Genomic DNA, 56,094 nt, shown 5'->3' with positions numbered 1-56,094 from the left:
GCCGACGCCCTGGAGCGGGCGTCGTGAGGCGGTACGCGCTCCGGGTGCTGTCGCCGGTCGCCGCCCTCGCTCTGTGGCAGGTGCTGACCAGCAAGGACGTCGACCTGTGGCTGCGCTTCTCGCAGTTCCCCACGGTCGCCGACGTGGCCCGGGCCTTCGGCGCCCGGATGTCCGGGCCGGACTACTGGACGGACCTCACCGACAGCCTCACCCGCATCCTCACCGGTTTCCTGCTGGCCGCCGTCCTCGGTGTGGCCACAGGCGTGCTCGTCGCGCGCTCGCGGCTGGCCGAGGACCTGCTCGGCCCCCTCCTGGAGGTGGTCCGGCCGGTCCCCGCCATCGCCCTGGTCCCGGTCGCGATCCTGCTGTTCCCCTCCAACGAGCAGGGCATCGTCTTCATCACCTGCGCCGCCGCCTTCTTCCCGGTCCTGGTCTCCACCCGGCACGCCGTGCGGGCCCTGACCCCCGTATGGGAGGAGGCCGTACGCACCATGGGCGGCGGCCGGTGGCGGGTCCTCGGCTCCGTCGTCCTGCCGGGTGCGCTGCCCGGGGTGTTCGGCGGCCTGTCCGTCGGCATCGGCGTGTCGTGGATCTGCGTGATCTCCGCCGAGATGATCTCCGGCCAGTACGGCGTCGGCTACCGCACCTGGCAGGACTACACGGTCGTCGACTACCCCGGCGTGTTCGTCGGCATGGTCACCATCGGCGTCCTGGGCTGGCTCACCTCCACCGCGGTGGAACTCCTGGGCCGCCGCCTCACCCGCTGGCTCCCGCGCACCGCGCACGGCACGGCGGCCCGGGCCCACCGGCCGGACCGGCCGCGGAAGCCCGCACCCGCTCCCGCGGGCGACACCCCGTCCGAGGCGCCCGGCGGCGCCCGAACCGAGGAGGCCCGCGATGAGCACCTCGTCTGAGACCGTCCCCGCCACCGCATCCCCGGAGAAGCAGGCCGGCGGCCCGGACGGCGGCCCGCCCGGCACCCCGGTGCGCGGCACCCGCCTCACGCTGTCCGGAGCCGGTCTGGGCCGTCCCGGAGCGCCCGCCCTGGACGGCGTCGACCTGGACGTCCCACCCGGCCAGATCCTCACCGTGGTCGGCCCGTCCGGCTGCGGCAAGTCGACCCTGCTGCGCACCCTGGCCGGGCTGCTGCCGCCCCTCACGGGCACCCTCACCGAGGACGGGCGGCCGCTGACCGGTCCCTCGGCCGAACGCGCCCTGGTCTTCCAGGAGGACGCGCTGCTCCCTTGGCGCACCCTGCGCGCCAACGTCGAACTGCCGCTCGCCATCCGCGGTGTGCCCCGTGCCGAGCGGCGGGAGCAGGCCCGGTCCTGGCTGGAACGGGTCGGACTCGGGGCCCAGGAGCGGCAGTTGCCGCACCGCGTCTCCGGCGGGCAGCGCCAGCGCGTGCAGCTGGCGCGTGCCCTGGCCGGGCGGCCCCGCGCCGTGCTGATGGACGAGCCGTTCGGCGCGCTGGACGCACAGACCCGGGCCGGCATGCAGGACCTGCTGGTGGAGGTGCTGCGGGGCACCGGCGCCACCGTCGTCTTCGTCACCCACGACGTGGACGAGGCGCTGTTCCTCGGCGACCGGGTGGCCCTGCTCGGCGCGGGCGGCCTGCTCTCCGTGCGGAACATCCCCCGCCCGCGCGACCGCTCCGCCCACGACGACCCGGCCCGCAAGGCCCTGCGGCGCGACGTCCTCACCTCGCTCGGTACGTGACTCGGTACGTGACTCGGTACGTGAAAGGCACCCCGGTGACCACCTCCGTGAACCCCCCTGCGGACACCCCCCTGGCCGTCCCGTCCCTCGCCGACGCCGAGGAGCTGAGCTGCGACGTCCTCGTCATCGGCGGCGGCACCGCCGGCACCATGGCGGCCCTGACCGCCGCCGAGCACGGCGCGGACGTGCTGCTGCTGGAGAAGGCCCACGTCCGCCACTCCGGCGCGCTCGCCATGGGCATGGACGGCGTCAACAACGCCGTCATCCCCGGCCGCGCCGAACCCGACGACTACGTCGCCGAGATCACCCGCGCCAACGACGGCATCGTCGACCAGTCCACCGTCCGCCAGACCGCCACCCGCGGCTTCGCCATGGTGCAGCGGCTGGAGTCCTACGGCGTGAAGTTCGAGAAGGACGAGCACGGCGACTACGCCGTCCGGCAGGTGCACCGCTCCGGCTCGTACGTGCTGCCGATGCCGGAGGGCAAGGACGTCAAGAAGGTGCTCTACCGGCAGCTGCGGCGGCGCGAGATGCGCGAGCGGATCCGCATCGAGAACCGGGTGATGCCGGTGCGGGTCCTCACGGCGGAGGGGCGGGCCGTCGGGGCGGCCGGCTTCAACACCCGTACGGGGCGGTTCGTCCAGGTCCGCGCGGGTGCGGTGATCCTCGCGACCGGCGCCTGCGGCCGCCTCGGCCTGCCCGCCTCCGGCTACCTCTACGGCACCTACGAGAACCCCACCAACGCGGGCGACGGCTACGCCATGGCCTACCACGCGGGCGCCGAGCTCACCGGCATCGAGTGCTTCCAGATCAATCCGCTGATCAAGGACTACAACGGCCCGGCCTGCGCCTACGTCGCCAACCCCTTCGGCGGCTACCAGGTCAACCGGCACGGTGAGCGCTTCGTCGACTCCGACTACTGGTCGGGCCAGATGATGGCCGAGTTCGCCGCCGAGGTGGCCTCCGACCGGGGGCCCGTCTACCTGAAGCTGAGCCACCTGCCCGAGGAGTCGGTCTCCGCCCTGGAGACCATCCTCCACTCCACCGAACGCCCCACCCGCGGCACCTTCCACTCCGGCCGCGGTCACGACTACCGCACCCACGACGTCGAGATGCACATCTCCGAGATCGGCCTGTGCGGCGGCCACTCCGCCTCCGGCGTCCGCGTCGACGACCACGCCCGCACGACCGTGCCCCGCCTCTACGCGGCCGGCGACCTGGCCTGCGTCCCGCACAACTACATGATCGGCGCGTTCGTCTTCGGCGACCTGGCCGGCGCGGACGCGTCCCGGTACTCGGCGTACGAAGGGCCGTTGCCTGCCGACCAGTTGCGCGAGGCGCACGAGCTGGTCTACCGGCCGCTGCGCAACCCCGACGGCCCGCCGCAGCCCCAGGTCGAGTACAAGCTGCGCCGCTTCGTGAACGACTACGTGGCCCCGCCCAAGTCCGGCGCCCGGCTGTCGCTGGCCCTGGAGGCGTTCGAGCGGATGCGCGCCGACATCGCGGAGATGGGCGCCCGCACCCCGCACGAGCTGATGCGCTGCGCCGAGGTCACCTTCATCCGCGACTGCGCGGAGATGGCCGCCCGCTCCTCCCTGGCCCGCACGGAGTCCCGCTGGGGTCTCTACCACGACCGTCTCGACCACCCCGGCCGCGACGACACGTCCTGGTTCCACCACCTCGATCTGCGCAAGTCCCCTGCCGGCGTCATGGAGTTCACGGCCCGTCCCGTGGCCCCCTATCTCGTCCCGGTCGACGGCTTCGACCCGGTCGGCGGCGCTCCCCGGCACATCGGCGAGGTCCACGCCGAGGACGTGGCGACGGCCGGTTCACGCGAGGTGGCGCCCGTGGCCGCCGGCGCGGAAGCGGCCGCACCGGGCCTGCCCGCCGCGGGGCCGCAGGCACCGCCCTCCCCCGGCCCGGCCGGTGAACGGTCCGCCGCCCGGCTCCTCGAACTCGTCGCCCTCGCCGACGAGCAGCCCGAACTCGACGCCCTGCGGCCCTATCTCGCCGACCCGGTACCCGCCGTGCGCCGGGAGGCCGTCGCCGTCCTCACCGAGACGCTGCCCCCGGGGACCGGCCCCGCCCTCGCCTCGGCCCTGCGCGACCCGGCCGCCGAGGTCCGGGCCGCCGCGGCCGCCTCCCTGCGGGAACTCGTCGAGACGCTCCCGCCGGAGCCGGGCCTGCGGGACGGTCTCGTCGCCGCCCTGGACGAGCCGGACCCGGTGGTGCGCGCCGCCGCCCTGGACGTCCTGCGGGCCCTGCGTCTCGGGGACGCGGCCCTGTTCGCCGCCTCCTTGACCGACGCCGACATCGCCGTGCGGACCGAGGCCGTACGGGCGCTCGTCTCGGTGGACGCGGTCGAGGAACTGGCCGCCGCGGCCGGTGCCGACCCGTCCCGCGAGGTGCGGGTCGCCGTCGCCAAGGGCCTGGCCGCGGTGGGCGCCGAACGCCTGGCGAACACCGGCCCCGCCGACCACACGGAAGGCACCCCGGCCGACACCCCCTCGCGTGCCGACACCCCCTCGGGGACCAGCGCCCCCTCGCGGGCGGGCGTCGGAGCGGGGGCCGGCGTCGGAGCGGAGGCCGATGGTGGCCCATGGGTCGGTGTCGGACCGGAAGCCGGGCATGGAGCGCCGGTCGGTGCCGGGGCGGAGACCGGGCCCGTGACCGCGGCCCTCACCGAGCTGCTCGGCGACCCCGACGCCCTGGTGCGCGCCGCCGCCTACGCCGCCCTCGGCACCACCGGCTGCCCCGGCCCACTGTCCACCCGGGCGGTGGCCGCGCTGTCCGAACCGGCCTGGCAGGTGCGGGCCGGAGCGGCGACCGCCCTCTCGGTCGCCGAGGCCGATGTGGCCGTCCCGGCCCTCGCCAAGGCCCTGGCGGACCCCAACGCCGACGTCCGCAAGGCAGCCGTCCTCGCGCTGACCCGGCACGGCACGACCGAGGAGGCCTGGGCGGCACTGGCCACGGCGACGGCGGACTCCGACGCGGACGTCAGGGCGTACGCGTCACGGGCGCTGTGACCACCACGGCGTCCCATCTGGCGCAGGGCGTCAGGGTCAAACTCAGACGCTGCGTTCATCGCGAATTCCGTCAGAGATGTGGACTGGGATTGCCGAACACGGCGGGAAACTCGGGGCCGCACCGCTGAAGCGGGGCCCTGACCGAAGGCTGTGCCGCCCGGCCACTCCCAAGAGAACACGGGCCGTGGCACCGCGTCTATTTGCGTCTAGAGCAAGACCGGCAACCTTGTCGGCGACCCTCTGCGGCTGGCACGAGAAGTATTGCGAGCGATTACGAGAGGTAAGGCCGGCGAGCTGCTGAGTCCAACGTGACGCCTAGCCAGGTGACGGAATTTCAGGTATACTTGAACTTGCGAGCGCTCATTGAGCTGTCGCTGCGGCCGGTTCAATCCCGGCTACCACGCTTGCGGTTGGTTTGGCTTTTTGGCACACCTACGAGTTTTCCAGGGTCATTCGCAGTTGCCGCAAGAGCAGCGTCATCATCAACATAATTTCAAATCGCATGGCGGAGGTTGGCATGAAGGTTATTGAGTTTGTTATGTCAGCCGTGAGCGTCGTGGTTGGGTGGTCCCACGTGGCCGCAGCTGAGTGAACGGTCTCTCACCGGAGGGGCACCCCGTGATGGGGTGCCCCTCCGGCATGTATGCGGTCCGGCCAGCGGACCGGGCGCATGTCGTCCCGGCCTCTCGTGGGGTCTCCGGCGGCCTCTCGTACCCGCCCGGGGCGTCCGGGCCGTACCCGCCAGCGCGGGGGTGCGGGAGATACCGTCCAGTCCAACTAGTCTAGGAACGCACTGACTTGCCTCGGCGTCAGCGCGCTTGCGCTAACATCGGAGCCGGAGGGTGAAGTTGCCCCTTCAGGCCAGTCATCGGGTTCAGGTTGAGCCGTAGGCCACTGGAGTCTCATTGGGAGCTTTCGAGTCCTGACCGCCAACATGGGCTGACGCACAAAGCAGGCAAACGAGACTCACTGAGGACGAGCGCGCCGCAGAGGAACGGCGAGATACGTACACGCAAGGACCCCGGGCTGATCATCAGCCCACCCGAGAACATTCGCGTGCAGTGCGTCCGCGCTCGTGTCTCGGTCCGAACCGAAGGGTTCGGATCGAGGCTGCCTACGCCCGATCCGGCCCATGACAGGGAAGGTAAGGATCGGTGGACGGCAACGCCATCACCATCATCATTCTCGCCGTCGCTGGCGTGGCCTCTGTGCTGCTCTTCGCGATCAAGGGCATCTCTGACCAGCTCCCCGACCTCTTCGAGTCGTTCCGTCGTGCTCGCGAGGCGTGGAAGCGCCTCACGGAGGAGCCGGACAAGGCGGCCAAGCCCGACGACACCGAGAAGCCGCCGCCCCCGGTGACCGTCCCGGCAGACGACGAGGAGCCGCCCGCCGCCACCTAGCTCCCCCCGTCCACCCCGCCTTCAGAACCGAGGCGGGGTGGACGTGTTTCACCAGCTCAGCACGCAATTCCCCTGTATTCACGCTCAGTTCCGTGCTAGTGCGCTATTCTCGTGACGTGCCCACGGTGGAGCTGCGAACTCCTGTGGACACAGGACGGGTTGCCTGCGGTCAGCTTCGTGCTGCCGTGTGCAATCAGTCGGCAGAACCTCATGTCTTGTCACCTCTGTGATCCGCATGTGTACGCGGGGCGTTCCAGGGGACGTGTGATCTGTCTGGCTGCTGCGCTTGTACGGGAAAGTCACGTACACCCCAGAGGCCATCCGACGTCGAATCGCACTCGACTTAGGCTTGTTTTCTGCTTGCGCCACGAACAGTTTACTAACAGCCAGGTTCACGCCTGGTTTTTGAGATCCCCGGCGAGACGTCGGATGCAGGGCTTCTCAGTTCGACCACATTCATTGTGGCCGAGCTGACGAATGCCCTGCGCATGAGCCGCTGCTCGGTCGCCCAACCGAAAGGTACCGAGGCAGTTGGACGGGGCTATGACGCTCGCCATCCTCGCCGTCGCAGGGGTGGCCTCGATCTTCCTGTTCGCGCTGAAGGGCGTGTTGGATCAGGTTCCGGACGTAATCGATTCGGCCAGCCGCGCGCGTGACGCTTGGCACCGCTTCAAGCACAAGGCCGACGAGCAACCCACCTCCGCAACGGTGGTGGAGATGCCGCCGAGGGCGGAGGAAGAGCAGCCGCCCGCCGCCGCGTAGGCCCGTCCCGGGCTCCCGTGGGGTCTCCTACGTCACGAGAGCCCGCCCCGGGGCGCGCCGGGGTGCCGGCCAACGCGCGAGAGCCCACGGGAGGTACCCTCCCGAGCCCTGTGCCGTTTGATGAAACCGGCGCCGTTAGCAAAAGTTGTCGACGCACAGGGGGCAGTTCCCCCACCACGTGGCTTTTGCGAGCCCGGGTCCAGCGTCCTGGGTGAGTGGTCCGCAGTGCGATCCCGAATCGCGCTATGCACCAAGCCGAAAAGGGAGGGTGGCCACGGGACGGCCTTGGCCCGGCCAACCCCAATGAGCCCCAGACGGCGGTGGGCCTCAGCAAGACCAAACGTTAGACGTGGTGGTCGGGCTGAGGTCTGTCCCCGGTCCGGTCACCGGGAAGGTACTCGGACCGTTGAACCTCTCTCTCGGCGTCAAGATGCTGATCATCGTCATCTGCGCCTTGATCTCCGTCATCGTGGCCATGGTGGCTGGATTCCTCAGCCACTCCTCCGGCTCCTCTGTCGGTCAGGCCATCCTGTACGGCGGCGGCGCGTTCGCAGGTTGTCTCCTGCTGTGCCTGGCGGTGCTTTCGGCCCTGGGCGTTCTCTGCGCACGAAGCCCCGAAGGGTCTCCCCCTCCGGGGCTTCGGCGTTTCAGTACTTCGAGTCGCTGACGAACGTACCGAGGCCCAGCTCTGTGCGCACCTCGCCGGTCCCCCGCAGGTGCGCCAGAGCACCCCGCCCCCGGCCGCCGAGCCTCGGCCACCCGGCCGGGCACCGGCCCGGGCCCTCAGCCGGCTGTTCCGGTCACTCCCAGTCCTCGGGCTCCGGCTCCTCGTCCATCTCCGGCCAGAGGTCCGCCTCATCCGCTCCCCGGCCGGAGGCGGCTGCCGGACCACCGGCGGCACCAGACGCGCGGGCCGGCGCCGGACCGGTCGCGTCAGCCCGCGGCGCGGACGGAGCGGACGACGGGGCCGAGGGCGTCTCGCCACCGGGGGCCGTGCCACCGGCCGGTGCGTCCAGCGAGGCGAGCACCTCCAGCACACCCTCCCCGTACGTCACCCGCTTCTTCTCACCGACTCCGCTGATCCCGCCCAGCTCCGCCACCGACCCGGGCCACGCCAGGACGATCTCCCGGAGCGTCGCGTCGTGGAAGATGACGTACGCCGGGACGCCCTGATCGCGTGCCTGCTCGGCGCGCCAGGCCCGCAGCGCCTCGAAGGCCGGCTGGAGCTCCACGGGCAGCTCGACCGCGGCGGCCTTGCTCTTGCGCTCCCCCCGTCCGGAACCCGCGGAGGAGCCGGACCGGCCGGTCACCGGCCGCTCCGGTTCCTTGCGCAGCGGCACCTCCCGCTCCCGCCGCAGCACCGCCCCGCTGGCCTCGGTGAGCACCAGCGTGCCGTAGTCGCCCTCCACCGCGAGCAGGCCCTGGGCCAGCAGCTGGCGGATGACGCCCCGCCACTCCGGCTCGCTCAGGTCCTCGCCGATGCCGAACACGGACAACTGGTCGTGGTCGAACTGGATGACCTTGGCGGTGCGCTTGCCGAGCAGGATGTCGACGATCTGCACCGCGCCGAACTTCTGCCCGCGCTCCCGCTGCAACCGCACCACCGTCGAGAGCACCTTCTGGGCCGCGACCGTGCCGTCCCAGGTCTCCGGCGGGGTCAGGCACGTGTCGCAGTTGCCGCAGCCGGACGGATCCGGGTCCTGGCCGAAGTAGGCGAGGAGCTGGCCCCTGCGGCACCGGGCCGTCTCGCACAGCGCCAGCATCGAGTCCAGGTGGGCCTGCGCCCGCCGCCGGAACGCCTCGTCGCCCTCACCGGACTGGATGAGCTTGCGCTGCTGGATGACGTCGTTCAGCCCGTAGGCCATCCAGGCCGTCGAGGGCAGGCCGTCCCGGCCGGCCCGGCCCGTCTCCTGGTAGTACCCCTCGACCGACTTGGGCAGGTCGAGGTGGGCGACGAAGCGGACGTCCGGCTTGTCGATGCCCATGCCGAAGGCGATGGTCGCCACCACGACCAGGCCGTCCTCGCGCAGGAAGCGGGACTGGTGGGCGGCGCGGGTCCCCGCGTCCAGGCCCGCGTGGTAGGGCACCGCCTCGATGCCGTTGCGGCTGAGGAACTCCGCGGTCTTGTCGACGGAGTTGCGCGACAGGCAGTAGACGATGCCCGCGTCGCCCGGGTGCTCCTCGCGCAGGAAGCTCAGCAGCTGCTTCTTCGGGTCGGCCTTGGGCACGATGCGGTACTGGATGTTGGGCCGGTCGAAGCTCGCCACGAAGTGCCGCGCCGACGGCATGTCCAGCCGCTCGGTGATCTCCTGGTGCGTGGCCCGGGTGGCCGTCGCCGTCAGGGCGATCCGCGGCACGTCCGGCCAGCGCTCGCCGAGCAGGGACAGCGCCAGGTAGTCGGGCCGGAAGTCGTGCCCCCACTGGGCGACGCAGTGCGCCTCGTCGATCGCGAAGACCGAGATCTTGCCCCGGGAGAGCAGGTCGAGCGTGCTCTCCAGCCGCAGTCGCTCCGGCGCCAGGTACAGCAGGTCCAGCTCCCCGGCCAGGAACTCGGCCTCGACCATCCGCCGCTCGTCGAAGTCCTGCGTGGAGTTCATGAACCCGGCGCGCACACCCGCGGCACGCAGCGCGTCCACCTGGTCCTGCATGAGCGCGATCAGCGGGGAGACGACCACCCCGGTGCCCGGTCTGACCAGGGCGGGGATCTGGTAGCACAGGGACTTCCCGGCGCCGGTCGGCATGAGCACCACGGCGTCCCCGCCGGACACCACGTGCTCGACGACCGCCTCCTGCTCGCCCCGGAAGGCCTCGTACCCGAAGACCCGGTGCAGCGTGGCCAGGGCCTCGTTCTCGGTCACTGCCATCTCGGCGATACCGCCCGTCCCGCCCATCGTCGTGTCCCCCGTACGTCGTCCCTCGACCACTGCGTCCACGATAGGCGCACCCACCGACAGCACCCGAGTTGTCCACAGGCGGCGCCCGTGTCCCTCCGTGACCGATCGGCGACCGGCCGCTTCGCCACCGCTTCTGTCCGACCTCGCCCGAGCCGCACCGGCTTTCTCCCTCCCCCCGGCCGACCGCCGGCCACATCGCGCAGAACAGCGGCCGCATCGCGCAGAACAGCGGCCGCATCGCGCAGAACGGCGACCGCATCGCACAGGACGGCGGCCCGGCTCCCCCCGAGAGGAGCCGGGCCGCCGTCCCGCCGTGGGCCAGGCGTCAGCGGACGAAGACGCCCGCCTGTCCCGCCAGGTCCAGGAAGTACTGCGGTGCCACGCCGAGCACCAGCGTAACCGCCACACCCACGCCGATCGCCGCCATGGTCAGCGGTGACGGCACCGCCACCGTCGGGCCCTCGGGCCGCGGCTCGCTGAAGAACATCAGCACGATCACACGGATGTAGAAGAACGCCGCGATCGCCGACGAGATCACACCGATGACGACCAGCGGAGCGGCCCCGCCCTCGGCGGCCGCCTTGAACACGGCGAACTTCCCCGCGAAGCCGGAGGTCAGCGGGATGCCCGCGAAGGCCAGCAGGAACACCGCGAACACGGCCGCCACCAGCGGCGAACGCCGGCCCAGCCCCGCCCACTTGGACAGGTGCGTCGCCTCGCCGCCCGCGTCGCGCACCAGCGTGACCACCGCGAAGGCGCCGATCGTCACGAACGAGTACGCGGCCAGGTAGAAGAGGACGGACGAGACTCCGTCGGGTGTGGTCGCGATGACACCGGCGAGGATGAACCCGGCGTGCGCGATCGACGAGTACGCCAGCAGCCGCTTGATGTCGGTCTGCGTGATCGCGACGATCGCACCGCCCAGCATGGTGACGATGGCCACGGCCCACATCACCGGCCGCCAGTCCCAGCGCAGCCCCGGCAGGACGACGTACAGCACGCGCAGCAGCGCGCCGAAGGCCGCCACCTTGGTCGCCGCCGCCATGAAGCCGGTCACCGGGGTCGGGGCGCCCTGGTACACGTCCGGGGTCCACATGTGGAACGGCACCGCGCCCACCTTGAACAGCAGGCCCATCACCAGCAGCGCGGCGCCGATCAGGAGCAGTGCGTCGTTGCCCATGGTGCCGGCGAGCGCCGGGTCGACGTCCTGCACGGTGCCGTCGACGACCTGCGCGATCGTCGCGTACGACATCGAGCCCGCGTAGCCGTACAGCAGCGCGATGCCGAACAGGGTGAACGCGGAGGCGAACGCGCCGAGCAGGAAGTACTTGACCGCCGCCTCCTGGGACATGAGCCGCTTGCGGCGGGCCAGGGCGCACAGCAGGTACAGCGGGAGGGAGAAGACCTCCAGGGCGACGAACAGCGTCAGCAGGTCGTTGGCCGCCGGGAAGATCAGCATGCCGGCCACCGCGAACATCAGCAGCGGGAACACCTCGGTGGTGGTGAACCCGGCCTTGACCGCGGCCTTCTCGCTCTCGCTGCCCGGCACGGAGGCGGCCTGCGCGGCGAAGGAGTCCACGCGCTTGCCGTGCGCCGCGGGATCCAGGCGCCGCTCGGCGAAGGTGAACAGGCCGACCAGGGCCGTCAGCAGGATCGTGCCCTGAAGGAACAGGGCCGGTCCGTCGACGGCGATCGCGCCCATCGCGGCGATGCGCGCCTTGGTCGTGCCGTACCCGTCGGCCGCGAGGGCGACCACCGCGGCGAACGCGGCCGCGAGGGCCACGGCCGACACGAACATCTGCACGTAGTAGCGGGATGTGCGCGGTACGAACGCCTCGACCAGGATCCCGACGATCGCCGCTCCCACGACGATCAGGGTGGGTGCCAGTTGTCCGTACTCGAACGTCGGCGCGTCGATCTTGGTGATCGGGTCGGCCGCGGTTGTCCACAGGCTGTGGACGACTGATGCGCTCACTTGGCCGCCTCCACCTCGGGCTGGGGGTCCTTCTTCTGTACGTCGGACATGGTCTGCTCGACCGCCGGGTTGACGATGTCCGTGACGGGCTTCGGGTAGACGCCCAGGAAGATCAGCAGTACGACCAGCGGGGCGACGACCACGAGTTCACGGACCCTGAGGTCCGGCATCGCGGACACCTCCGGCTTCACCGGCCCCGTCATCGTCCGCTGGTAGAGGACGAGGGTGTAGAGCGCGGCGAGGACGATGCCGGAGGTGGCGATGATGCCGATCACCGGGTAGCGCGTGAAGGTCCCGACCAGGACCAGGAACTCGCTCACGAACGGCGCCAGTCCCGGCAGGGACAGCGTGGCGAGGCTGCCGATCAGGAACGTGCCGGCGAGCACCGGGGCGACCTTCTGCACCCCGCCGTAGTCGGCGATGAGCCGCGAGCCGCGCCGGGAGATCAGGAAGCCCGCGACCAGCATCAGCGCGGCCGTCGAGATGCCGTGGTTGATCATGTAGAGCGTCGCCCCGGACTGGCCCTGGCTCGTCATCGCGAAGATGCCCATGATGATGAAGCCGAAGTGGGAGATCGACGCGTAGGCGATCAGCCGCTTGATGTCGCGCTGGCCGACCGCGAGCAGCGCCCCGTAGACGATGCTGATCAGTGCCAGGACGAGGATCGCGGGCGTGGCCCACTTGCTGGCCTCCGGGAAGAGCTGGAGGCAGAAGCGGAGCATCGCGAAGGTGCCGACCTTGTCGACGACCGCCGTGATGAGGACCGCGACCGGGGCGGTCGACTCCTGCATCGCGTTGGGCAGCCAGGTGTGCAGCGGCCACAGCGGCGCCTTCACCGCGAACGCGAAGAAGAAGCCGAGGAACAGCCAGCGTTCGGTGCCGGTCGCCATGTCCAGCGAGCCGTTGGCGCGGGCCTCGGCGATCTCCTGGAGCGAGAAGTTCCCGGCGACCACGTACAGGCCGATCACCGCGGCCAGCATGATCAGACCGCCGGCCAGGTTGTAGAGGAGGAACTTCACCGCCGCGTACGAGCGTTGCGTGGCCGCCGTCTTCTCGCCGTGCTCGTGGGCACGGTCGCCGAAGCCGCCGATGAGGAAGTACATCGGGATCAGCATGGCTTCGAAGAAGATGTAGAAGAGGAAGACGTCGGTGGCCTCGAAGGAGAGGATCACCATCGCCTCGACGGCCAGGATCAGGGCGAAGAAGCCCTGCGTCGGCCGCCACCGGCTGCTGCCGGTCTCCAGGGGGTCGGCGTCGTGCCAGCCCGCCAGGATGATGAAGGGCATCAGCAGTGCGGTGAGCGCGACGAGCGCCACGCCGATGCCGTCGACGCCCAGTTCGTAGCGGACGCCGAAGTCGGCGATCCAGGCGTGGGACTCGGTGAGCTGGTAGCGGTCGCCGTCCGGGTCGAAGCGGACCAGGACGGTGATCGCCAGGGCGAGGGTGGCGAGCGAGAAGAGCAGCGCCAGCCACTTGGCGGCGGTGCGCTTCGCGGCCGGTACGGCGGCCGTGGCGATCGCCCCGACGGCCGGGAGCGCCGCTGTCGCTGTCAGCAGAGGAAAGGACATCGGTATCAGACCGCCCTCATCAGCAGGGTCGCGGCGACGATGACCGCGGCGCCGCCGAACATCGAGACCGCGTAGGAGCGGGCGAAGCCGTTCTGCAGCCTGCGCATCCGCCCGGAGAGGCCGCCGACCGAGGCCGCCGTGCCGTTGACCACGCCGTCGACCAGGGTGTGGTCGACGTAGACCAGGGATCGCGTGAGGTGCTCGCCGCCGCGGACCAGGACGACGTGGTTGAAGTCGTCCTGGTACAGGTCGCGCCGGGCGGCCCGGGTGAGCAGCGAGCCGCGCGGGGCGACGGCCGGGACCGGGCGGCGGCCGTACTGCGCCCAGGCGAGGGCCACGCCGATGACCATGCACGCCACCGTCGCGCCGGTGACCACGCCCGCGCTGATCGGCGGATGGCCGTGGCTGTGCCCGGTGACGGGCTCCAGCCAGTGCAGGAAGCGGTCGCCGATGCTGAAGAACGCGCCGCCGGCCACCGATCCGATCGCCAGCACGATCATCGGGATGGTCATGATCTTGGGCGACTCGTGCGGGTGCGGCGGGGTGTACTCGCCGCGCGTCTCGGCGGCGGGCTCCACGTCGGGCTTGGCCGGCGACGGCGTCGGGGCGTCGCGCCAGCGCTCCTCGCCGAAGAACGTCATCAGCATCACGCGCGTCATGTAGAACGCGGTGATGGCCGCGCCGAGCAGGGCGCAGGCGCCGAGGATCCAGCCCTCGGTCCCGCCCTTGGCGAACGCCGCCTCGATGATCTTGTCCTTGGAGAAGAAGCCGGACAGCCCCGGGAAGCCGATGATCGCGAGGTAGCCGAGCCCGAAGGTGATGAAGGTGACCGGCATGTATTTGCGCAGTCCGCCGTAGCGGCGCATGTCGACCTCGTCGTTCATGCCGTGCATGACCGAACCGGCGCCGAGGAACAGGCCGGCCTTGAAGAAGCCGTGCGTCACCAGGTGCATGATCGCGAAGACGTAGCCGATGGGGCCGAGGCCGGCGGCGAGGATCATGTACCCGATCTGCGACATGGTCGAGCCGGCCAGGGCCTTCTTGATGTCGTCCTTCGCACAACCGACGATCGCACCGAACAGCAGCGTGACCGCGCCGACGATGGTGACGACCAGTTGCGCGTCCGGGGCGCCGTTGAAGACGGCCGCGGAGCGGACGATCAGGTAGACGCCCGCGGTGACCATCGTCGCGGCGTGAATGAGGGCCGAGACCGGGGTCGGGCCCTCCATCGCGTCCCCGAGCCAGGACTGCAGCGGCACCTGGGCGGACTTGCCGCAGGCGGCGAGCAGCAGCATCAGGGCGATGGCGGTGAGCTTGTCCTCACCGGCCGCGCCGGCCAGCCCCGCCTCCTCGTGGCCGCCGAGCACCGGCCCGAAGGCGAAGGTGCCGAACCACAGGAACATCAGCATGATCGCGATGGACAGGCCCATGTCGCCGACGCGGTTGACCAGGAAGGCCTTCTTGGCGGCCGTCGCGGCGCTGGGCTTGTGCTGCCAGAAGCCGATCAGCAGGTAGGAGGCGAGACCGACGCCCTCCCAGCCCACGTACAGCAGCAGGTAGTTGTCGGCGAGGACGAGGATCAGCATCGCCGCGAGGAACAGGTTCAGATAGCCGAAGAAGCGGCGGCGCCGCTCGTCGTGCTCCATGTACCCGATGGAGTACAGGTGGATCAGCGATCCGACGCCCGTGATCAGCAGCACGAACGTCATGGACAGCTGGTCGAGCTGGAAGGCGACGTCCGCCTGGAAGCCCTCGACCGGGATCCAGCTGAACAGGTGCTGGCTCATGACGCGCTGGTCGGCGTCCTGGGCGAGCATGTCGCTGAACAGCACCAGGCCGAGCACGAAGGAGACGGCCGCGAGCAGGGTGCCGAGCCAGTGGCCGACGGCGTCGAGCCGGCGTCCGCCGCACAGCAGGACCGCCGCTCCGAGCAGGGGCGCCGCCACCAGCAGCGCGATGAGGTTCTCCACTTTTCTCCCGACCCCTTACAGCTTCATCAGGCTGGCGTCGTCGACCGAGGCCGAGTGGCGGGCACGGAACAGGGACACGATGATCGCCAGCCCGACCACGACCTCCGCGGCGGCGACGACCATCGTGAAGAAGGCGATGATCTGGCCGTCGAGGTTGCCGTGCATGCGGGAGAAGGCGACGAACGCGAGGTTGCAGGCGTTGAGCATCAGCTCGATGCACATGAACACCACGATCGCGTTGCGCCTGATCAGCACGCCGGTGGCGCCGATGGTGAACAACAGGGCGGCGAGGTAGAGGTAGTTGACGGGGTTCACTTCGACGCCTCCTCGGACCGCTGGAACTTCGCCGGCCCGACCGCCCTGCGCTCCAGGCGCTCCTCGGCCCGCTGCTCCAGGGCCTTGAGGTCGTTGAGCGCCTCCTGCGACACGTCGCGGATCTGGCCGCGCTCGCGCAGGGTCTTGCTGACGGTGAGGTCGGACGGGGTGCCGTCGGGCAGCAGGCCCGCGATGTCGACCGCGTTGTGCCGGGCGTAGACACCTGGGGCCGGCAGCGGCGGCAGGTACGTGCCCGTGCGGACGCGCTCCTCGGCCATCTCCCGCTGCGTCTTGGCGCGCTCGGTGCGCTCGCGGTGGGTGAGCACCATGGCGCCGACGGCGGCCGTGATCAGCAGGGCGCCGGTGATCTCGAACGCGAAGACGTACCGGGTGAAGAGGAGGGCGGCCAGGCCCTCGACGTTGCCCCCGGCGTTGGCCTGGCCGATGCCGTTGAACTCCTTGAGGGAGGCGTTGCCGATCCCGGCGATCAGCAGGACGCCGAAGCCGAGTCCGCACAGCAGGGCGAGCCAGCGCTGGCCCTTGATGGTCTCCTTCAGGGAGTCCGCCGCGGTGACGCCGACCAGCATCACGACGAACAGGAACAGCATCATGATCGCGCCGGTGTAGACGACGATCTGCACGACGCCCAGGAAGTAGGCGCCGTTGGCGAGGTAGAACACCGCCAGGATGATCATGGTCCCGGCGAGGCAGAGCGCGCTGTGCACGGCCCTCTTCATGAGGATGGTGCACAGGGCGCCGATCACCGCGACCGTGCCGAGGATCCAGAACTGGACGGCTTCCCCGGTGGAGGTGGAGTAGGCGGCGAGCTGGGCGCTCATCGGCCGATCACTCCCTCCGAGGCGGGTTCCGTCCCGCCGAAGGTCGAGTCGGCCTCCTGGACGACCTCGCCCTTGGAGTGCGCGACCTGCCGCTCGGTGCCGGGCGCGGCCTCCGTCACCAGGCCCCGGTAGTAGTCCTGCTCGTCCGTGCCGGGGTAGAGGGCGTGGGGCGAGTCGACCATGCCCTCCTCCAGACCGGCGAGCAGCTGCTCCTTGGTGTAGATGAGGTTGGCCCGGCTGGAGTCGGCCAGCTCGAACTCGTTGGTCATCGTCAGCGCGCGGGTGGGGCACGCCTCGATGCACAAGCCGCACAGGATGCAGCGGGCGTAGTTGATCTGGTAGACGCGGCCGTAGCGCTCGCCCGGCGAGTAGCGCTCCTCGTCGGTGTTGTCGGCGCCCTCCACGTAGATGGCGTCGGCGGGGCAGGCCCAGGCGCACAGCTCGCAGCCCACGCATTTCTCCAGGCCGTCCGGATGGCGGTTGAGCTGGTGCCGTCCGTGGAAGCGCGGAGCCGTGGTCTTCTGCTGCTCCGGGTACTGCTCGGTCAGCCGCTTCTTGAACATGGCCTTGAAGGTCACGCCGAAACCGGCCACGGGGTTCATGAAGCCGGGCTTGGTGTCCTTCGGTTCCTCGGCCTGCGAACGCTCGAGTTCCTCAGCCATCGGACGCCTCCTTTCCATCCGTGGATCCGCCCAGAGATTCGTCACTCTGAGTATCGGGCCCGCCACTGACAATCAGCTCCCGCTCCCGGCGCGGGCGCCGGCGCGGAACGGGCGGGAGTTCCTGTCCCGGCAGGGGCGGCACGGGGTAGCCGCCCGCCATCGGGTCGAAGGCGGCCGGGGCCTCGGCGGGCTGCTCGGCCTTCCGGCCCTTCTCGCGGAACATGTCGGCGACGAAGGAGAGCAGCAGCAGGGCGAGCACGCCACCGCCGACGTAGAGGGCGATGTCGGCGAACTCGTAGCCCTCGTTGCGCAGGGCCCGGACGGTCGCGACGAGCATCAGCCACACCAGCGAGACCGGGATGAGGACCTTCCAGCCGAGCTTCATCAGCTGGTCGTAGCGCACGCGCGGGAGGGTGCCGCGGATCCAGATGAACATGAACAGCAGCAGCTGGACCTTGACGGTGAACCACAGCAGCGGCCACCAGCCGTGGTTGGCGCCCTCCCAGAAGGTGCTGATGGGCCAGGGGGCCCGCCAGCCGCCGAGGAACAGCGTGGTGGCGACGGCCGAGACGGTCACCATGTTGACGTACTCGGCGAGCATGAACATCGCGAACTTGATCGACGAGTACTCGGTGTTGAAGCCGCCGACCAGGTCGCCCTCGGACTCCGGCATGTCGAAGGGGGCGCGGTTGGTCTCGCCGACCATGGTGACGATGTAGAGGATGAACGAGACCGGCAGCAGCAGGATGTACCAGCGGTCGGTCTGCCCCTCGACGATCGTCGACGTCGACATCGACCTGGAGTAGAGGAACACCGAGGCGAAGGCGGCGCCCATCGCGATCTCGTAGGAGATCATCTGCGCGCAGGAACGCAGTCCGCCCAGCAGCGGATACGTCGAGCCGGAGCTCCAGCCGGCCAGGACGATGCCGTAGATCCCGACGGAGGCGACCGCGAGGATGTACAGCATCGCGATCGGCAGGTCGGTGAGCTGCATGGTGGTGCGCTGGCCGAAGATCGAGATCTCGTTGCCGGCCGGGCCGAAGGGGATCACCGCGATCGCCATGAAGGCCGGGATGGCCGCGATGACCGGCGCGAGGACGTACACCGCCTTGTCCGCGCGCTTGACGATCACGTCCTCCTTCAGCATCAGCTTGATGCCGTCGGCGAGCGACTGGAGCATGCCCCAGGGGCCGTGCCGGTTGGGGCCGATGCGCAGCTGCATCCAGGCGACGACCTTGCGCTCCATCACGATGGAGATCAGCACGGTCACCATCAGGAAGGCGAAGCAGAACACCGCCTTGACGACGACCAGCCACCAGGGGTCGGTGCCGAACATCGAGAGGTCTTCAGCGGCGAGGGACGGGCTCATGCCTCCACCTCCTTGAGGGCCTCGCCGGCGAGGGTCGCCGGGCCGATTCGGACGAGGGAGCCGGGCCGCGCCCCCGTGTCGGAGGCGACGCCGCCACCGGCGGAGTTCAGCGGCAGCCACACCACCCGGTCGGGCATGTCGGTGATCTGCAACGGGAGTTCGACGACACCCCGCGGTCCGCTCACCGCGAGGAGGTCACCGTCCTTGACGCCCGCCTCGGCGGCCGTCGGGGCCGACACCCGCGCGCGTGCGGCGTGCCGGGTCCCGGCGAGGGCCTCGTCCCCCTGCTGCAGCACGCCCTGGTCGAGCAGCAGCCGGTGCCCGGCGAGCACGGCCTCCCCGGCGGCCGGGCGGGGCAGGGCCGCCGCGGTCTCCACCGGTTCGCCGGCCCGCGGGCCGGTCCAGGCGCCGAGCCGGTCGATCTCCGCGCGCACGGTGCGCAGATCGGGCAGCCCCAGGTGGACGTCCATGGCGTCGGCGAGCATCTGGAGCACGCGCGCGTCGGTGGGCGCGAGGGTGCGGGTCATCTGGTCGGGCTTGAGCGCGGCCTCGAAGAAGCGGATCCGGCCTTCCCAGTTGAGGAAGGTGCCGGCCTTCTCGGCGACCGCGGCGACCGGCAGGACCACGTCGGCCTTGCGGGAGATCTCGCTGGGCCGCAGCTCCAGCGAGACGAGGAAGCCGACCTCGTCGAGCGCGGCACGCGCGCGTGCCGGGTCGGGCAGGTCGGCGATCTCGACGCCCGCCACCAGCAGCGCCTGGAGTGCGCCGGTGGCGGCGGCCTCCACGATCTGGCCGGTGTCGCGGCCGAAGCGGTGCGGGAGCCCGGCGACGCCCCAGACGGCGGCGACCTCGTCCCGGGCGCGCGGGTCCGTCGCCGGGCGTCCGCCCGGCAGCAGCGACGGCAGCGCGCCCGCCTCGATCGCACCGCGCTCGCCGGCCCGGCGCGGGATCCACACCAGGCGGGCGCCGGTCGCGGCGGCGGTGCGCACGGCGGCGGTCAGTCCGCCGGCCACGGCGGCCAGCCGCTCGCCGACCGCGATGACCGCGCCCTCGGCGCGCAGCGCCTCGGCGGCGGTGGCGCCGTCGCCCTCCAGGCCGGCACCGCTGGCGAGCGCGTCCAGCCACTCGGTCTCGGTGCCGGGAGCCGCCGGGAGCAGCGTGCCGCCGGCCTTCTCCAGACCGCGGGTGGCGTGGGTGGCGAGCGAGAAGGTCCGCTGCCCGTGCTTGCGCCAGGCCTTGCGCAGCCGCAGGAAGACGCCGGGCGCCTCCTCCTCCGCCTCGAACCCGACCAGCAGGACCGCCGGGGCCTTCTCCAGCGCGGTGTACGTGACACCCGTGCCGTCGAGGTCCCGGCCGCGGCCGGCGATCTGCGCGGCGAGGAAGTCGGCCTCCTCGCCGCTGTGCACGCGCGCGCGGAAGTCGATGTCGTTGGTGTCCAGCGCCACCCGCGCGAACTTGCTGTAGGCGTAGGCGTCCTCGACGGTCAGGCGGCCGCCGGTCAGGACGCCCGTGCGGCCCCGGGAGGCCAGCAGCCCCTGCGCGGCGATCTGCAGCGCCTCGGGCCAGGAGGCCGGCTCCAGGTCGCCCTCGGCGTTGCGCACCAGGGGCGTGTCCAGCCGGTCGCGCTGCTGCGCGTACCGGAAGGCGAAGCGCCCCTTGTCGCAGATCCACTCCTCGTTGACCTCGGGGTCCTCGGCCGCGAGGCGGCGCATGACCTTGCCGCGCCGGTGGTCGGTGCGGGTGGCGCAGCCACCGGAGCAGTGCTCGCACACCGACGGCGAGGAGACCAGGTCGAAGGGCCGGGAGCGGAATCGGTACGCCGCCGAGGTGAGCGCGCCGACGGGGCAGATCTGGATGGTGTTGCCGGAGAAGTACGACTCGAACGGGTCGCCCTCACCGGTGCCGACCTGCTGGAGCGCGCCCCGCTCGATCAGCTCGATCATCGGGTCGCCCGCGACCTGGTTGGAGAACCGGGTGCAGCGGGCGCACAGCACGCACCGCTCACGGTCGAGCAGCACCTGCGTGGAGATGGGGACGGGCTTCTCGTAGGTCCGCTTGCGGCCGTCGAAGCGGGACTCGGCGTCGCCGTGCGACATGGCCTGGTTCTGCAGCGGGCACTCGCCGCCCTTGTCGCAGACGGGGCAGTCCAGCGGGTGGTTGATGAGCAGGAGCTCCATCACACCCTTCTGGGCCTTCTCCGCGACGGGCGAGGTCAGGTGGGTCTTGACGACCATGCCGTCGGTGCAGGTGATGGTGCAGGAGGCCATCGGCTTGCGCTGGCCCTCCACCTCGACGATGCACTGGCGGCAGGCGCCCGCCGGGTCGAGGAGGGGGTGGTCGCAGAACCGGGGGATCTCGATGCCGAGCTGTTCGGCGGCCCGGATGACCAGGGTGCCCTTGGGCACGCTGATCTCGGCGCCGTCGATCGTCAGCGACACGAGGTCCTCCGGCGGGACCGCCGCTTCTCCCCCGCCGGAGGGAGAGCTGGTGGTCACGGTCATGCGTTCACCTCCGTGCGGTCGGCCCAGGCCGTCGACCTGGCCGGGTCGAAGGGGCATCCTCGGCCCGTGATGTGCTGCTCGTACTCCTCGCGGAAGTACTTGAGCGAGGAGAAGATCGGCGAGGCGGCGCCGTCGCCGAGGGCGCAGAAGGACTTGCCGTTGATGTTGTCGGCGATGTCGTTCAGCTTGTCGAGGTCGGACATCTGTCCCTTGCCGGCCTCGATGTCGCGCAGCAACTGCACGAGCCAGTAGGTCCCTTCGCGGCAGGGCGTGCACTTGCCGCAGGACTCGTGGGCGTAGAACTCGGTCCAGCGGGTGACGGCGCGGACCACGCAGGTCGTCTCGTCGAAGCACTGGAGTGCCTTGGTGCCGAGCATGGAACCGGCGGCCCCCACTCCCTCGTAGTCGAGGGGGACGTCGAGGTGCTCGTCGGTGAACATCGGGGTCGAGGAGCCGCCCGGCGTCCAGAACTTGAGGCGGTGCCCGGGGCGCATGCCGCCGCTCATCTCCAGCAGCTGGCGCAGGGTGATGCCGAGCGGCGCCTCGTACTGGCCGGGGCTCGCGACGTGGCCGGAGAGGGAGTAGAGCGTGAAGCCGGGCGACTTCTCGCTGCCCATCGACCGGAACCAGTCCTTGCCGCGCTGCATGATGGCGGGAACCGACGCGATGGACTCGACGTTGTTCACCACGGTGGGGCAGGCGTACAGGCCCGCGACGGCGGGGAAGGGAGGACGCAGCCGGGGCTGGCCGCGGCGGCCCTCGAGGGAGTCGAGCAGCGCGGTCTCCTCACCGCAGATGTAGGCGCCCGCGCCCGCGTGCACGGTGATGTCGAGGTCGAGTCCGCTGCCCAGGATGTTCTCGCCGAGGAAGCCCGCCTCGTAGGCCTCGCGGACGGCGGAGTGCAACCGCCGCAGGACCGGGACGACCTCCCCGCGCAGATAGATGAAGGCGTGCGACGACCGGATCGCGTAGCACGCGATGATCATGCCCTCGACGAGGCTGTGCGGGTTGGCGAAGAGGAGCGGGATGTCCTTGCAGGTCCCCGGCTCCGACTCGTCGGCGTTGACCACGAGGTAGTGGGGCTTGCCGTCGCCCTGCGGGATGAACTGCCACTTCATGCCGGTGGGGAAGCCGGCGCCGCCGCGACCGCGCAGTCCGGAGTCCTTGACGTAGGCGATCACGTCGTCCGGCGTCATGGCGAGCGCCTTGCGCAGCCCTTCGTAGCCGTCGTGGCGCCGGTAGACGTCCAGCGTCCAGGACGCGTCCTCGTCCCAGAAGGCCGACAGCACCGGTGCCAGCAGCTTCTCGGGGCTCATGTCCTTCAACTCGGGTGCCAAGGTCATCACTCCCCCTCCTCGGCAGTGGGCCCGGCCGGGTGGGCCGGGTCGGAGGCCGATGTGTCCTGCGGCGCGTCGTGCGAGCTCAGGTGCTCCGTCGGTGACGGGTCGTGGGGCGCCTCGGTCCGGGCGGACTCACCGCGCGGGTGCACCACGCGCGCGGGGGACGCCTCGCCCTTGGCGAGCTTCAGGCCGACCAGGGAGGCGGGTCCGGCGCTGCCGCCGGCCTCGACGGCCCCGTCCCGCTCGTCGGGGAAGCCGGCCAGGATCCGGGCGGTCTCCTTGAAGGAGCACAGCGGGGCTCCGCGCGTGGGGGTGACCGGCCGGCCCGCGCGCAGGTCGTCGACGAGGCTCTTGGCGCTGGCGGGGGTCTGGTTGTCGAAGAACTCCCAGTTGACCATCACCACCGGCGCGAAGTCGCAGGCCGCGTTGCACTCGATGTGCTCCAGGGTGACCTTGCCGTCGCCCGTGGTCTCGCCGTTGCCGACCCCGAGGTGCTCCTGGAGCTCCTCGAAGATCGCGTCGCCGCCCATGACCGCGCACAGGGTGTTGGTGCAGACGCCCACCTGGTAGTCGCCGCTCGGCCTGCGCCGGTACATCGTGTAGAAGGTGGCGACGGCGGTGACCTCGGCGGTGGTCAGGCCCAGCACGTCGGCGCAGAACTGCATGCCGGTGCGGGTGACGTGGCCCTCCTCGGCCTGCACGAGGTGCAGCAGCGGCAGGAGGGCGGAGCGGGAGTCCGGGTAGCGGGCGATGACCTCGCGCGCGTCCGTCTCCAGCCGGGCCCGGACGTCGTCCGGGTAGGCGGGTGCGGGCAGTTCGGGCATGCCCAGGCTGACGCCCCGCTCGGAAGACGATGTGGTCACCGGTCGACGCCTCCCATCACGGGGTCGATGGACGCGACGGCGACGATGACGTCGGCGACCTGGCCGCCCTCGCACATCGCCGCCATGGCCTGAAGGTTGGTGAAGGACGGGTCGCGGAAGTGGACCCGGTAGGGGCGGGTGCCGCCGTCGGACACGACGTGCACGCCGAGTTCGCCCTTGGGGGACTCGACCGCCACGTAGGCCTGGCCGGGCGGGACCCGGAAGCCCTCGGTGACCAGCTTGAAGTGGTGGATCAGGGCCTCCATGGAGGTGCCCATGATCTTCTTGATGTGGTCGAGGGAGTTGCCGAGCCCGTCGGGGCCCAGCGCGAGCTGGGCGGGCCAGGCGATCTTCTTGTCGGCGACCATGACCGGTCCGGGCTCCAGCCGGTCCAGGCACTGCTCGATGATCCGCAGCGACTGGCGCATCTCCTCCAGCCGGATCAGGAAGCGGCCGTAGGAGTCGCAGGTGTCGGAGGTCGGGACGTCGAAGTCGTACGTCTCGTAGCCGCAGTAGGGCTGCGCCTTGCGCAGGTCGTGCGGCAGGCCGGTGGAGCGCAGGATCGGGCCCGTCGCGCCGAGGGCCATGCAGCCGGCCAGATCGAGGTAGCCGACGTCCTGCATGCGGGCCTTGAAGATGGGGTTGCCGGTGGCGAGCTTGTCGTACTCCGGGAGGTTCTTGTCCATCTTCTTCACGAACTCGCGGATCTGGTCCACCGCGCCGGGCGGCAGGTCCTGGGCGAGTCCGCCGGGGCGGATGTACGCGTGGTTCATCCGCAGGCCGGTGATCAGCTCGTAGATGTCGAGGATGAGCTCACGATCGCGGAAGCCGTAGATCATGATCGTCGTGGCGCCGAGCTCCATGCCGCCGGTGGCGATGCACACCAGGTGCGAGGAGAGCCGGTTCAGCTCCATCAGCAGCACGCGGATGATCGAGGCGCGGTCGGGGATCTGGTCCTCGATGCCGAGGAGCTTCTCGACGCCGAGGCAGTACGCCGTCTCGTTGAAGAACGGCGTCAGGTAGTCCATGCGCGTCACGAACGTGGTGCCCTGCGTCCACGTCCGGTACTCGAGGTTCTTCTCGATGCCGGTGTGGAGGTAGCCGATGCCGCAGCGGGCCTCGGTGACGGTCTCGCCCTCGATCTCCAGGATCAGGCGGAGCACTCCGTGCGTGGAAGGGTGCTGCGGGCCCATGTTGACGACGATGCGCTCGTCGTCGGCGCGGGCCGCGGACTGGACGACCTCGTCCCAGTCGCCGCCGGTGACCGTGTAGACGGTGCCTTCGGTGGTCTCCCGGGGGGAGGCGTGGGAAGTGCTCATGAGTACGACCTCCGCTGGTCCGGAGCCGGGATCTGGGCGCCCTTGTACTCGACGGGGATGCCGCCGAGGGGGTAGTCCTTGCGCTGCGGATGGCCCTGCCAGTCGTCCGGCATCATGATCCGGGTCAGCGCGGGGTGGCCGTCGAAGACGATGCCGAAGAAGTCGTACGTCTCGCGCTCGTGCCAGTCGTTCGTGGGGTACACGGCGAACAGCGACGGGATGTGCCGGTCGCCGTCGGGGCAGCTGACCTCCAGGCGGATCACCCGGTTGTGGGTGATCGAGCGCAGGTGGTAGACGGCGTGCAGCTCGCGGCCCTTGTCGTTCGGGTAGTGCACGCCGCTGACGCCGGTGCACAGCTCGAAGCGCAGCGCCGGGTCGTCCCGCAGGGTGCGGGCGACGGTCACCAGGTGCTCGCGCTCGATGTGGAAGGTCAGCTCGTCGCGGTCCACCACCGTCTTCTCGATGGCGTTGTCCGGGAGCAGCCCCTGCTCCTCCAGCGCGCCCTCCAGTTCGTCGGCGACCTCGTCGAACCATCCGCCGTAGGGGCGGCTCGCCGGTCCCGGGAGCCGGACCGAGCGGACCAGACCGCCGTAGCCGGTGGTGTCACCACCCCTGTCGGCGCCGAACATCCCCCGCTGGACGCGGATCTCCTCACCGCCCTGGCCGCGCTGGCCCGGCAGGTTCTCGGCGGAGAGCGCCTTGTCGGGGTTCACGCCGTCTGCGTCCTTGTGCGCGTCGCTCACCGCAGCAGCCCCTTCATCTCGATGGTGGGCAGGGCCTTGAGCGCCGCTTCCTCCGCCTCACGGGCCGCCTCCTCGGCGTTCACGCCGAGCTTGGAGGACTGGATCTTCTGGTGGAGCTTGAGGATGGCGTCCATCAGCATCTCCGGCCGGGGCGGGCAGCCGGGGAGGTAGATGTCGACCGGCACGATGTGGTCGACGCCCTGGACGATGGCGTAGTTGTTGAACATGCCGCCCGAGGAGGCGCAGACCCCCATGGAGATCACCCACTTGGGGTTCGGCATCTGGTCGTAGACCTGCCGGAGCACCGGCGCCATCTTCTGGCTGACCCGGCCGGCGACGATCATCAGGTCCGCCTGGCGGGGCGAACCGCGGAAGACCTCCATGCCGAAGCGCGCCAGGTCGTACCGCCCGGCGCCGGTGGTCATCATCTCGATGGCGCAGCACGCGAGTCCGAACGTGGCCGGGAAGACGGACGCCTTGCGCACCCAGCCCGCGGCCTGTTCGACGGTGGTCAGCAGGAAGCCGCTCGGCAGCTTTTCTTCGAGTCCCATGACGTGTGGCCCCTCAGTCCCATTCCAGGCCGCCGCGCCGCCATACGTACGCGTACGCGACGAAGACGGTGAGCACGAAGAGCAGCATCTCCACGAGCCCGAAGATCCCCAGGGCGTCGAAGCTGACGGCCCAGGGGTAGAGGAAGACGATCTCGATATCGAAAATGATGAAGAGCATCGCCGTCAGGTAGTACTTGATCGGGAAGCGCCCGCCGCCGGCCGGCGTGGGGGTCGGCTCGATGCCGCACTCGTAGGCCTCGAGCTTGGCCCGGTTGTACCGCTTGGGCCCGATCAACGAGGCCATGACCACGGAAAAGATCGCAAAGCCTGCCCCGAGGGCTCCCAGTACGAGGATGGGCGCATAAGCGTTCACCGCTCCTCGCTCCTCTCAGTCGGCACTGACTGCTGGCGGTTGGCGTCGGGCTCGCTTGCGCCCCACCCGTCCCCTGAACCCCGCCCGCCCCGGCGAAGATCGGGAACATGTGAAGCAGGTCACAAGCCCAACCGCGTGCATCTTATGCCCGACGCTCTGTGATCTGCGACACGGGGTATTGCACAAGCTTTGTGATCTCCACCACCTGACGATCGATCATGAAGTCGGATGAGCGGTGATCTTCACACGCGAAGCGTCCGAGTGATCACCAGAGGTGACATTTTGGCTCGTCAGCGCAGGCCGGAGGGTGCGTCTCAATATCAAGAGGGTTCGCGTGCATGCAAATTGGCGATGGACTCGATCTCTTGATAGAGGCGCGTTCACACGTGAGAGGGGCCCGCGGAACGGGGTGTGGACGCGTGCTTTCGTTCACGATCTCCGCCGGGTCGTGATCCGGCCGTGATCTCCGCACCCGGACGCGCCCGCCGGGGCGGCCGTTCCGTGATCCCCGTCACATGGATGAGAGATCCATGAATGCGGGGCTTGGCCAATCGAGTCAACCGGTGGTAGGCGCGGGGCAATTCGGGCGTATTGATCAAACACCGTGATCACAGCCGGGTCACGGGGTGCCCGCAATGTCCGTTAGGGCGTCAATGCAGGGTCCCGTTCGGGGTTTTTGGGGGCCTGATTGAACAACTGTGGCGCAGCACACGTTTCTTGAAGATATGAAGGAGCCCCTGGTACCGGTTGTTCCCATGTCCCACACCGCTCACATACGCAGCCACCGGAAGCCCCGCCGCAGCGCGACCTCTTCGATCGCCGTGCGTGCCGGAGTTGCCGGTGGCGTCCTCAGCCTGGCAGCCGCGGGTGCGTCGGCCTCGGCGAGCGCCGCCGAGCCGGTGACGCAGACCATCGAACTGCCCACCCTGACGGCCGACATGTCCGCTCAGGTCGCCCAGTCCGCCGCCGCCACCCAGCAGGCGGCCGCGAACTACGAACTGCGCGCCGAGCGTGACGCCGCCGCCGCCAAGGCCGCGGCCGAGGCGAAGAAGGACCTCGCCGCGGCGAAGAAGGCCGAGGCCAAGAAGAAGGCCGCCGAGGCCGCCCGCAAGGCCGCGGCCGAGCGTGCCGACCGCAGTACCGAGCGCGCCACCCTCTCGGCGTCCGCCTCCACCTCCGCGTCCGCCTCCACCTCGGTCTCGGCGCCCGCCAGCGGCAGCGTCGCCACCGTCATCGCCTTCCTCAAGGCCCAGGTGGGCGACGCCTACGTCATGGGCGCCACGGGCCCCAACGCCTGGGACTGCTCCTCCCTGGTGCAGGCCGCGTACAAGCAGGTTGGTGTGGACCTGCCGCGCGTCTCCCAGGACCAGTCGATGGCCGGCACGGACGTCCCGCTGTCCAGCGTCCAGGTGGGCGACATCCTGTACTGGGGCGGCAAGGGCTCCGCGTACCACGTGGGTGTCTACATCGGGAACGGCCAGTACCTGGACGCGGCCAACCCGTCCAAGGGCGTCGTCATCCAGGACCTGTCGGGCTACCCGGCGTCGGGCGCCGTGCGCGTCCTCTGACCCCGCGCCCCCGCACGCATCACCGGCCGGAGGGCCGCCGCCGCACAGCCGGCGGCGGCCCTCCGACTGTGCGCATGCCTCCACCGCCGCCCTGACGGCCCTCTCGCGGCCCGGGGCGGCCCCGGGGTGCCCGCGGGCGCCCCTCGGGTCCCACGGCGCACCCACGGCCCCCTGAGGCCCTCCGCCGCCCCGCGCACCGCCCGACGGCGGGAGCACCGCCCGTCCCGGCGGGGCGCTTGGCCCGAATTCTCCCCCTACGGCACGTCTGTGACGGCACGTCGGCGGCCCCTGCGGACGGCCTCGCGGACGACCCACGCGGACGGTCCACGAAGACGGTCCACGAAGACGGCCCGCCCGGAGCCGCCGTGGGACGGCGGCGCCGGACGGGCCGGGGAGTGCTGCCGGGTCAGGCCTTCGGGGCCACCTTGCTCAGCCCGTTGATGATGCGGTCCATCGCGTCGCCGCCCGTCGGGTCGGTGAGGTTCGCCAGGAGCTTCAGCGTGAACTTCATCAGCAGCGGGTGCGTGAGCCCGCGCTGCGTCGCGATCTGCATGACCTTCGGGTTGCCGATCAGCTTCACGAAGGCGCGGCCGAGCGTGTAGTAGCCGCCGTAGGTGTCCTTGAGGACACGCGGGTAGCGCTGGAGGGCCATCTCGCGGCCGGCCGGCGTCGGGCGGGCGTGGGCCTGCACGATGACGTCGGCGGCGAGCTGCCCGGACTCCATCGCGTAGGCGATGCCCTCGCCGTTGAAGGGGTTCACCAGTCCACCGGCGTCGCCGACGAGCAGCAGGCCCTTGGTGTAGTGCGGCTGGCGGTTGAAGGCCATGGGCAGGGCGGCACCGCGGATGGGCCCGGTCATGTTGTCGGGGGTGTAGCCCCAGTCCTCCGGCATGGACGCGCACCAGGCCTTGAGGACCTCGCGCCAGTCCAGCTCCTTGAAGGAGTCGGAGGTGTTGAGCACGCCGAGGCCCACGTTCGAGGTGCCGTCGCCCATGCCGAAGATCCAGCCGTAGCCGGGCAGCAGGCGGTCCTCGGGGCCGCGGCGGTCCCACAGCTCCAGCCAGGACTCCAGGTAGTCGTCCTCGTGGCGCGGGCTGGTGAAGTACGTGCGCACCGCCACGCCCATCGGGCGGTCCTCGCGGCGGTGCAGGCCCATGGCGAGGGACAGCCGGGTGGAGTTGCCGTCGGCGGCGACGACCAGCGGCGCACGGAAGGTGACCTCGCGCTTGTCCTCGCCGAGCTTGGCGTGCACACCCGTGATGCGGCCCGTGCGCTCGTCGACGATCGGGGCGCCCACGTTGCACCGCTCGAACAGCCGGGCGCCGGCCTTCTGCGCCTGCCGGGCGAGCTGCTCGTCGAAGTCGTCGCGCTTGCGCACCAGGCCGTAGTCGGGGAAGGAGGCGAGATCCGGCCAGTCGAGCTGGAGCCGCACCCCGCCGCCGATGATGCGCAGGCCCTTGTTGCGCAGCCAGCCGGCTTCCTCGGAGATGTCGATGCCCATGGCCACCAGCTGCTTGACGGCGCGCGGCGTGAGCCCGTCGCCGCAGACCTTCTCGCGCGGGAACTCCGTCTTCTCCAGGAGCAGTACGTCGAGTCCGGCCTTGGCGAGGTGGTACGCGGTGGTGGAGCCGGCTGGCCCCGCGCCGACGACGATGACATCGGCGGTGTTTTCGGAGAGGGGCTCGGTCACGGCGGGATCTCCCCAAGGTTCGAAATCTGCGTGCCGACCGGCACTGGACACGGGCAGTCTATTCAGCAGGATCGATCACCCGGCTGAAGGGCTGCCCTGTGAACCGAGCTCTCCCCGCAGTACGGCTGCGCGTGCCCACCGACGAGGACGCCGTCGCCTGGCACCGGATCTTCGCCGACCCCGAGGTCATGGAGTTCCACGGCGGCAGGCCCGCCGAGCTGTCCCTCTACGAGGAGCTCACCGCCCGGCAGCGGCGGCACGACGCCGAACGGGGCTTCTGCCTGTGGTCGGTGCTCGACGAGGAGGGCCGGGTGCTCGGCTTCACCGGAGCCCAGCCCTGGGAGCGGGACTGGGGTCCCACCGGGGAGATCGAGATCGGCTGGCGGCTGGGCCGGGAGCACTGGGGCCAGGGCTACGTCACCGCCGCCGCGCGGCAGACGCTGCGACGGGTGCGGGCGGCCGGTGTGCCGGACGTGGTGGCGATGGTCGACGCCGCCAACAGCCGCTCCATCGCGGTGACGCGGCGGCTCGGCATGCGCCTGGCCGAGACGTTCACCACGCCGGTGTCCGAGCGGTCCGGTCACTGCTACCGGCTCGCCCTCTGAGAGGGCGACCCGCTCCTCACTCTGCGTGATCGACTGTCACAGAAAGACACCGGACGCTTCCGGCCGGGACGGCGGCGGAGTTACCCTTCCTGTACCGCTGGGGGTGACATCTGTGCACATGTCCCGCAATACACCCGAAGTCCGCGTGCCGCGTCTGGTCGGCCTGATGGCGGTGGACGCGCGTGAGGCGGCCCGGTCGCGGGGTCTGTCGCTCAACGCGCCGGACCGGCCCGATCTCGGTGGCGTCGTCGTCGACTACGTCGTCCGCCAGTATCCGCAGCCCGGCGCGGAGGTGCCGCGGGACTCGATGGTCTACGTGTGGTTCGACTTCGGGCCGGGCGAGGGCGGCGGCGGCGTGCACGAGCCGCGCGTCCCGCCTCCGCCGCGGGGCGGACTCCAGCGCGAACTGGACGAGCCGGGCGACCCGTTCGCCGTCCTCAGCCCCCGCTGAGGACGGCCCCCTACGCCGGGGTCAGTCCTTCTTGAAGCCCCGGTGCAGCGCCACGATCCCGCCGCTCAGGTTGCGCCAGGCCACCCGGGACCAGCCGGCCCTGCCCAGCCGCTCGGCGAGGGCGGGCTGGTCGGGCCAGGCACGGATGGACTCGGCGAGGTAGACGTAGGCGTCGGGGTTGGAGGACACCGCCCGGGCGACGGGCGGCAGGGCGCGCATCAGGTACTCGGTGTAGACCGTGCGGAACGGCGCCCACGTCGGGTGCGAGAACTCGCAGATCACGATGCGCCCGCCGGGCCGGGTCACCCGGTGCATCTCCCGCAGCGCGGCGTCCGTGTCCTGGACGTTGCGCAGCCCGAAGGAGATCGTGACGGCGTCGAAGGTGTCGTCCTTGAAGGGCAGCCGGGTGGCGTCCCCGGCGGTGTAGGGCAGCCAGGGCTGACGCTGCTTGCCCACCTGGAGCATGCCCTGCGAGAAGTCGCACGGCACGACGTAGGCGCCGGTGCGGGCGAAGGGCAGCGAGGAGGTGCCCGTGCCGGCCGCCAGGTCGAGGACCTTCTGCGCGGGGCGGGCGTCGACCGCCTTGGCGACCTCCTTGCGCCACCGCCGGTCCTGGCCGAGGGACAGCACGTCGTTGGTCAGGTCGTACCGTTCCGCCACGTCGTCGAACATCGAGGCGACTTCGTGCGGCTGCTTGTCCAGGGATGCGCGGGTCACGGGCCCATTCTTGCAGCAGCCCCACCGGGCGGGAGCCGCGGCGTGCCCCCGGGCGTCCTCACCACCGTGGGGAGGACGCGGCCGGGATCCGTACCGGGCCGCCGACCGCGGGACGGGGTGGTCCGGGCGGGAGAAGGAGCGTGCGGCATGAGGGGTTTCCGCGATCCGGTGGCGGCGGGGCTGGGCTGTCTGCTCGCCCTGGCCGCCGCGGGGTGCTCAGGACCGGGCGGGGCGTCCGCGGCGGCGCCAGCGAGCGCCGCCCCCGGCACGTCGTACGCCCCGTACGTCAGCGCCGCCGACCCCGCCCCCACCGACACGGCCGGCTCCCCCACGGCGTACAACCTGGCCTTCGTCACGGCCGACGGCGGCGACTGCACCCCGCGCTGGGACGGCTCGCACGCGGTCGATGACGCGGCCGTCGGGGCCCGGATCGCCGCGCTCGGCAGGGACGGCCGGCAGGTCCGGGTCTCCTTCGGCGGCGCCTCCGGAACGGAACTCGGCGCCGCGTGCGGCAGCGCCCGAGAGCTGGCGGCGGCGTACGGGAAGGCCCTGGACGCGGCCGGCACCTCGCTGGCCGACTTCGACATCGAGGGCGACGCGCTGACCGACTCCGCGTCCGTGGAGCTGCGTTCGCGGGCGATCGCCCGGTTGCAGGACGAACGGCCCGGCCTGGAGGTGACGTTCACGCTCCCGGTGATGCCCTCGGGCCTGGACGAGCACGCGCTGGTCCTGCTCGGCTCCGCCAACGACCACGGGGTGCGGGTCCGCACCGTCAACCTGATGACGATGAACTACGCCCGTGAGTACCACGGTGACATGGGCGGGTACGCCCGCACGGCCGCGAGGGCCGCGCACGCGCAGCTGCGGAAGGTCTTCGGCACCTCGGAGGCGGCCGCCTGGCACGGCATGGCCCTCACCTCGATGATCGGCGTCAACGACGTCCCCGGCGAGACCTTCACGCTCGCCGACGCGGCCGAGGTCCGGGCCTTCGCCGAGGAGAAGGGGCTCGCCTGGGTGTCGGTGTGGGCCGCCTTCCGCGACCGGCGGTGCGGCGAGGAGCCGTCGGCCGCCGGCGCGCCGGTCACGTGCAGCGGAGTGGAGCAGGAGGACGGGGCGTTCGGGGCGGCGTTCGGCGTGTAGGCGCGCCGGGCGCTTCCCGCGGGACCGCGCGCTCAGCGCCCCCGGTACACCAGACGGCCGCCCACGACGGTGGCCACGCAGGTGGCCGCGCCGTCCCGCACGAGCGCGGCCCGGTCGGGTACGTCGAACACCGCGAACCGGGCGGGCCGGCCGGCGGCGAGCCCCGGGAGCAGCACCAGCGGCTTCGGCGAGAGGGACGCGGGCCCGGGCAGGGTGGCCGGGCGTCCCGCCAGGGCGAGCCCCGCGCCGCGCACCGCGTCCAGGGCCGCGCGGCTTCGCAGTTCACCGGCGACGGCGACCGTGCCGTGCGCCAGCATGCGCTGCACCCCGCGGCGCGCACTGGCACCCCGCGCGGACGGGCCGGCGTCGAGGAGGGCCCGGGCACGCTCCCCGAAGAGCGGTTCGGTGCCCAGCCGGTCCGCTTCGCGCGGGTCCGGGTGGTAGGCCTGCTCCAGCAGTTCCGGACCGTACGGGTTGAGCAGGCCGGGCGTCAGGATGCCGGGCCACCGGCGCACGCGGGCCCGCGGATGGCCGGCGGCCAGCTCCTCGTACGGGCCGACGGCGGCGAGCTGGGCGCCCTCGACCAGGACGGCCGTGCCGGGCGAGGCCTCGCAGACGTGGAGGGTCAGCACGGTGGCGTCAGTTGGGAGCCAGCAGCTTCAGCTCGGGGTGAGCCGTGCCGCCCTCGATGGCCGTGGAGGAGATGTGCGAGACGACGCGGTCGTCGACGGGGTCGTTCGCCGGGTCGTCGTGGACGACCAGGTGCTCGTACGTCGTCGACCGCTGCGCGGGGACGCGGCCGGCCTTCCGGATGAGGTCGATGATCTCCATCCGGTTGGAGCGGTGCTTGGCACCGGCGGAGGAGACGACGTTCTCCTCCAGCATGATCGAGCCCAGGTCGTCGGCGCCGTAGTGCAGGGAGAGCTGGCCGACCTCCTTGCCCGTGGTGAGCCAGGAGCCCTGGATGTGGGCGATGTTGTCCATGAACAGCCGGGCGATGGCGATCATCCGCAGGTACTCGAAGAGCGTCGCCTGCGTGCGGCCCTTCAGGTGGTTGTTCTCGGGCTGGTAGGTGTACGGGATGAACGCGCGGAAGCCGCCCGTGCGGTCCTGGACGTCCCGGATCATCCGCAGGTGCTCGATGCGCTCCGCGTTGGTCTCGCCGGTGCCCATGAGCATCGTGGAGGTGGACTCGACGCCCAGGTTGTGGGCGATCTCCATGATCTCCAGCCAGCGCTCGCCGGACTCCTTCAGCGGGGCGATGGCCTTGCGGGGCCGCTCGGGCAGCAGCTCGGCACCGGCGCCGGCGAAGGAGTCGAGGCCCGCGGCGTGGATGCGCTGGATGGCCTCCTCCACGCTCACCTTGGAGATCCGGGCCATGTGCTCGACCTCGGACGCGCCCAGCGAGTGGATCACCAGCTGCGGGAAGGCGTCCTTGATGGCCTTGAAGTGCTTCTCGTAGTACTCGACGCCGTAGTCCGGGTGGTGGCCGCCCTGGAACATGATCTGGGTGCCGCCCAGCTCGACCGTCTCGGCGCAGCGGCGCAGGATGTCGTCGAGGTCGCGCGTCCAGCCCTTGGCGGTGTCCTTGGGCGCGGCGTAGAAGGCGCAGAAGCGGCAGGCCGTCACGCAGACGTTCGTGTAGTTGATGTTGCGCTCGATGATGTACGTCGCGATGTGCTCGGTCCCGGCGTACCGGCGGCGGCGTACGGCGTCGGCGGCGGCGCCCAGGGCGTGCAGCGGGGCGTCCCGGTACAGCACGAGTGCCTCGTCCGGGGTGATCCGCCCACCGGCGGCTGCACGGTCGAGGATGGGCTGAAGGTCGGCCTTCTCGGTCACCGGGCGTCCCTTTCGTAAGGGTTGTGGACGGACCAGCCCAGCGTACGCCAGGGGATCAGGGCGTCGGACGCCAGGCCGTGGGGGCGGGGTACGGCGGCGGGACGGGCGGGGCGGACGGCGGGGCGGGCGGCGGGGCGAGGCGCTGCGGCCGGTGGCGCCGGGCGAGCCGCAGGACGAGGCCGGCGTAGAGCAGGTCGGCCGCCACCGACACGAGGGTCAGCTGCCACGGCATGTCCGCCGCGGTCTCCTCCGACGACAGCCCGCCGACGACCGCGGCGGAGGCGCCGAAGGCGAGCAGGTTGTTCAGCACGTGCAGCGCGATCGCGGCCTCCAGTCCGCCCGTGCGGAGGGTCAGCCACCCGGCCACCAGACCGTTGACCAGCAGACCGGTGAAGCCCCACGGGGTGCCCCAGCCGTGGGCGGCGGCGAACAGCACGGCCTGCGGAAGCACCGCGATCCACGGTGACCGGGCGAAGGCCCCGACCGCCTGGGTGAGCCAGCCCCGGAAGACGTACTCCTCGGCGGCGGCCTGGAACGGGACGAGGAGGAGCAGGACGGTCGAGGAGAGAAGGAAGGAGCGCCACCCCACCCAGGCGTCGGACCCCTCGGCCCCGGGCAGCAGGAAGGCGGCCGCCGTCAGCAGCCCCACGGGGAGCAGGGCGACGGGCAGGCACCGGCCCAGCCAGCCGACGCGCAGCCGCCCGGTGACCGACGACACGGTCCCGGCGGGCCGCCGGCCGGGCCACAGCACGACCAGCAGTACGAGGGGCAGGGCGACGGCGAGGGACACGAGCTCCACCGCGGTGTCCCCGAGGGGCCCGAGGTCCGGACCGCCGTCGGCCGCCTCGGGCAGCCCGGCCGCCAGGCCGAGCGCGTAGGAGCCGACGAACACCACGAGCACGGCGAGGACGTACCCGACGAGGAAGAGCAGCGCACCGGTCGGGGGCCGCCACCAGCGGTGGCGGCCGGTGGCGTGGTCCAGGCGGTGGTAGGGCAGACCGGGTGTCGGGGTCGTCATGATCGCCATTCTGGCGACGGGGCGGCTCCGGGACGTCCGCCCGGAGCAGGAGGCCGGATTCATGCCCAGGGGTGATCTGCCGCTGCCCGCAAACGTGTTGCGGCTGTCCGGCGCCCGGGGCTCACGCCGTGTACGCGCCCACGAGGAGGCCGAGGAGGGCGCCGGTGATCAGGAACGGGCCGAAGGGGATGGCCGTCTTGCGGTCGGCACGGCGCAGGAGCACGAGGGCGCCGCCGTACAGGGCGCCCAGGGCGAACCCGGCGAGGGTGCCGAGCATGAGAGTCGGCCAGCCGTACCAGCCGAGGACGGCACCGGCGCCCAGGGCGAGTTTGACGTCGCCGAAGCCCATGCCCGCGGGGTTGATCAGGAAGAGGACGAAGTAGCCGCCGCCCAGGGCGAGCGCGCCGAGCAGCGCGGTGGTCCACTCCCCCGCGTGCTCGGGCACCAGGGCGGTGACGCCCAGCAGGACCAGGGCCGCGGCGGCGAGCGGCAGGGTGAGGGGGTCGGGCAGCCGCCGCACGCGGAGGTCGACGACCGTGAGCAGGACGCCGACGGGCGCGAGCAGCAGCCAGACGCCCAGCTCGGGCCGGGTACCGGTGGCGGCGGCGAGCAGGGCGCAGACGAGAGCGGTGGAGATCGCCAGGGGTGCCGCGCGCGGGCCGTCCCCGGCACCGGCGCAGTCCCGGCAGGCGGCCGGACCCCACCAGCCCCGCAGGACGTGCCCCTGCGCGCACCGCTCCCGCCACGGTTCGCCGGACGGCACGGAGAACCGGTGGGCCGCACGCGGCAGCAGCATGCCCGACGCCGCGCCCCACAGCAGGGCGGCCAGGACGAGGAGAGGGGTGCTCATCCGGCCGCCGCCCCGACGGCGGACGGGTCGGAGAGGACGGAGCGGACGGAGTGGACGGAAGCGAAGGTGCGCGGTCGCGGCATGGCACGTCCCCCCGGCGTCGTGTCGGCCCTGCGGCGACGCCTGCGGTGCCCTCGGCGTCGACTCGGCCAAACCCTATGCGCTCGGCCTCTCCTTGCCCATGCCGAACTCCGGTTTCCAGCACCCCACTCGGCACGCGCCCCGGTGGGGCCGCCCCGGATGCGGGAAGGCCCCGGATCCGTGATCCGGGGCCCTCGCGTGCGTCTCGTCAGGAGGCGACGGCGACGTGGAGGTGCAGGTCCGCCGCGATGCCCTGCGGCGAGACGGCGAGGCCGAGGCCGCCGCCCACACCGGCGGTGAGACCGGCGGCCGTGGTCTCCAGGTGGAGACCGGCCGCGGCGCCCGCCTGTCCACCGGCGACGGCGTCCAGCTCGGCGTCGGTCATCGGGGCGGTCTCGATCTGCGGGGTGAAGGCCATGAGGGGCGGGTCCCTTCGGTTGCATGAGGCACGGGTGCTGGAGCGCGACCGATCAAAACACGCGGGGTGGAAGGCGGCCAGCCGCCCGCGGCGCAGGTGAGGCGGGCGCCGGTGACGGCGTCCACGTCTGTGGCCGTTCGGTCACCGGCCGCCCCACACCCTTCACACCTCGGTGACCCGGCGGTCGCGGAACACACCGGAAGCGCGGCCCCACCGACCCCGCCCCCGCCCCCGCCGGGTGTTCCTGCGGCCTCCCGGTGAACGGTGTGCAGATCCCCCGGATGTTCCGGGTGCACCACCGCGGTACGCCGGTCCGCGCCCTACCGCACCTTCGACAGCCGCGCCTCCGGGCGGCCCGCGGCCTCGCTCTCCGAGCGGTAGCGCAGGTCGTCGCCCACGGGCGTCAGCCGGACCGTCGTGGGGGCCGGATCGCAGCCGGCGTGGTTGGTCTTCTCCCCGGCCGACGCGGCCACCAGCTCCTTGCCCGTCACCTTCTTCAGGGTCAGTACGTCGACACAGACACCGCCGAGCGCGTCCGTCTGCCGCACCTTTCCCAACTGCCCTCCCACCGCCGCCTGCTCGACGGTGACGCGGAACGTCCCGACGGGCAGGCCGCCGTTCAGGGCCGTGCCCCGGCCCTCCCAGGTGCCGAGGTAGGCGGCGGGCACCGCGCCGGACGGGGCGGGGGCCGCGGTCGCCGCGGGCGGGGAGCCGGGGCCCGCGCCGGAGTCGCCCGAGTCGTCGTCGGAGCCGCGGCCCGGCAGCAGGTCGAGGACGAGCACCGAACCGATCGTCACGGCCGCCATCGCGCCCGCGACCGCCAGTGCGACCGTGCAGCTCAGCTTCCGCACGCGCCCGCCGCCCTCCTGCCCGGACGCGGCGGCGACGGAGACGGACACCTTGCCCTTGCCGGGCCGTCGGCCGCCGGAGGTCCCGGAGCCTTCCTGGTCCCGCCCGCCGTCCCCGTCCCGCGGGCCGGGCACATCCGCGGGAGCGGGCGGGGCGGTCCCCGGGGTGGGCGGCGCCGGCATGACCGGCGGGGGGCCGAACACGCCCGTGCCCGGCGGACTCACGGAAGGGTTGCTGAATCCGAGCGGTCCCGACGGGGTCTCCGTCGCGGCGGCCTCCAGGTTCAGCAGCCGCACGGCGCTGCGGCTGACCTGCTCCACCAGGGGGCCGGGCAGCCACCCGCCCGCCACCAGCCGGGCCGCGCCCCCGGGGGCCAGCCGGCGGGCCAGATCCGCCGGGGAGGGGCGCTCACCCGGGTCCTTCGCCAGGCAGGCGGCCGTCAGGGTCCGCAACTCACCGTCGAGCAGACCGAGTTCCGGCTCCTCGTGGACCACCTTGTAGAGCAGGGCGGCCGAGGAGTCACCGGGGAAGGGCGGTTCGCCGGTGGCCGCGAACGCGAGGACCGCGCCGAGCGAGAAGACGTCCGCCGCCGCGGTGACGCCCCTGCCCAGGATCTGCTCGGGCGACATGTAGCCGGGCGAGCCGATGGAGACGCCCGTGGAGGTCAGGGAGGCCGTGCCGTCCGTGGCGCGGGCGATGCCGAAGTCGATCAGCAGCGGGCCGTCGAGGGTCAGCAGGACGTTCGACGGCTTGACGTCGCGGTGCACCAGACCCAGGTCGTGCACGGCGGACAGCGCCTCGGCCAGCCCGGCGCCCAGGGCGCGGACCGTGTGGGCCGGCAGGGGACCGCCGTCGGCGACCGCGGCGGACAGCGCGGGGCCCGCCGCGTACGCCGTCGCCACCCACGGCACCCGCGCGTCCGGGTCCGCGTCCAGGACGGGCGCGGTCCAGGCACCGCCCACCCGGCGCGCGGCGTCCACCTCGCGCCGGAAGCGTGCGCGGAACTCCTCGTCCAGCGCGAAGTGCGGGTGGACGATCTTCACGGCGACCGTGCGGCCCCCGGCGCTGCGGCCGAGGTAGACCCGGCCCATGCCGCCGGAGCCCAGCCGGCCGAGCAGCCGGTAGGGCCCGACCACCGTGGGTTCGTCGACGTCGAGCGGCCGCATGCCGTCACCCCTCCCCCGTGGGCGGCCGGGGCGCACCCGTGGGCCCCGGCCGCCGCGCTCCTGGCAGCGTAGTGCCGCGGGGCGCGCGGCTCACGGCTGGAGGAGGTCCACCTTCACGTCCGCGGGGAAGCCGGTGGTCGGGCCGACCCGGCGGGCGAACTCCGCGACCGCCTCCAGCTGCGGGCCGCCGAAGCGGAAGTCGAGCGTGGTGAAGTAGCGGGCCAGGGTCTCCTCGTCGAAGGCCTCCCAGCGGGCGGCCTGCTCGGCGACCTTGCCGACCTCCTCCAGGGAGAGGTTGCGGGAGGCGAGGAAGGCCTCGTGCACCTTGCGCGTGATCACCGGCTCGCGCTCCGCGTAGTCGCGGCGCGCGGCCCAGACCGCGAAGACGAACGGCAGGCCCGTCCACTCCTTCCACAGGGCGCCCAGGTCGTGCACGTCCAGGCCGTAGCGCGGGCCGTCGAGCATGTTGGCGCGCAAGGCCGCGTCGCCGATGAGGACGGCGGCCTCGGCCTCCTGCATCATCAGGCTCAGGTCGGGCGGGCAGGTGTAGTAGTCCGGCTGGACGCCGTAGCGCTCGGCGAGGAGCAGCTGGGCGAGGCGGACGGAGGTGCGGGAGGTCGACCCGAGGGCGACGCGGGCGCCGTCCAGCCGGTCGAGCGGGACCTGCGAGACGATCACGCACGACATCACCGGGCCGTCGCAGCCGACGGCGATGTCGGGGAAGGCGACCAGGTCGTCGGCGTGCTTGAGGAACTCGACGAGGGTGACGGGACCGATGTCGAGATCGCCCTGCACCAGCTTCTCGCTGAGCTTCTCCGGGGTGTCCTTGGTGAGCTCGAAGTCGAGGAGCGTGCCCGTTCTCGCGAGCCCCCAGTAGAGGGGCAGGCAGTTCAGGAACTGGATGTGGCCGACGCGCGGCCGGGTGCGAGGATTGTCCACATCGTGAGGCTAGCCCTCGGGGCGCACGACCCGGCGCGCGGGCCCGGGTGAAGGCGCCGGCCGGGCTCCGGTCGGCTCCGCCGTCGGGGTGGGGCGGGCGATCATGTGTTCTCGGCCAGTCGGCCCGGGATGTTCAAACATTCGGGTGACGTGATCTTGACCCCTATTGCATTCCGGGTCCCGCGTGCTAGGCTCGTCGCAAGTTGCAGTTTGGTTTCCCTTGCAGTACAGAGCCTGCGGAGCATGTGACCGCGGGCTCTCGTCATTCTCAGACATATGCACTTGTGCAGAATTCATCTTCACACTTGCTGGTTCTGGAGCAGGGCAACCCTTTTGAGCCCAAGGAGGGCTTATGGCTACCGGAACCGTGAAGTGGTTCAACGCCGAAAAGGGCTTTGGTTTCATCGCCCAGGAGGGCGGCGGCCCCGACGTCTTCGTCCACTACTCCGCGATCAACGCGCAGGGATTCCGGTCCCTGGAGGAGAACCAGCAGGTGTCTTTCGACGTCACGCAGGGTCCGAAGGGCCCGCAGGCTGAGAACGTCACCCCGGTCTGATCAGCAGTACCCAAGGAGCCCCGCGCCGTCAGGCGACGGGGCTCCTGCCCTTTTCTTCCCCGGACGTCCGGTGAATTCCCGGCGAATTCCCGCCGTGGGACGATCGACGGATGGAACACGTTCCGGAGAACAAGCGGGAAGGCGGCGGGACTCCCGCCGAGGGGCCGGGTCCGACGGGGGCGCCGCTCGGTCTGGCGGCCGGTATTTCCCTCGGCACGGCCGTGGGACTCGTCCTCGGCCTGACCGTCTTCGACAACGTCGGCCTGGGACTCGCGGTCGGCCTCGGCTTCAGCACGGCGATCGGTGCGGGAGCCGGAATCGGGGCGGACCGGAAGCGGCCCCAGGGCAGTGGCGAGCCGCCGTCCGCGGAGCACCCCGACCGGCCGTCGCCCGAGGCGTCCGGGGCGTCCGGAGAAGAGGGGGACCGCCCGCCTCCGGAGGAGCGGCCCCGGTAGGGTCCCGGGGCATGGCTGACACGGATTTCGTGAGCGCGACCCGCACCTTCTACTACACCGTCGCCGAGGACTACGCCGCGCAGTTCCGGAAGCCGCACACGGACGTGGTGCTGGACCGGGTGCAGCTGGACGCCTTCGCGGAGCTGGTCGGCGAGGGCGGGCGGGTCGCCGACCTGGGGTGCGGGCCCGGACGGGTCACGGCCTACCTGGCGTCCCGGGGGCTGTCGGTGTCCGGCCTGGACCTGTCGGAGTCCATGCTGGCGATCGCCCGGCGCGAGCACCCGGGTCTGCGCTTCGAGCGGGGCTCGATGCTGGAGCTGGACCTGCCCGACGCCTCGCTCGACGGGGTCGTGGCCTGGTACTCGACCATCCACACGCCCGACGAGCACCTGCCCGCCCTGTTCGCCGGCTTCCACCGCGTCCTGCGCCCCGGCGGGCACCTGCTGCTGGGCTTCCCGTGCGGTGACGAGCCCCGCCACTACGAGCGGGCCTTCGGCCACGAGGTCTCCCTGACCTTCCTGCGGCGCAGGCCGGAGGGCGTCGCCGCCCTGCTGGCCGAGGCCGGTCTCGCCGTCCGCTCCACGACGGTGCGGGCACCGGACGAGGACCGGGGCGACCCGGTCCCCCAGGCGTCCCTCATCGCCCGCAGACCGCGGGAGCGGTGAGCCGCCCGCCGCCCGGCGGTCCGCCCGCCGGGGGCGCGGTCCCTACTCCAGCCCGATGGCCCGGCAGTCCGCCTTGTACGGGGCCGTGCAGATGTCCTTCACCGTGTACACGCCGTCCGTGATCACGGTCTCCTCGATGGTGTCCCTGGTCAGGGCGACGACCGGGACGAGCATCGCCGGGATGTTGCGCTGCGTCGGGCTGTCGACCGTCTCGCGGGTCAGCGCCGCGAACTCGATCGAGCGGTCCTGCACCTTGGCGACGGCGATCTTCGCCGCGTTCGTCGCCTCCAGCGAGAAGGACTTGTACACGGTCATGTACTGCTCGCCGGAGACCACCCGCTGGACGGCGTCGAGGTTGGCGTCCTGGCCGGTCACGGGCGGGATCTTCGTGGCCCCGGCCTCCTTCAGCGCCTCGATGACGGCGCCCGCCATGCCGTCGTTGGCGGAGTAGACCGCCGCGATGTCGTTCAGCCCGACCGCCTTGATCGCCTTGCGCATGTTCGCCTTGGCGACGGCCGGCTTCCACTCCGCGGTGTCGTAGCGCCTCACGATCTGCACCTGGCCCTGGAGTTCGCCGAGGGCACCGGTCTTGAAGCGGGCGGTGTTGGGGTCGGCGGGGTCGCCGTTCATCATGACGACCTTGCTCTTCTCGGCCCGGTCGCCCAGTTCGCCGACGATCGCGCGGCCCTGCACCTGGCCGACGAGTTCGTTGTCGTGGGAGACGTAGGCGTCGATCGGGCCCTCGGCCAGGCGGTCGTAGGCGATGACGGGGATGCCGGCCGCCTTGGCCTTGCGCACGTCCGCGGCGACGGCCTTCGAGTCGAGCGCGTCGACCAGGATGACGTCGACCTTGTCGGCGACCATCTGCCGGAACTGCTCGCTCTGTCTGGAGACGCTGGCCTCGGCGTTGGCGTAGCGGACCGTGCCACGGCCGTCGGTGAGGGACTCGACCTCCTGCTTGATCAGGGGGTGGTCGAACTTCTCGAAGCGGGCCGTGTCCTTGTCCGGCAGCAGCAGGCCGACCGTGATGTCGTCGGCCTTCGCCGCGGTCTCGTCGTCGCTCGCGTCGCCGCTGCACGCGGTGAGGGACACGGCCGACAGGGCGGCCGCCAGGGCCAGGGCGAGGGGGCGCGCGGCGGCCCGGCGGGTGTTGCGGGGTATCACTGGGTGGTGCCTTCCGTGGGGGGAGCATCGCGTCGACGTGGCAGAAAGCCAACGGGGCGGCACGGTGCGTCGTCAACAACCCCGTGTGAAGACTCCGCGAAGGTGCATCTAGGTGTAGAGGCCCTCTACTTCTGCGGCGAAGTCGCGCAGGACGGCCTCGCGGCGGAGCTTCATCGAGGGGGTCAGATGGCCGGCCTGCTCGGTGAAGTCCACGGGCAGGACGGCGAACCGGCGGATCGACTCGGGGCGGGAGACCATCTTGTTGGCCTCGTCGACGGCCCGCTGAAGGACCGCGCGCAGCTCCTGGTCGTCGGCGAGGAGGGTGGGCGGCACGGGGTGCTTGCCGTTCATCTGGCGCCAGTGGGTGATGCCGTCGGGGTCGAGGGTGATGAGGGCGGTGACGTAGGGGCGGCCGTCGCCCAGGACGAGGCACTGGGAGATCAGCGGGTGCGAGCGCAGCCAGTTCTCCAGGGGTGCCGGGGCCACGGACTTGCCGCCCGCGGTGATCAGGAGCTCCTTCTTGCGGCCGGTGATCGTGAGGTAGCCCTCGTCGTCCAGGGCGCCGAGGTCGCCGGTGGGGAGCCAGCCGTCGGGGGCGGCGGGGACGACACCGCCGGCCCTCGGGTCCCAGTAGCCGCGCAGGACGTGGTCGCCGGCGACGAGGATCTCGCCGTCGGCGGCGATGCGCACCCGGGTGCCCGGCAGGGGCCAGCCCACCGTGCCCAGGCGGGGTTTGAGGGGCGGGGTGACCGTGGAGGCGCCCGTGGTCTCCGTCAGGCCGTAGCCCTCGAAGATCTCGATGCCGGCACCGGCGTAGAAGGCGGCGAGGCGGCGGCCGAGGGGGGAACCGCCGCAGATCGCGTAGCGGACCCGGCCGCCCATGGCGCCGCGGAGCCGGCGGTAGACCAGCGGGTCGTACAGGGCCCGGGCGGCCTTGAGGGCGCGGGTGGGGCCGGGCCCGGTGCCCGTCTGGCGGGCCTCGACGGCCTCCCCGTAACGCTGCGCCACCGCCGCCGCGCGGTCGAAGGTCGCGGCCCGGCCGGCCGACTCGGCCTTGGCGCGGGCGGAGTTGAAGACCTTCTCCAGCATGTAGGGGATCGCCAGCAGGCAGGTCGGCCGGAAGCTCTGCAGGTCCGGGAGCAGGTCCTGCGCCTTGATGCTGGGCGCGTGGCCCAGCCGGACGCGGGCCCGGATGCAGGCGATGGCCACCATGCGGCCGAAGACGTGGGACATGGGCAGGAACAGCAGGACGGAGGCCTCTTCGCTGGTCCTCGCCCGGAAGACCGGGTAGAGCAGCTCGATGGCGTTGTCGACCTCGGCGAAGAAGTTGCCGTGGGTGAGCGCGCAGCCCTTCGGGCGGCCGGTGGTGCCGGAGGTGTAGACGAGCGTGGCCAGGGTGTCGGGGCCGAGCATGCCGCGCCGCACCTCGACCTCCGGGTCGGCCAGCCGTGCCCCGGCCTCGGCGAGCCGGTCCACATGGCCCTTCTCGACGATCCACAGGTGCTTCAGGTCGGGCAGGCGCTCGCGCTCGGGGCCGAGGGCGGCGGCCTGGGCGGCGGTCTCGGTGACCAGGGCGACCGCCCCCGAGTCCTGGAGGATCCAGCGGGTCTGGAACGCCGAGGACGTGGGGTAGACGGGGACGGTGACCAGTCCGGCCGCCCAGGCGGCGAAGTCCAGGACGGTCCACTCGTAGATCGTGCGGGCCAGCACGGCGATCCGGTCGCCCGGTGCGAGCCCCTCGGCGATCAGCCCCTTCGCCACGGCCAGGACCTGGGCGGCGAACTCGCCGGCCGTGACGTCGCTCCACCGCCCCTCGGCGTCCTTGCGGCTGAGGGCGACGGCCCCCGGGTCGGCGCTCGCGTTGTCGAACGGCAGGTCGGCGAGCGAGCCGTGCGTCCACGGCGGGGCGAGGGGCGGCACGGACGCCTCCCGCACCGCCCCGTCCAGCCGCCGCACCTCGGGCTCGACCGGCACCGGCCCGCCGTACACGTCGCCGTGGGCAGAGGAGGAAGGGGCAGTGGACACGGGCGGCTCCTGGGGCGTGCAGCGGGGAACTGCTTGCTGCATGACGTACGTGCCTCGCACGCCGAGGCGCTCAACCGGCGTGACCCGGACGGGGGGTTACTGACGGTAGGAAGGGGATCGTACGGCGTTCACGTGGCGGGTCTGTGCGTGTTCGGGGATGGTCCGGCGCCGGGCCTGTGCATGCTCGGGGGTTACCTGAGGGTCGTTCACCTCCGGTGCCGGGCCGTCCCGCTCAGGCGCGCTCCAGCACCGCCGTCACGCCCTGCCCGCCCGCCGCGCACACCGAGATCAGACCCCGGGCGGGGGCGTCCCGTTCGGCGAGGAGCTTGGCGAGGGTGGCCACGATCCGGGCGCCGGTGGCGGCGAAGGGGTGCCCGGTGGCGAGGGAGGAGCCGGCCACGTTGAGCCGGGCGCGGTCGAGTGTGCCGAGGCCGCGCTTCTCCCAGGCCGCGAGGGTGGCCAGCACCTGGGAGGCGAAGGCCTCGTGGATCTCGACGAGGTCGAAGTCGTCCAGGGCGAGCCCGGCCCGCTCCAGCATGCGCGGGACCGCGTACGCGGGCGCCATGAGCAGCCCGTCCTCCCCTCCGGCCACGTCCCCGCCGGCGAAGTCGACGGCCGCCGTCTCGTACGCCGTCAGATACGCCAGCGGCGCCAGCCCGCGCTCGCGCGCCCATTCCTCGCTCGCCAGCAGCACGGTGGCCGCGCCGTCGGTCAGCGGGGTGGAGTTCCCGGCCGTCATGGTCGGTTCGGGCTGGTCGAGACCGAACACCGGGTTGAGCGCGGCGAGTTGCTCCACCGTCGAGCCGGGTCGCAGGTTCTGGTCGCGGTCGAGGCCGCGGAAGGGGACCACCAGGTCCTCGAAGAAGCCGCGTTCGTACGCCGCCGCCAGCCGCTGGTGGCTGGCCGCGGCGAGTTCGTCCTGGGCCCGGCGGCCGATGCCCCAGGCGCGGGCGGTGACGGCGGCGTGCTCGCCCATGGACAGCCCGGTGCGCGGCTCGGCGTTGCGCGGGATCTCGGGGACGAGGTGGCCGGGGCGCACCTTCGCCAGCGCCTTCAGCCGTCCGCCCGGGGTCTTCGCCCGGCGGGCCGCCAGCAGGATGCGGCGCAGGGAGTCGTTGACGCCGAGGGGGGCGTCGCTCGCGGTGTCGGCGCCGCCCGCGATCGCCGAGTCGGTCTGCCCGAGGGCGATCTTGTTGGCGGCGGCGATGACGGCCTGGAGCCCGGTGCCGCAGGCCTGCTGGATGTCGTAGGCGGGGGTGCGGGGGTCCAGCGCCGAGCCGAGGACGCTCTCGCGGGCGAGGTTGAAGTCGCGGCTGTGCTTGAGGACCGCTCCGGCGACGAACTCGCCGACCACGCCCGGCCCTTGCAGGCCGTGCCGCTCGACGAGGCCGTCCAGGGCGGCGGTGAGCATCTGCTGGTCGGAGGCGGTGGCGTAGGGACCGTCGGAGCGGGCGAAGGGGATGCGGGCGCCGCCGAGGATCGCCACGCGCCGTACCGACGGTGCCAGTTGCTGGGGGCTCATCTCGACCTGCTCCTCGTCCGTGACGTAGCCTTACCTCCGGTAACCTTACTCCGAAGTAAGCATGTGTGAGCGTCCAGCGCCGTCACCGGGACCCGGGAGTTGCCCATGGCCGACCGCTATCTGCGTTTCACCGGTACCGCGCCCGGCCGCTTCCTGACGCGCCGGCTCGGGCTGCCGCAGCCGGCTCCGCTGGCCCGCTGGTCCCCCGAACACCCGGTCCTGGAGGGCGGCCTGCGCCTGCTCACCGCCGGGCGGTCCGCCCTGGACGCGGCTCCCGTCCTGGCCCGTACAGGGCTGGGCCCGGCCGGCCCGGACCGGGCGGCCGCCGTCGTGCTGGACGCGACCGGGGTGCGGGACGTCGACGGACTGGCCGAGGTGCACGCGGCGCTGCACCCGGTGCTGCGCTCGGTCGTCCCGAGCGGCCGCGTGGTGGTGCTCGGCGCTCCGCCCGACCCGGCCGACCATCACCAGGCCGCGGCCCAGCAGGCCCTGGAGGGCTTCACCCGCTCGCTCGGCAAGGAGATCGGCCGGGGCAGGACGGTCAACCTGGTCCGGCTGACCGACACCACGGCCGCCGAGTCCACGCTGCGGTTCCTGCTGTCGCCGAAGTCGGCCTACGTCAGCGGTCAGGTGATCGAGGTCGGGGCGCGGCAGGAGCCGCCGGCCGCCCTGGACTGGGAACGCCCCCTGGCGGGGCGTACCGCCCTGGTCACCGGTGCGGCCCGCGGCATCGGTGCGGCCGTCGCCGGGACGCTCGCGCGGGACGGGGCCCGGGTCGTCGTGCTCGACGTGCCGCAGGCCGCGCAGGACGCCCGGCTCCTGGCCGGCCGGCTCGGCGGCACGGCGCTGCCCCTCGACATCACGGCCGCCGACGCGGGCGCCCGGATCGCCGACGCCCTCCCGGACGGCCTGGACCTGCTGATCCACAACGCGGGCATCACCCGGGACCGGCGGCTGGTGAACATGCCCGCCGAGCGCTTCGGTTCCGTGCTGGAGGTGAATCTGGCGAGCGTGCTGCGCACCACGGACGCCCTGCTGAAGGCAGGGGCGCTGCGGCGCGGCGGATCGGTCGTGGCGACGGCGTCGATCGCGGGCCTGGCGGGCAACGCGGGCCAGACCAACTACGCGGCGAGCAAGGCGGGTGTGGTCGGCCTGGTGCGCTCACTCGCGCCGCGGGCGCTCGCCGAGCACGGTGTGACCGTCAACGCGGTCGCGCCCGGTTTCGTCGAGACGGCGATGACGGCCGCGATCCCGCTGTTCATCCGGGAGGCGGGCCGGCGGATGAACTCCCTGGCCCAGGGCGGGCTTCCGGCCGACGTCGCCGAGACCACGGCCTGGCTGGCGCATCCGGCGTCGGGCGCGGTCAACGGCCAGGTCGTCCGCGTCTGCGGCCAGAGCCTGCTGGGGGCGTGATGAGCGGCCCCACCGACCTCGTCCTGCGGACCTCCCCGTCCCTCGCCCCGCTCCTGGCGCGCGGCGCGCTGCTGTCGCCCGCCAAGCGGCCCTCGCCGGACGCCGTGTTCCCGCGCACCCGGCTCGTGCTGCCCGGGCTGCGGGTGGACCTCGCGCGGCTGGCGGCGTACGAGCGGGTCTGCGGGTTCCCGACCGGGGACGACGCCCTGCCGGTCACCTACCCGCACGTGCTGGGGTTCCCGCTGGCCATGCGGCTGATGAGCGCACGGGCCTTCCCGCTGCCGCTGCTGGGCCTGGTGCACACCTCGATCGAGGTCGCGCGGCACGGGCCGATGCCGGCGACCGGGCGCTACGGACTCCTGGTGCACGTCGAGGCGTTGTCCCCGCACCGGCGCGGCACCGAGGCCACCGTGGTCACCGAGGTGCGCGACGACGACGGGGAGCCGGTGTGGGAGTCCAGGAGCACCTACCTGGCCCGCCACCCCGTGCGGCGGGTGTCCGGACCCGCGCGCGAGGAGGAGCCCGAACCGCTGCCCGCCGTGGCCGAGTGGCGCCTCGCCGGGGACGTGGGGCGCCGCTACGGGGCCGCCTCCGGCGACCGCAACCCCATCCACCTGCACCCGCTCACCGCGCGGCTGTTCGGCTTCCCCCGGGCGATCGCGCACGGCATGTGGACGGTGGCCCGCTGCCTGGCCGCCCACGGCACGCCCGACCGCTGCTCGGTACGGGCACGGTTCCGGGCGCCGGTGCTGCTGCCGGGCACGGTGACCTACGCGGCGAAGGGCGGCCGGTTCGCATTGCGCGGTGCGCGGGAGCGGCTGCACCTCACGGGGGACGTCTACCCGGCGTGAGGTTCCGGCCGGTCCTGCGGCGGTGACCAGGGCCGGCCCGCCATCAGGTCGCCCAGCCCGGCCCAGGAGAAGTTCATCAGGGTGGCCGCGGCCTGGCGGGCCGTGACGCCCGGCGTGGCGTTGGCCCAGGCGGCGAGCGACTCGGCCGCCCCCACCAGGGCCTCGGCGAGCCCGGCGACCTCGCGCTCGGGGAGCTCGGGATTGCGGTGCGCCTCCCGGGCGGCGGCGAGGATCAGCTCGGTCACGAACGCGACGATCTCGGCGCGCATGGCGGTGATCTCGGCGGCGAAGGGCTCGCCGTGCGTCCGGGCCTGGAGGTGCAGCACCGACCAGGCGTCCGGGTGCTCGGCGGTGTGCGCGAAGAACGCGCCGAGGCCCTCCCACAGTTGCCGGTCGGCGGGCAGGTCCGGGCGGACCCCGGCCCGCACCGCCTCGACGAGGGCGGCGGCCTCCCGGCGGATGCAGGCGGTGAAGAGGTCTTCCTTGGAGTTGAGGTACAGGTAGACCAAGGGCTTGGAGACGCCCGCGAGTTCGGCTATCTCGTCCATCGAGGCGGTCATGTAGCCGCGCTGGCCGAAGATCTGCACGGCGGCGTCCAGCATCTGCTGCTCACGGACCGCACGCGGCATCCGCTTGGTCTTCACGGCACCCATAGCGCCCAAGCGTACGGGCCCCCCGGTCCGCCACCGGCCGGAAACCGGCCGGGGCGGCCCGGGGGGCCCTCCACGCGTCACGTCACCCGTGCTGTCACACGGCGGCGGGGACACGCTCCGTGCTGTCGCGCGGCTCGTCGGCCTGCTCGTCGGCCGGCTCGTCCAGGGAGGAGCCGTCGGCGGTGGCGTAGGCGTCCCGGTCGAGCAGGTTCTCCCGGGCGGAGACCAGCACCGGGATCAGCGCCTGGCCGGCGACGTTGGTGGCGGTGCGCATCATGTCGAGGATCGGGTCGATCGCGAGCAGCAGGCCCACGCCCTCCATCGGCAGGCCGAGGGTGGACAGGGTCAGGGTCAGCATGACCGTCGCACCGGTGAGACCGGCCGTGGCGGCCGAGCCGACCACCGAGACGAACGCGATCAGCAGGTAGTCGCCGACGCCCAGCTGGATGTCGAAGATCTGGGCGACGAAGATCGCGGCGATCGCCGGGTAGATCGCGGCGCAGCCGTCCATCTTGGTCGTGGCGCCGAACGGCACGGCGAAGGAGGCGTACTCCTTCGGCACGCCGAGGCGCTCGGTGACCTTCTGCGTCAGCGGCATGGTGCCGACCGAGGAGCGGGAGACGAAGGCCAGCTGGATGGCGGGCCAGGCGCCCTTGAAGAACTGCACCGGGTTGGTCTTGGCGACCGTGGCCAGCAGCAGCGGGTAGACGCCGAACATCACCAGGAGGCAGCCGATGTAGATGTCGGCGGTGAAGGTCGCGTACTTGCCGATCAGGTCCCAGCCGTAGGTGGCGATGGCGAAGCCGATGAGGCCGATCGTGCCGAGCGGGGCGAGCCGGATGACCCACCACAGCGCCTTCTGGAGCAGGCTGAGGACGGACTCGCTCAGGGTGAGGATCGGCTGGGCCTTCTCGCCGAGCTGGAGGGCGGCGATACCGGCGACGGCGGCCATGAACACGATCTGGAGCACGTTCAGCTCGGTGAACGGCGTGATCACGTCGGTCGGGATGATGCCGGTCAGGAAGTCGATCCACGAGCCGGTGTGCTCGGGCTTCGCGCCGTCCTTCGGCGTGAGCCCGGTGCCCGAGCCCGGGTTGGTGACCAGGCCGATGACCAGGCCGATGCTGACCGCGATCAGCGAGGTGATCATGAACCACAGAAGGGTGCGCGAGGCCAGGCGGGCCGCGTTGTTGACCTTCCGCAGGTTGGTGATCGACACCAGGATCGCGAAGAAGACGAGGGGGGCGACGGCCAGCTTCAGCAGGCCGATGAAGGTGTCGCCGACCTTCTCCAGGGTGGTGACCAGCCAGGACAGGTCCTGACTGCGGGCGAGCCAGCCGAGCAGCACACCCAGGACGAGACCGGCGAGTATCTGGGCCCAGAAGGGCACCTTGAAGGACTTCGTGTGTGAGGACACGGACCGACTCCGTTGGGGGGACGCGTAGGGGGGAGCTGACGTGGGGACGACGGGGTGTTGCGTTACGTCAGGGACGACAGAAAGCGGACGCGCACCGACAGAGATCCACGTGCAGCCGCGCCACGAGCGGAACGCTCGGGGGCAACGAGGGCGCGACTGCTGACGTCATACAACGACCTTAACACCGGAGCTTTGAGGACCCCAAAGCCTAGCTTTGAGAGGTGACGGGACACACACACCCATACAAGGCAAAGCGCCCCGTGTCCGCACAGGTACGGAGACGGGGCGCTGTACGCCGGAAAGGGAGGGTTCCTACGAGGTCTGCCCCTGGGCCCGGGCGGTGTCGTCGGCGACGTCCTCCTGGCTGCGGTTGGCGTCCAGGTTCGCCTTCATGCGGTCGACCCGCTGCGCGACCTGGACGGATGCACGGTCGCGCTCCTTGCGCAGGACGACGAAGCTGATCGGCGCGGAGATCAGCAGGGCGAGCAGGACGACCCACAGGCCGTTGCTGTCGCCCAGGCCGCGCGGGGCGATACCCGAGTAGACGGCGCCCCAGACGACGACCAGGCAGCCCACGAAGACACCGAGGCGCATCAGCGTGTAGCGGAGCATCTCAATCCACTCTTCCGGTTTCGAACGGCCAGAACGCACCCAAACGGGCACCGTCCAGTGAAGCACGCCGGACGGCCGGTTCCGGCACGGGGGTCAGCCCAGGGGGAGCAGCATCACGACGTCGTCCCGGTCGTCTCCGGGCGCCACCCGGATCGCCCCCGGGATGCGGCCGACCTCCTTGTAGCCGCAGGAGGCGTAGAAGCGCTCCAGCCCCAGCCCGCCGCGGCAGGTCAGCCGGATCGCCTCGATCCCGTCGATCCCCCGGGCGGCGTCCGCGGCGGCCGCGAGCAGGTCGCGGCCGTACCCCTTGCCCTGGTGGCGCGGGTGCACCATCACCGTGTACAGCCACAGCCAGTGGGTCATCAGGTGATGGGTGTTGAGCGTCAGGAACGCGGTCGCGGCGACCCGCCCCTCCCCGTCGTGCCCGACGAGCAGCCTGACCTGCCCTTCCGCCATCGACGCGAAGTGCCTGACCAGCACGGGCCGGATCTCCTCCGGCGTCACCGGCGGCACGAACCCGACCGCGCCCCCGGCGTTCGAGACGTCGGTCCACAGGACGAGGATGCCGTCCCGCAGCTCGGGGGTGACGGCGGGATCGAGCGTGAAGGTAAGGGGCATGCGCCGATTCTAGCTATTACGACAGCGCCCGGGCCGCCACGTCCAGGTCGGACACCAGCCCCGCGTAGGCCGCCTCCCGGTCGTCGGACCGCAGCACCGCCGAGGGGTGGACGGTGGGCACCAGCCGCTCGGGGCGCCCGTGGATCTCCTCCTCCAGCACGGTCCCGCGCACCTGCGTGACCCGGAAGGAGGACCCGAGCAGCGCCTTCCCGGCGGTGGCCCCCAGCACGACGATCAGCTCCGGCTCGACGACGGCCAGCTCGGCGGCCAGCCACGGCCCGCACGCGGTCGCCTCCCGCAGGGTCGGCGCCTTGTGGATCCGCCGCTTGCGCGGCTCGGCCCGGGTGAACTTGAAGTGCTTGACGGCATTGGTGACGTACGCCTCGCCCGGGTCGATGCCGGCCTCGGCCAGCGCCCGGTCGAGCAGCCTCCCGGCCGGCCCGACGAACGGCTTGCCCTGCCGGTCCTCCTGATCCCCGGGCTGCTCCCCCACGAGCATCACCCGGGCGTCCGCGCTCCCCGCCCCGAACACGGTCTGCGTGGCATCCCGGTGCAGCGGACACCCCCGGCACCCGGCAGCGGCCTCCCGCAGGGCGGGAAGCCCGCCGCGCCGGGGAACGAAGGGCTCAGCGGTATAGGCGTCCTCAGGCGCCGAGGTCCCGGCCATGCCCTCCGGGTACCCCACCCAGGGGCGCGGGGAACTGCGCGCCAGCCCCCACGCACCTGCACCTAAAACGGTCACACCCGCATGGCCTGCGGCGCCTCGCGAAGCGAAGGGTCGGGCCCCTCGTACTCCCGGATGATCTCGTACCGCGTGTTGCGCTCCACCGGCCGGAACCCGGCGTCCCGGATCAGATCGAGCAGGTCCTCACGCGTCAGCTTGTTCGGCGTGCCGTAGTTGTCCGCGTCGTGCGTGATCTTGTACTCGACGACCGACCCGTCCATGTCGTCCGCGCCGTGCTGGAGCGCGAGCTGCGCCGTCTGCACGCCGTGCATGACCCAGAAGACCTTGACGTGCGGCACGTTGTCGAACAGCAGCCGCGACACCGCGAAGGTCTTCAGCGCCTCCGCGCCGGTCGCCATCTGCGTCCGCGCCTGGAGGCGGTTGCGCACCTTGCCGTCCTGCATGTCGACGAAGTCGTGCTGGTACCGCAGCGGGATGAAGACCTGGAAACCGCCGGTCTCGTCCTGGAGCTCACGCAGCCGCAGCACGTGGTCCACGCGGTGCCGGGGCTCCTCGATGTGCCCGTACAGCATCGTGCAGGGGGTCTTGAGACCCTTCTCGTGCGCGAGCCGGTGGATGCGGGACCAGTCCTCCCAGTGGGTGCGGTGGTCCACGATGTGCTGCCGGACCTCCCAGTCGAAGATCTCCGCGCCACCGCCGGTCAGCGACTCCAGGCCGGCGTCGATCAGCTCGTCGAGGATCTCCGAGGCGCTCATCCCCGAGATGGTCTCGAAGTGGTGGATCTCCGTCGCCGTGAAGGCCTTCAGGGAGACGTGCGGCAGCGCCGCCTTCAGCTCGCGCAGCGAGCGCGGGTAGTACCGCCACGGCAGGTTCGGGTGCAGCCCGTTGACGATGTGCAGCTCGGTGAGGTTCTCCGCCTCCATCGCCTTCGCGAGCTTGACGGCCTCCTCGATGCGCATCGTGTACGCGTCCTTCTCCCCCGGCTTGCGCTGGAAGGAGCAGTACGCGCAGGAGGCCGTGCAGACGTTCGTCATGTTGAGGTGACGGTTGACGTTGAAGTGCACGACGTCGCCGTTCTTGCGGGTGCGCACCTCGTGCGCGAGGCCGCCGAGCCAGGCCAGGTCGTCCGACTCGTACAGCGCGACGCCGTCCTCACGGGTCAGGCGCTCACCGGCCCTGACCTTCTCCTCCAGCTCGCGCTTGAGCCCGAGATCCATTGCCCACACCTTTCTACGACGACGACCCAACCGTACGGCTACATCTCTTCCGGCAGTTCCCCGACCCGGTTCTCCCACTTCGTGGACAGCACGATCGTCGTGCGCGTCCGGGAGACGCCCTCGATGCCGCTGAGCCGCCGGATCATCCGCTCCAGGCCGTCCACGTCCGCCGCGCGCACCTTGAGCATGTACGAGTCGTCGCCCGCGATGAACCAGCAGTCCTCGATCTCCGACAGGTCCTTCAGCCGCTGCGCCACGTCCTCGTGGTCGGTGGCGTCCGAGAGCGAGATGCCGATGAGGGCGGTGACGCCGAGACCGAGCGAGGCGGCGTCGACGGTGGCCCGGTAGCCGGTGATCACCCCGGCCGCCTCCAGCCGGTTGATGCGGTCGGTGACGCTGGGTCCCGACAGCCCGACGAGGCGTCCCAGCTCCGCGTAGGAGGCCCGGCCGTTCTCCCTCAGGGCCTGGATGAGCTGCCTGTCCACCGCGTCCATTGCGATCGAAGCCTTCCGCTGAAGTTGTCGTTGAGTCCGAGGGGTTCGGGGTTCGGTCGTGCTCAGTCGGCGCGCTGCGCCGCGCCGCCGAGCTCACCCTGCCAACGGCGGTAGAGCCCGTGCGGCACGCCCGCCGCGTCGAGTACGCGCCCGGCGACGAAGTCCACCAGGTCCTGGATGTGCGTCGCCCCCGCGTAGAAGGCGGGTGAGGCCGGCACGACGATCGCGCCGGCGTCGTCCAGCGTGACGAGGTGCCGCAGGGTCTGGCCGTTCAGCGGGGTCTCCCGCACGGCCACGATCAGCTTGCGGCCCTCCTTCAGGGTGACGCTCGCCGCCCGCTGGAGCAGGTCCTTCGACAGCCCGAGCGCGACCCCGGCCACGCTCGCCGTCGAGGCGGGCACGATGAGCATGCCCTTGGTCGGGTACGACCCCGAGGAGGGACCGGCGGCCAGGTCGCCGGCGCTCCAGTGCCGTACGGAGTCGATGTCGACGGAGAAGGTGCCCGGCTTGCCGTCGGCGCCCCGGGAGAGCCATGTGCGCAGGTCGGACTGCCAGTGGGCGTCCCGGAAGGAGATCCCGGTCTCGTCCAGCAGGGTGAGCCGGGAGGCCCGGGACACCACGAGGTCGACGCTCTCTCCCGCGGCGATCAGGGCCCGCAGCACGGCGGCGGCATACGGAGTGCCCGAGGCACCGGACACCCCTACGATCCAAGGCGTACGCGGCATCTCGCCTGGCTTGACTGGGTTCACGACACCGAGCCTATCCGGCGTCGGCAGGTGGGAACCGGCCCAGGGGGGTGGGCCGTTGCCCGGAGGGGACGAGCGAGCACTGGGGGTCGCCATGTCGGATGCCGGAGCAGGGTGGTCCCACGGCGACCGCGCGCTGACCGCGGGCAGGCTGATGGCGGCCTGGATCGCGCTGTTGTGGCTGCTGGAGGCGGTGGACGCGGTCACGGGCCACGTCCTGGACCGCTTCGGCGTCACGCCCCGCGAGCCGTCGGAGCTGGTCGACGTCGTCCCGTCGGCGTTCGTCCATTTCGGCTTCGCGCATCTCGCGGCGAACACCCTGCCGCTGCTGGTGCTGGGCTTCCTGGCCGCGCTCTCCGGGATCCGCCGCTTCCTGCTGGTCTGCGCACTGGTCGTCGTCGCCGACGGCCTGGGCGTGTGGCTGATCTCCCCGGACGGCACCAACACCGCGGGCGCCTCCGGCCTGATCTTCGGTCTGTTCGGTTTCCTGCTGGTCAGCGGCTTCGTGGAGCGCCGCCCCCTGGGCATCCTGGCCGGCGTCCTGATCGCCGCCGTGTGGGGCGGGTCGATCCTGGCGGGCCTGGCCCCGACGCAGTCGGGCGTCAGCTGGCAGGGCCATCTGCTGGGCCTGCTGGCGGGCGTGGCGGCGGCGTTCGTACTGCGCCGCCGCCCCGCGCCGCCCGTGCTCACACGGTGAGGCCGCGCACCAGCAGGTCGAGCAGCGCGCACACGAACAGCGCGATCCCGATGAAGCCGTTGACGCTGAAGAACGCCCGGTTCAGCCGGGACAGGTCGTGCGGCCGGACGATGGAGTGCTCGTAGACGAACGCGCCGGCGACGATCAGCAGGCCCAGCCAGAAGAAGGCGCCCGCGCCGGTGGCCAGGCCGTACCAGACGAACAGGCCCGTCGTCACGGCGTGGCAGACCCGCGCGCCCCAAATGGCCGCGGGGATGCCGAAGCGCGCCGGGACGGACCTGACGCCGATCTCCCGGTCGGTCTCCACGTCCTGGCAGGCGTAGATCAGGTCGAAGCCGCCGATCCAGATGCCGACGGCGAGACCGAGGATCACCGCGTCCCAGGACCAGGAGCCCGAGATGGCCAGCCAGCCGCCGATCGGGCCCATCGCCTGGGCCAGACCCAGGATGGCCTGCGGGAAGTTCGTGAACCGCTTGCCGTAGGGGTAGACCACCATCGGGACCACGGCGATGGGGGCCAGGGCCAGGCAGAGCGGGTTCAGCAGGGCCGCCGCGCCCAGGAACACGGCCAGCGCGATCAGCGCGCCCGTCCAGGCGTGCCGGACGGACATGGCGCCGGTCACCAGCTCGCGCTGGGCGGTGCGCGGGTTCCGCGCGTCGATCTCCCGGTCGATGATCCGGTTGACGGCCATCGCGAAGGTCCGCAGACCGACCATGCAGACCGTGACGAGCAGCAGCCTGACCCAGTGGATGTTCCCGTCCCACTCGTACATCGCCGTGAGCGC

At 71.8% G+C, this 56,094-nt stretch carries 54 protein-coding genes (2 of these 54 running past the window's edge); 17 read left to right on the top strand and 37 right to left on the bottom strand.

The genetic code is table 11. The annotated features are described in order from the left end of the window. From ACZ6ZN_RS13430 to ACZ6ZN_RS13400, 7 genes are all read left to right on the top strand, one after another. Positions 1-27: the 3' portion of an ABC transporter substrate-binding protein gene (locus tag ACZ6ZN_RS13430; RefSeq protein WP_451877301.1), read on the top strand. It extends 1,320 nt beyond the left edge of the window; only the last 27 of its 1,347 coding nucleotides appear in the window; the start codon falls outside the window, past its left edge; it ends in the stop codon at positions 25-27. After that, a complete protein-coding gene (locus tag ACZ6ZN_RS13425) occupies positions 24-914 on the top strand; it encodes an ABC transporter permease (protein WP_451877302.1) in 891 nt (296 codons plus the stop codon). The genes ACZ6ZN_RS13430 and ACZ6ZN_RS13425 overlap by 4 nt, the downstream gene beginning before the upstream one ends. Then, positions 898-1,719, top strand: coding sequence for an ABC transporter ATP-binding protein (locus ACZ6ZN_RS13420; protein ID WP_469645885.1), 822 nt, complete (start codon positions 898-900; stop codon positions 1,717-1,719). The genes ACZ6ZN_RS13425 and ACZ6ZN_RS13420 overlap by 17 nt, the downstream gene beginning before the upstream one ends. A 35-nt stretch (positions 1,720-1,754) precedes the next feature. Beyond that, the gene (locus ACZ6ZN_RS13415; protein ID WP_469645877.1) at positions 1,755-4,745 is read left to right on the top strand and encodes a fumarate reductase/succinate dehydrogenase flavoprotein subunit; all 2,991 of its coding nucleotides are present in this window, start codon (positions 1,755-1,757) and stop codon (positions 4,743-4,745) included. 1,154 nt (positions 4,746-5,899) lie between these two features. Beyond that, the gene (locus ACZ6ZN_RS13410; protein WP_469645875.1) at positions 5,900-6,145 is read left to right on the top strand and encodes a hypothetical protein; all 246 of its coding nucleotides are present in this window, start codon (positions 5,900-5,902) and stop codon (positions 6,143-6,145) included. A 543-nt stretch (positions 6,146-6,688) separates the two neighbouring features. Further along, on the top strand, positions 6,689-6,907 hold the full coding sequence (locus tag ACZ6ZN_RS13405; RefSeq protein ID WP_469645873.1) for a hypothetical protein: 219 nt from the start codon (positions 6,689-6,691) through the stop codon (positions 6,905-6,907). A 406-nt stretch (positions 6,908-7,313) separates the two neighbouring features. Further along, complete coding sequence (locus ACZ6ZN_RS13400; RefSeq protein WP_469645871.1) at positions 7,314-7,574, top strand: hypothetical protein; 261 nt, start codon at positions 7,314-7,316, stop codon at positions 7,572-7,574. A gap of 133 nt (positions 7,575-7,707) precedes the next feature. Here ACZ6ZN_RS13400 and recQ read toward each other — a convergent pair whose 3' ends face one another. The 15 genes from recQ to ACZ6ZN_RS13325 all read right to left on the bottom strand — a co-directional run bounded on the left by recQ (position 7,708) and on the right by ACZ6ZN_RS13325 (position 26,189). Continuing rightward, a complete protein-coding gene (gene recQ, locus ACZ6ZN_RS13395) occupies positions 7,708-9,798 on the bottom strand; it encodes a DNA helicase RecQ (protein ID WP_469646886.1) in 2,091 nt (696 codons plus the stop codon). Positions 9,799-10,126: 328 nt separating this feature from the next. Then, the gene (gene nuoN, locus ACZ6ZN_RS13390) at positions 10,127-11,776 is read right to left on the bottom strand and encodes an NADH-quinone oxidoreductase subunit NuoN (protein ID WP_398112089.1); all 1,650 of its coding nucleotides are present in this window, start codon (positions 11,774-11,776) and stop codon (positions 10,127-10,129) included. Then, complete coding sequence (locus ACZ6ZN_RS13385; protein ID WP_469645868.1) at positions 11,773-13,344, bottom strand: NADH-quinone oxidoreductase subunit M; 1,572 nt, start codon at positions 13,342-13,344, stop codon at positions 11,773-11,775. Before ACZ6ZN_RS13385 ends, nuoN begins: the two co-directional genes overlap by 4 nt. A 5-nt stretch (positions 13,345-13,349) precedes the next feature. Further along, a complete protein-coding gene (gene nuoL / locus ACZ6ZN_RS13380; RefSeq protein ID WP_469645865.1) occupies positions 13,350-15,314 on the bottom strand; it encodes an NADH-quinone oxidoreductase subunit L in 1,965 nt (654 codons plus the stop codon). 15 nt (positions 15,315-15,329) lie between these two features. After that, the gene (gene nuoK / locus ACZ6ZN_RS13375) at positions 15,330-15,629 is read right to left on the bottom strand and encodes an NADH-quinone oxidoreductase subunit NuoK (protein ID WP_003992252.1); all 300 of its coding nucleotides are present in this window, start codon (positions 15,627-15,629) and stop codon (positions 15,330-15,332) included. Then, a complete protein-coding gene (locus ACZ6ZN_RS13370) occupies positions 15,626-16,468 on the bottom strand; it encodes an NADH-quinone oxidoreductase subunit J (RefSeq protein ID WP_469645862.1) in 843 nt (280 codons plus the stop codon). The genes nuoK and ACZ6ZN_RS13370 overlap by 4 nt, the downstream gene beginning before the upstream one ends. After that, a complete protein-coding gene (gene nuoI, locus ACZ6ZN_RS13365) occupies positions 16,465-17,130 on the bottom strand; it encodes an NADH-quinone oxidoreductase subunit NuoI (protein WP_398112093.1) in 666 nt (221 codons plus the stop codon). The genes ACZ6ZN_RS13370 and nuoI overlap by 4 nt, the downstream gene beginning before the upstream one ends. Further along, the gene (gene nuoH / locus ACZ6ZN_RS13360; protein WP_469645858.1) at positions 17,123-18,499 is read right to left on the bottom strand and encodes an NADH-quinone oxidoreductase subunit NuoH; all 1,377 of its coding nucleotides are present in this window, start codon (positions 18,497-18,499) and stop codon (positions 17,123-17,125) included. Before nuoH ends, nuoI begins: the two co-directional genes overlap by 8 nt. Next, positions 18,496-21,000, bottom strand: coding sequence for an NADH-quinone oxidoreductase subunit G (locus tag ACZ6ZN_RS13355; protein WP_469645856.1), 2,505 nt, complete (start codon positions 20,998-21,000; stop codon positions 18,496-18,498). Before ACZ6ZN_RS13355 ends, nuoH begins: the two co-directional genes overlap by 4 nt. Further along, positions 20,997-22,343: an NADH-quinone oxidoreductase subunit NuoF gene (nuoF, locus tag ACZ6ZN_RS13350; RefSeq protein WP_469645854.1), complete on the bottom strand. Its 1,347-nt coding sequence runs from the start codon at positions 22,341-22,343 to the stop codon at positions 20,997-20,999. Before nuoF ends, ACZ6ZN_RS13355 begins: the two co-directional genes overlap by 4 nt. Further along, complete coding sequence (nuoE, locus tag ACZ6ZN_RS13345; RefSeq protein ID WP_451877310.1) at positions 22,343-23,203, bottom strand: NADH-quinone oxidoreductase subunit NuoE; 861 nt, start codon at positions 23,201-23,203, stop codon at positions 22,343-22,345. The genes nuoF and nuoE overlap by 1 nt, the downstream gene beginning before the upstream one ends. Then, positions 23,200-24,522 (bottom strand): NADH-quinone oxidoreductase subunit D, encoded by a 1,323-nt coding sequence (locus tag ACZ6ZN_RS13340; protein ID WP_398112098.1) that lies wholly within the window; start codon positions 24,520-24,522, stop codon positions 23,200-23,202. The genes nuoE and ACZ6ZN_RS13340 overlap by 4 nt, the downstream gene beginning before the upstream one ends. Further along, entirely contained in the window at positions 24,519-25,265 is a 747-nt protein-coding gene (locus ACZ6ZN_RS13335; protein ID WP_398112099.1) for an NADH-quinone oxidoreductase subunit C, read from the bottom strand. Before ACZ6ZN_RS13335 ends, ACZ6ZN_RS13340 begins: the two co-directional genes overlap by 4 nt. Beyond that, complete coding sequence (locus ACZ6ZN_RS13330; protein WP_007383964.1) at positions 25,262-25,816, bottom strand: NuoB/complex I 20 kDa subunit family protein; 555 nt, start codon at positions 25,814-25,816, stop codon at positions 25,262-25,264. The genes ACZ6ZN_RS13335 and ACZ6ZN_RS13330 overlap by 4 nt, the downstream gene beginning before the upstream one ends. A 13-nt stretch (positions 25,817-25,829) precedes the next feature. Then, positions 25,830-26,189 carry an NADH-quinone oxidoreductase subunit A gene (locus ACZ6ZN_RS13325; RefSeq protein WP_398112100.1) on the bottom strand — a complete coding sequence of 120 codons (360 nt, stop codon included), beginning with the start codon at positions 26,187-26,189 and terminating at the stop codon, positions 25,830-25,832. 725 nt (positions 26,190-26,914) lie between these two features. Between ACZ6ZN_RS13325 and ACZ6ZN_RS13320 the strand changes: the two genes are divergently transcribed. Beyond that, positions 26,915-27,757, top strand: coding sequence for a C40 family peptidase (locus tag ACZ6ZN_RS13320; protein WP_398112101.1), 843 nt, complete (start codon positions 26,915-26,917; stop codon positions 27,755-27,757). Positions 27,758-28,163: 406 nt separating this feature from the next. On the opposite strand, the gene ACZ6ZN_RS13315 is transcribed toward ACZ6ZN_RS13320, so the two are convergent. Beyond that, positions 28,164-29,447 carry a geranylgeranyl reductase family protein gene (locus ACZ6ZN_RS13315; protein ID WP_398112102.1) on the bottom strand — a complete coding sequence of 428 codons (1,284 nt, stop codon included), beginning with the start codon at positions 29,445-29,447 and terminating at the stop codon, positions 28,164-28,166. Positions 29,448-29,545: 98 nt separating this feature from the next. Between ACZ6ZN_RS13315 and ACZ6ZN_RS13310 the strand changes: the two genes are divergently transcribed. After that, positions 29,546-30,052 (top strand): GNAT family N-acetyltransferase, encoded by a 507-nt coding sequence (locus ACZ6ZN_RS13310; RefSeq protein WP_398112103.1) that lies wholly within the window; start codon positions 29,546-29,548, stop codon positions 30,050-30,052. 118 nt (positions 30,053-30,170) lie between these two features. Further along, complete coding sequence (locus ACZ6ZN_RS13305) at positions 30,171-30,503, top strand: PASTA domain-containing protein (protein WP_451877312.1); 333 nt, start codon at positions 30,171-30,173, stop codon at positions 30,501-30,503. 21 nt (positions 30,504-30,524) lie between these two features. Here ACZ6ZN_RS13305 and ACZ6ZN_RS13300 read toward each other — a convergent pair whose 3' ends face one another. Beyond that, positions 30,525-31,220, bottom strand: a complete 696-nt coding sequence (locus ACZ6ZN_RS13300) for a demethylmenaquinone methyltransferase (RefSeq protein WP_398112105.1) — start codon at positions 31,218-31,220, stop codon at positions 30,525-30,527. 147 nt (positions 31,221-31,367) lie between these two features. On the opposite strand from ACZ6ZN_RS13300, the gene ACZ6ZN_RS13295 reads away from it, so the two are divergent. Next, positions 31,368-32,360 carry a chitinase gene (locus ACZ6ZN_RS13295; RefSeq protein WP_469645845.1) on the top strand — a complete coding sequence of 331 codons (993 nt, stop codon included), beginning with the start codon at positions 31,368-31,370 and terminating at the stop codon, positions 32,358-32,360. Between the two features lie 32 nt (positions 32,361-32,392). Here ACZ6ZN_RS13295 and ACZ6ZN_RS13290 read toward each other — a convergent pair whose 3' ends face one another. From ACZ6ZN_RS13290 to ACZ6ZN_RS13260, 7 genes are all read right to left on the bottom strand, one after another. After that, the gene (locus tag ACZ6ZN_RS13290) at positions 32,393-32,992 is read right to left on the bottom strand and encodes a hypothetical protein (RefSeq protein ID WP_451877314.1); all 600 of its coding nucleotides are present in this window, start codon (positions 32,990-32,992) and stop codon (positions 32,393-32,395) included. Between the two features lie 7 nt (positions 32,993-32,999). Then, positions 33,000-34,199 carry a cyclic dehypoxanthinyl futalosine synthase gene (gene mqnC, locus ACZ6ZN_RS13285; RefSeq protein ID WP_467741878.1) on the bottom strand — a complete coding sequence of 400 codons (1,200 nt, stop codon included), beginning with the start codon at positions 34,197-34,199 and terminating at the stop codon, positions 33,000-33,002. Positions 34,200-34,254: 55 nt separating this feature from the next. Beyond that, positions 34,255-35,217, bottom strand: a complete 963-nt coding sequence (locus ACZ6ZN_RS13280; RefSeq protein ID WP_469645842.1) for a lysostaphin resistance A-like protein — start codon at positions 35,215-35,217, stop codon at positions 34,255-34,257. Between the two features lie 121 nt (positions 35,218-35,338). Further along, positions 35,339-36,067: a prepilin peptidase gene (locus ACZ6ZN_RS13275; protein ID WP_451877317.1), complete on the bottom strand. Its 729-nt coding sequence runs from the start codon at positions 36,065-36,067 to the stop codon at positions 35,339-35,341. 289 nt (positions 36,068-36,356) lie between these two features. Continuing rightward, positions 36,357-36,566: a hypothetical protein gene (locus ACZ6ZN_RS13270; protein ID WP_451877318.1), complete on the bottom strand. Its 210-nt coding sequence runs from the start codon at positions 36,564-36,566 to the stop codon at positions 36,357-36,359. A gap of 320 nt (positions 36,567-36,886) precedes the next feature. After that, on the bottom strand, positions 36,887-38,581 hold the full coding sequence (locus ACZ6ZN_RS13265; protein WP_469645839.1) for a serine/threonine-protein kinase: 1,695 nt from the start codon (positions 38,579-38,581) through the stop codon (positions 36,887-36,889). A gap of 90 nt (positions 38,582-38,671) precedes the next feature. Further along, the gene (locus tag ACZ6ZN_RS13260) at positions 38,672-39,520 is read right to left on the bottom strand and encodes a menaquinone biosynthetic enzyme MqnA/MqnD family protein (protein ID WP_451877320.1); all 849 of its coding nucleotides are present in this window, start codon (positions 39,518-39,520) and stop codon (positions 38,672-38,674) included. Positions 39,521-39,872: 352 nt separating this feature from the next. Here ACZ6ZN_RS13260 and ACZ6ZN_RS13255 point away from each other — a divergent pair, with 352 nt between their 5' ends. The 3 genes from ACZ6ZN_RS13255 (at position 39,873) to ACZ6ZN_RS13245 (ending at position 41,196) form a co-directional block, all read left to right on the top strand. Next, positions 39,873-40,076: a cold-shock protein gene (locus tag ACZ6ZN_RS13255; protein WP_003974443.1), complete on the top strand. Its 204-nt coding sequence runs from the start codon at positions 39,873-39,875 to the stop codon at positions 40,074-40,076. A gap of 110 nt (positions 40,077-40,186) precedes the next feature. Beyond that, a complete protein-coding gene (locus ACZ6ZN_RS13250; RefSeq protein ID WP_469645836.1) occupies positions 40,187-40,531 on the top strand; it encodes a hypothetical protein in 345 nt (114 codons plus the stop codon). An 11-nt stretch (positions 40,532-40,542) separates the two neighbouring features. Further along, complete coding sequence (locus ACZ6ZN_RS13245; protein WP_469645833.1) at positions 40,543-41,196, top strand: class I SAM-dependent methyltransferase; 654 nt, start codon at positions 40,543-40,545, stop codon at positions 41,194-41,196. A gap of 42 nt (positions 41,197-41,238) precedes the next feature. Here ACZ6ZN_RS13245 and ACZ6ZN_RS13240 read toward each other — a convergent pair whose 3' ends face one another. The 3 genes from ACZ6ZN_RS13240 to ACZ6ZN_RS13230 all read right to left on the bottom strand — a co-directional run bounded on the left by ACZ6ZN_RS13240 (position 41,239) and on the right by ACZ6ZN_RS13230 (position 45,907). Continuing rightward, positions 41,239-42,360, bottom strand: a complete 1,122-nt coding sequence (locus ACZ6ZN_RS13240; protein WP_469645830.1) for a sugar ABC transporter substrate-binding protein — start codon at positions 42,358-42,360, stop codon at positions 41,239-41,241. A 108-nt stretch (positions 42,361-42,468) separates the two neighbouring features. Continuing rightward, entirely contained in the window at positions 42,469-44,385 is a 1,917-nt protein-coding gene (locus ACZ6ZN_RS13235; protein ID WP_469645827.1) for an AMP-dependent synthetase/ligase, read from the bottom strand. A gap of 232 nt (positions 44,386-44,617) precedes the next feature. Continuing rightward, the gene (locus ACZ6ZN_RS13230) at positions 44,618-45,907 is read right to left on the bottom strand and encodes an acetyl-CoA C-acetyltransferase (protein WP_469645825.1); all 1,290 of its coding nucleotides are present in this window, start codon (positions 45,905-45,907) and stop codon (positions 44,618-44,620) included. Between the two features lie 105 nt (positions 45,908-46,012). Here ACZ6ZN_RS13230 and ACZ6ZN_RS13225 point away from each other — a divergent pair, with 105 nt between their 5' ends. After that, a complete protein-coding gene (locus ACZ6ZN_RS13225) occupies positions 46,013-47,320 on the top strand; it encodes a 3-oxoacyl-ACP reductase (RefSeq protein WP_469645822.1) in 1,308 nt (435 codons plus the stop codon). Further along, positions 47,320-48,171: a MaoC/PaaZ C-terminal domain-containing protein gene (locus ACZ6ZN_RS13220; RefSeq protein ID WP_469645819.1), complete on the top strand. Its 852-nt coding sequence runs from the start codon at positions 47,320-47,322 to the stop codon at positions 48,169-48,171. Before ACZ6ZN_RS13225 ends, ACZ6ZN_RS13220 begins: the two co-directional genes overlap by 1 nt. On the opposite strand, the gene ACZ6ZN_RS13215 is transcribed toward ACZ6ZN_RS13220, so the two are convergent. The 9 genes from ACZ6ZN_RS13215 to ACZ6ZN_RS13175 form a co-directional block, all read right to left on the bottom strand. Then, complete coding sequence (locus ACZ6ZN_RS13215) at positions 48,159-48,824, bottom strand: TetR/AcrR family transcriptional regulator (RefSeq protein WP_451877327.1); 666 nt, start codon at positions 48,822-48,824, stop codon at positions 48,159-48,161. The two genes, ACZ6ZN_RS13220 and ACZ6ZN_RS13215, sit on opposite strands and share 13 nt — an antisense overlap. A 94-nt stretch (positions 48,825-48,918) precedes the next feature. Then, positions 48,919-50,241 carry a dicarboxylate/amino acid:cation symporter gene (locus ACZ6ZN_RS13210; RefSeq protein WP_469645816.1) on the bottom strand — a complete coding sequence of 441 codons (1,323 nt, stop codon included), beginning with the start codon at positions 50,239-50,241 and terminating at the stop codon, positions 48,919-48,921. A 67-nt stretch (positions 50,242-50,308) separates the two neighbouring features. Then, positions 50,309-50,410, bottom strand: a complete 102-nt coding sequence (locus ACZ6ZN_RS13205) for a putative leader peptide (RefSeq protein WP_398112124.1) — start codon at positions 50,408-50,410, stop codon at positions 50,309-50,311. Between the two features lie 143 nt (positions 50,411-50,553). Continuing rightward, a complete protein-coding gene (locus ACZ6ZN_RS13200; RefSeq protein ID WP_398112125.1) occupies positions 50,554-50,853 on the bottom strand; it encodes a DUF4229 domain-containing protein in 300 nt (99 codons plus the stop codon). Between the two features lie 93 nt (positions 50,854-50,946). Beyond that, positions 50,947-51,471, bottom strand: coding sequence for a GNAT family N-acetyltransferase (locus ACZ6ZN_RS13195; RefSeq protein WP_469645813.1), 525 nt, complete (start codon positions 51,469-51,471; stop codon positions 50,947-50,949). Between the two features lie 16 nt (positions 51,472-51,487). After that, complete coding sequence (locus ACZ6ZN_RS13190; protein WP_469645810.1) at positions 51,488-52,138, bottom strand: UdgX family uracil-DNA binding protein; 651 nt, start codon at positions 52,136-52,138, stop codon at positions 51,488-51,490. A gap of 71 nt (positions 52,139-52,209) precedes the next feature. Next, on the bottom strand, positions 52,210-53,373 hold the full coding sequence (gene mqnE, locus ACZ6ZN_RS13185) for an aminofutalosine synthase MqnE (protein WP_451877329.1): 1,164 nt from the start codon (positions 53,371-53,373) through the stop codon (positions 52,210-52,212). Between the two features lie 38 nt (positions 53,374-53,411). Further along, positions 53,412-53,867, bottom strand: a complete 456-nt coding sequence (locus tag ACZ6ZN_RS13180) for an Lrp/AsnC family transcriptional regulator (protein ID WP_398112129.1) — start codon at positions 53,865-53,867, stop codon at positions 53,412-53,414. A 62-nt stretch (positions 53,868-53,929) separates the two neighbouring features. Further along, positions 53,930-54,592, bottom strand: coding sequence for a UbiX family flavin prenyltransferase (locus ACZ6ZN_RS13175; RefSeq protein WP_469646884.1), 663 nt, complete (start codon positions 54,590-54,592; stop codon positions 53,930-53,932). Positions 54,593-54,707: 115 nt separating this feature from the next. Here ACZ6ZN_RS13175 and ACZ6ZN_RS13170 point away from each other — a divergent pair, with 115 nt between their 5' ends. Beyond that, positions 54,708-55,310: a rhomboid family intramembrane serine protease gene (locus ACZ6ZN_RS13170; RefSeq protein WP_469645804.1), complete on the top strand. Its 603-nt coding sequence runs from the start codon at positions 54,708-54,710 to the stop codon at positions 55,308-55,310. Here ACZ6ZN_RS13170 and mqnP read toward each other — a convergent pair. After that, on the bottom strand, positions 55,300-56,094 hold the 3' portion of the coding sequence (gene mqnP / locus ACZ6ZN_RS13165) for a menaquinone biosynthesis prenyltransferase MqnP (RefSeq protein WP_451877331.1). 108 nt of this gene lie beyond the right edge of the window; the window shows 795 of its 903 coding nt (coding positions 109-903); its start codon lies off the right edge, out of view; the stop codon is at positions 55,300-55,302. The genes ACZ6ZN_RS13170 and mqnP overlap by 11 nt on opposite strands.

Source organism: Streptomyces sp. NPDC053665 (assembly GCF_055585285.1).
The sequence above is the reverse complement of the archived record's forward strand: the minus strand, read 5'-3'. Positions and strand labels throughout refer to the sequence as shown.

Coding starts and splice junctions, on each gene's coding strand:
- ACZ6ZN_RS13420 (WP_469645885.1), top strand. CDS start 898: ATGAGCACCTCGTCTGAGACCGTCCCCGCCACCGCATCCCCGGAGAAG.
- ACZ6ZN_RS13405 (WP_469645873.1), top strand. CDS start 6,689: ATGACGCTCGCCATCCTCGCCGTCGCAGGGGTGGCCTCGATCTTCCTG.
- recQ (WP_469646886.1), bottom strand. CDS start 9,798: ATGGGCGGGACGGGCGGTATCGCCGAGATGGCAGTGACCGAGAACGAG.
- ACZ6ZN_RS13385 (WP_469645868.1), bottom strand. CDS start 13,344: ATGTCCTTTCCTCTGCTGACAGCGACAGCGGCGCTCCCGGCCGTCGGG.
- ACZ6ZN_RS13370 (WP_469645862.1), bottom strand. CDS start 16,468: ATGAGCGCCCAGCTCGCCGCCTACTCCACCTCCACCGGGGAAGCCGTC.
- nuoI (WP_398112093.1), bottom strand. CDS start 17,130: ATGGCTGAGGAACTCGAGCGTTCGCAGGCCGAGGAACCGAAGGACACC.
- nuoH (WP_469645858.1), bottom strand. CDS start 18,499: ATGAGCCCGTCCCTCGCCGCTGAAGACCTCTCGATGTTCGGCACCGAC.
- ACZ6ZN_RS13355 (WP_469645856.1), bottom strand. CDS start 21,000: ATGACCGTGACCACCAGCTCTCCCTCCGGCGGGGGAGAAGCGGCGGTC.
- nuoF (WP_469645854.1), bottom strand. CDS start 22,343: ATGACCTTGGCACCCGAGTTGAAGGACATGAGCCCCGAGAAGCTGCTG.
- ACZ6ZN_RS13340 (WP_398112098.1), bottom strand. CDS start 24,522: ATGAGCACTTCCCACGCCTCCCCCCGGGAGACCACCGAAGGCACCGTC.
- ACZ6ZN_RS13330 (WP_007383964.1), bottom strand. CDS start 25,816: ATGGGACTCGAAGAAAAGCTGCCGAGCGGCTTCCTGCTGACCACCGTC.
- ACZ6ZN_RS13320 (WP_398112101.1), top strand. CDS start 26,915: ATGAAGGAGCCCCTGGTACCGGTTGTTCCCATGTCCCACACCGCTCAC.
- ACZ6ZN_RS13305 (WP_451877312.1), top strand. CDS start 30,171: ATGTCCCGCAATACACCCGAAGTCCGCGTGCCGCGTCTGGTCGGCCTG.
- ACZ6ZN_RS13295 (WP_469645845.1), top strand. CDS start 31,368: ATGAGGGGTTTCCGCGATCCGGTGGCGGCGGGGCTGGGCTGTCTGCTC.
- ACZ6ZN_RS13280 (WP_469645842.1), bottom strand. CDS start 35,217: ATGACGACCCCGACACCCGGTCTGCCCTACCACCGCCTGGACCACGCC.
- ACZ6ZN_RS13275 (WP_451877317.1), bottom strand. CDS start 36,067: ATGAGCACCCCTCTCCTCGTCCTGGCCGCCCTGCTGTGGGGCGCGGCG.
- ACZ6ZN_RS13270 (WP_451877318.1), bottom strand. CDS start 36,566: ATGGCCTTCACCCCGCAGATCGAGACCGCCCCGATGACCGACGCCGAG.
- ACZ6ZN_RS13265 (WP_469645839.1), bottom strand. CDS start 38,581: ATGCGGCCGCTCGACGTCGACGAACCCACGGTGGTCGGGCCCTACCGG.
- ACZ6ZN_RS13255 (WP_003974443.1), top strand. CDS start 39,873: ATGGCTACCGGAACCGTGAAGTGGTTCAACGCCGAAAAGGGCTTTGGT.
- ACZ6ZN_RS13250 (WP_469645836.1), top strand. CDS start 40,187: ATGGAACACGTTCCGGAGAACAAGCGGGAAGGCGGCGGGACTCCCGCC.
- ACZ6ZN_RS13245 (WP_469645833.1), top strand. CDS start 40,543: ATGGCTGACACGGATTTCGTGAGCGCGACCCGCACCTTCTACTACACC.
- ACZ6ZN_RS13230 (WP_469645825.1), bottom strand. CDS start 45,907: ATGAGCCCCCAGCAACTGGCACCGTCGGTACGGCGCGTGGCGATCCTC.
- ACZ6ZN_RS13225 (WP_469645822.1), top strand. CDS start 46,013: ATGGCCGACCGCTATCTGCGTTTCACCGGTACCGCGCCCGGCCGCTTC.
- ACZ6ZN_RS13220 (WP_469645819.1), top strand. CDS start 47,320: ATGAGCGGCCCCACCGACCTCGTCCTGCGGACCTCCCCGTCCCTCGCC.
- ACZ6ZN_RS13215 (WP_451877327.1), bottom strand. CDS start 48,824: ATGGGTGCCGTGAAGACCAAGCGGATGCCGCGTGCGGTCCGTGAGCAG.
- ACZ6ZN_RS13205 (WP_398112124.1), bottom strand. CDS start 50,410: ATGACGTCAGCAGTCGCGCCCTCGTTGCCCCCGAGCGTTCCGCTCGTG.
- ACZ6ZN_RS13200 (WP_398112125.1), bottom strand. CDS start 50,853: ATGCTCCGCTACACGCTGATGCGCCTCGGTGTCTTCGTGGGCTGCCTG.
- ACZ6ZN_RS13195 (WP_469645813.1), bottom strand. CDS start 51,471: ATGCCCCTTACCTTCACGCTCGATCCCGCCGTCACCCCCGAGCTGCGG.
- ACZ6ZN_RS13190 (WP_469645810.1), bottom strand. CDS start 52,138: ATGGCCGGGACCTCGGCGCCTGAGGACGCCTATACCGCTGAGCCCTTC.
- mqnE (WP_451877329.1), bottom strand. CDS start 53,373: ATGGATCTCGGGCTCAAGCGCGAGCTGGAGGAGAAGGTCAGGGCCGGT.
- ACZ6ZN_RS13180 (WP_398112129.1), bottom strand. CDS start 53,867: ATGGACGCGGTGGACAGGCAGCTCATCCAGGCCCTGAGGGAGAACGGC.
- ACZ6ZN_RS13175 (WP_469646884.1), bottom strand. CDS start 54,592: ATGCCGCGTACGCCTTGGATCGTAGGGGTGTCCGGTGCCTCGGGCACT.
- ACZ6ZN_RS13170 (WP_469645804.1), top strand. CDS start 54,708: ATGTCGGATGCCGGAGCAGGGTGGTCCCACGGCGACCGCGCGCTGACC.